Origin of the sequence: Vibrio sp. 10N.261.52.C11, assembly GCF_041471405.1 — a bacterium.
Taxonomy (GTDB): domain Bacteria; phylum Pseudomonadota; class Gammaproteobacteria; order Enterobacterales; family Vibrionaceae; genus Vibrio; species Vibrio crassostreae_C.
This window is the reverse complement of the sequence record NZ_JBFROI010000079.1, coordinates 1-57671: the sequence shown is the minus strand read 5'-3', so window position 1 is coordinate 57671 and position 57671 is coordinate 1. Positions and strand designations below refer to the sequence as shown.

General features: G+C 45.3%; 52 protein-coding genes, 6 tRNA genes and 1 other RNA gene (1 of these 59 running past the window's edge). 47 read left to right on the top strand and 12 right to left on the bottom strand.

What is annotated here, in order from left to right; genetic code table 11:
• The 5 genes from tkt to mscS all read left to right on the top strand — a co-directional run.
• Positions 1 to 900 carry part of the coding region annotated (gene tkt, locus AB4323_RS22630) for a transketolase (RefSeq protein WP_372153406.1) on the top strand (this coding region is incomplete at its 5' end). Its footprint begins 629 nt before the window's first position, so 900 of the 1529 annotated nt are shown.
• A gap of 213 nt (positions 901 to 1113) precedes the next feature.
• The gene (gene epd / locus AB4323_RS22625; protein ID WP_017066020.1) at positions 1114 to 2163 is read left to right on the top strand and encodes an erythrose-4-phosphate dehydrogenase; all 1050 of its coding nucleotides are present in this window, start codon (positions 1114 to 1116) and stop codon (positions 2161 to 2163) included.
• A gap of 166 nt (positions 2164 to 2329) precedes the next feature.
• Positions 2330 to 3493, top strand: coding sequence for a phosphoglycerate kinase (locus AB4323_RS22620; protein WP_017059064.1), 1164 nt, complete (start codon positions 2330 to 2332; stop codon positions 3491 to 3493).
• 155 nt (positions 3494 to 3648) lie between these two features.
• Entirely contained in the window at positions 3649 to 4725 is a 1077-nt protein-coding gene (fbaA, locus tag AB4323_RS22615; RefSeq protein WP_010435694.1) for a class II fructose-bisphosphate aldolase, read from the top strand.
• 377 nt (positions 4726 to 5102) lie between these two features.
• A complete protein-coding gene (mscS, locus tag AB4323_RS22610) occupies positions 5103 to 5969 on the top strand; it encodes a small-conductance mechanosensitive channel MscS (RefSeq protein WP_017059062.1) in 867 nt (288 codons plus the stop codon).
• Positions 5970 to 6065: 96 nt separating this feature from the next.
• Here mscS and AB4323_RS22605 read toward each other — a convergent pair whose 3' ends face one another.
• On the bottom strand, positions 6066 to 6695 hold the full coding sequence (locus AB4323_RS22605; RefSeq protein WP_017059061.1) for a LysE/ArgO family amino acid transporter: 630 nt from the start codon (positions 6693 to 6695) through the stop codon (positions 6066 to 6068).
• Between the two features lie 142 nt (positions 6696 to 6837).
• Here AB4323_RS22605 and AB4323_RS22600 point away from each other — a divergent pair, with 142 nt between their 5' ends.
• Both AB4323_RS22600 and AB4323_RS22595 read left to right on the top strand, forming a co-directional pair.
• On the top strand, positions 6838 to 7734 hold the full coding sequence (locus AB4323_RS22600; protein ID WP_171732415.1) for a LysR family transcriptional regulator ArgP: 897 nt from the start codon (positions 6838 to 6840) through the stop codon (positions 7732 to 7734).
• 111 nt (positions 7735 to 7845) lie between these two features.
• Positions 7846 to 8559, top strand: coding sequence for an oxidative stress defense protein (locus AB4323_RS22595; RefSeq protein WP_017059059.1), 714 nt, complete (start codon positions 7846 to 7848; stop codon positions 8557 to 8559).
• A gap of 112 nt (positions 8560 to 8671) precedes the next feature.
• On the opposite strand, the gene serA is transcribed toward AB4323_RS22595, so the two are convergent.
• From serA to zapA, 5 genes are all read right to left on the bottom strand, one after another.
• A complete protein-coding gene (serA, locus tag AB4323_RS22590) occupies positions 8672 to 9901 on the bottom strand; it encodes a phosphoglycerate dehydrogenase (RefSeq protein WP_017059058.1) in 1230 nt (409 codons plus the stop codon).
• Positions 9902 to 10162: 261 nt separating this feature from the next.
• Positions 10163 to 10819 (bottom strand): ribose-5-phosphate isomerase RpiA, encoded by a 657-nt coding sequence (gene rpiA / locus AB4323_RS22585; protein WP_048605825.1) that lies wholly within the window; start codon positions 10817 to 10819, stop codon positions 10163 to 10165.
• 124 nt (positions 10820 to 10943) lie between these two features.
• Positions 10944 to 11543 carry a 5-formyltetrahydrofolate cyclo-ligase gene (locus AB4323_RS22580; protein WP_065584112.1) on the bottom strand — a complete coding sequence of 200 codons (600 nt, stop codon included), beginning with the start codon at positions 11541 to 11543 and terminating at the stop codon, positions 10944 to 10946.
• 6 nt (positions 11544 to 11549) lie between these two features.
• Positions 11550 to 11733: non-coding RNA, 6S RNA (gene ssrS / locus AB4323_RS22575), on the bottom strand.
• Positions 11734 to 11744: 11 nt separating this feature from the next.
• Positions 11745 to 12053, bottom strand: coding sequence for a cell division protein ZapA (zapA, locus tag AB4323_RS22570; RefSeq protein ID WP_004735366.1), 309 nt, complete (start codon positions 12051 to 12053; stop codon positions 11745 to 11747).
• Positions 12054 to 12361: 308 nt separating this feature from the next.
• On the opposite strand from zapA, the gene AB4323_RS22565 reads away from it, so the two are divergent.
• The 3 genes from AB4323_RS22565 to AB4323_RS22555 are packed head-to-tail and all read left to right on the top strand — an operon-like array spanning position 12362 to position 15375.
• Complete coding sequence (locus AB4323_RS22565; RefSeq protein ID WP_017059055.1) at positions 12362 to 12937, top strand: YecA family protein; 576 nt, start codon at positions 12362 to 12364, stop codon at positions 12935 to 12937.
• A 24-nt stretch (positions 12938 to 12961) separates the two neighbouring features.
• A complete protein-coding gene (gene ubiH, locus AB4323_RS22560; protein ID WP_372153408.1) occupies positions 12962 to 14140 on the top strand; it encodes a 2-octaprenyl-6-methoxyphenyl hydroxylase in 1179 nt (392 codons plus the stop codon).
• 11 nt (positions 14141 to 14151) lie between these two features.
• Positions 14152 to 15375 (top strand): FAD-dependent 2-octaprenylphenol hydroxylase, encoded by a 1224-nt coding sequence (locus AB4323_RS22555; protein WP_017063203.1) that lies wholly within the window; start codon positions 14152 to 14154, stop codon positions 15373 to 15375.
• Between the two features lie 111 nt (positions 15376 to 15486).
• Here the strand turns inward: AB4323_RS22555 and AB4323_RS22550 are convergent, their stop codons facing one another.
• The 3 genes from AB4323_RS22550 to ygfZ all read right to left on the bottom strand — a co-directional run bounded on the left by AB4323_RS22550 (position 15487) and on the right by ygfZ (position 17688).
• Complete coding sequence (locus AB4323_RS22550; RefSeq protein ID WP_009847660.1) at positions 15487 to 15693, bottom strand: DUF1107 domain-containing protein; 207 nt, start codon at positions 15691 to 15693, stop codon at positions 15487 to 15489.
• Positions 15694 to 16250: 557 nt separating this feature from the next.
• Positions 16251 to 16712 carry an aminoacyl-tRNA deacylase gene (locus AB4323_RS22545; protein ID WP_029235114.1) on the bottom strand — a complete coding sequence of 154 codons (462 nt, stop codon included), beginning with the start codon at positions 16710 to 16712 and terminating at the stop codon, positions 16251 to 16253.
• Between the two features lie 4 nt (positions 16713 to 16716).
• Entirely contained in the window at positions 16717 to 17688 is a 972-nt protein-coding gene (gene ygfZ, locus AB4323_RS22540) for a tRNA-modifying protein YgfZ (protein WP_102398276.1), read from the bottom strand.
• Between the two features lie 167 nt (positions 17689 to 17855).
• Between ygfZ and AB4323_RS22535 the strand changes: the two genes are divergently transcribed.
• Positions 17856 to 18116, top strand: a complete 261-nt coding sequence (locus AB4323_RS22535) for a succinate dehydrogenase assembly factor 2 (protein WP_004735374.1) — start codon at positions 17856 to 17858, stop codon at positions 18114 to 18116.
• Entirely contained in the window at positions 18064 to 18483 is a 420-nt protein-coding gene (locus tag AB4323_RS22530; RefSeq protein ID WP_324295273.1) for a protein YgfX, read from the top strand. The genes AB4323_RS22535 and AB4323_RS22530 overlap by 53 nt, the downstream gene beginning before the upstream one ends.
• A 135-nt stretch (positions 18484 to 18618) precedes the next feature.
• On the opposite strand, the gene nadB is transcribed toward AB4323_RS22530, so the two are convergent.
• A complete protein-coding gene (gene nadB / locus AB4323_RS22525; protein ID WP_017059049.1) occupies positions 18619 to 20235 on the bottom strand; it encodes an L-aspartate oxidase in 1617 nt (538 codons plus the stop codon).
• Between the two features lie 389 nt (positions 20236 to 20624).
• Here nadB and rpoE point away from each other — a divergent pair, with 389 nt between their 5' ends.
• From rpoE to acpS, 11 genes are all read left to right on the top strand, one after another.
• Complete coding sequence (gene rpoE, locus AB4323_RS22520; protein WP_008223963.1) at positions 20625 to 21203, top strand: RNA polymerase sigma factor RpoE; 579 nt, start codon at positions 20625 to 20627, stop codon at positions 21201 to 21203.
• A gap of 26 nt (positions 21204 to 21229) precedes the next feature.
• The gene (locus AB4323_RS22515) at positions 21230 to 21853 is read left to right on the top strand and encodes a sigma-E factor negative regulatory protein (protein WP_017059048.1); all 624 of its coding nucleotides are present in this window, start codon (positions 21230 to 21232) and stop codon (positions 21851 to 21853) included.
• Positions 21850 to 22812 (top strand): sigma-E factor regulatory protein RseB, encoded by a 963-nt coding sequence (gene rseB, locus AB4323_RS22510; protein WP_017059047.1) that lies wholly within the window; start codon positions 21850 to 21852, stop codon positions 22810 to 22812. Before AB4323_RS22515 ends, rseB begins: the two co-directional genes overlap by 4 nt.
• Positions 22809 to 23279, top strand: coding sequence for a SoxR reducing system RseC family protein (locus AB4323_RS22505; protein ID WP_017059046.1), 471 nt, complete (start codon positions 22809 to 22811; stop codon positions 23277 to 23279). The genes rseB and AB4323_RS22505 overlap by 4 nt, the downstream gene beginning before the upstream one ends.
• A 137-nt stretch (positions 23280 to 23416) precedes the next feature.
• Positions 23417 to 25210 (top strand): translation elongation factor 4, encoded by a 1794-nt coding sequence (gene lepA / locus AB4323_RS22500; RefSeq protein ID WP_017059045.1) that lies wholly within the window; start codon positions 23417 to 23419, stop codon positions 25208 to 25210.
• A 97-nt stretch (positions 25211 to 25307) separates the two neighbouring features.
• Positions 25308 to 26204 carry a signal peptidase I gene (gene lepB, locus AB4323_RS22495; RefSeq protein ID WP_017068697.1) on the top strand — a complete coding sequence of 299 codons (897 nt, stop codon included), beginning with the start codon at positions 25308 to 25310 and terminating at the stop codon, positions 26202 to 26204.
• A gap of 26 nt (positions 26205 to 26230) precedes the next feature.
• A complete protein-coding gene (gene rnc / locus AB4323_RS22490) occupies positions 26231 to 26908 on the top strand; it encodes a ribonuclease III (protein ID WP_017059043.1) in 678 nt (225 codons plus the stop codon).
• Entirely contained in the window at positions 26901 to 27872 is a 972-nt protein-coding gene (era, locus tag AB4323_RS22485; RefSeq protein ID WP_017059042.1) for a GTPase Era, read from the top strand. Before rnc ends, era begins: the two co-directional genes overlap by 8 nt.
• 102 nt (positions 27873 to 27974) lie before the next feature.
• On the top strand, positions 27975 to 28703 hold the full coding sequence (gene recO, locus AB4323_RS22480; protein ID WP_019826299.1) for a DNA repair protein RecO: 729 nt from the start codon (positions 27975 to 27977) through the stop codon (positions 28701 to 28703).
• Entirely contained in the window at positions 28700 to 29437 is a 738-nt protein-coding gene (pdxJ, locus tag AB4323_RS22475) for a pyridoxine 5'-phosphate synthase (RefSeq protein ID WP_017059040.1), read from the top strand. The genes recO and pdxJ overlap by 4 nt, the downstream gene beginning before the upstream one ends.
• A gap of 69 nt (positions 29438 to 29506) precedes the next feature.
• The gene (gene acpS, locus AB4323_RS22470; protein ID WP_017059039.1) at positions 29507 to 29887 is read left to right on the top strand and encodes a holo-ACP synthase; all 381 of its coding nucleotides are present in this window, start codon (positions 29507 to 29509) and stop codon (positions 29885 to 29887) included.
• Between the two features lie 125 nt (positions 29888 to 30012).
• Here acpS and barA read toward each other — a convergent pair whose 3' ends face one another.
• Positions 30013 to 32826: a two-component sensor histidine kinase BarA gene (gene barA / locus AB4323_RS22465; RefSeq protein WP_372116635.1), complete on the bottom strand. Its 2814-nt coding sequence runs from the start codon at positions 32824 to 32826 to the stop codon at positions 30013 to 30015.
• A 165-nt stretch (positions 32827 to 32991) separates the two neighbouring features.
• Here barA and rlmD point away from each other — a divergent pair, with 165 nt between their 5' ends.
• From rlmD to rpoS, 13 genes are all read left to right on the top strand, one after another.
• Positions 32992 to 34311, top strand: a complete 1320-nt coding sequence (gene rlmD, locus AB4323_RS22460) for a 23S rRNA (uracil(1939)-C(5))-methyltransferase RlmD (protein WP_102333133.1) — start codon at positions 32992 to 32994, stop codon at positions 34309 to 34311.
• A 134-nt stretch (positions 34312 to 34445) separates the two neighbouring features.
• Complete coding sequence (gene relA / locus AB4323_RS22455) at positions 34446 to 36668, top strand: GTP diphosphokinase (protein ID WP_017059036.1); 2223 nt, start codon at positions 34446 to 34448, stop codon at positions 36666 to 36668.
• 208 nt (positions 36669 to 36876) lie between these two features.
• Complete coding sequence (mazG, locus tag AB4323_RS22450) at positions 36877 to 37674, top strand: nucleoside triphosphate pyrophosphohydrolase (protein ID WP_102333132.1); 798 nt, start codon at positions 36877 to 36879, stop codon at positions 37672 to 37674.
• A 150-nt stretch (positions 37675 to 37824) separates the two neighbouring features.
• A complete protein-coding gene (locus AB4323_RS22445; protein WP_017063214.1) occupies positions 37825 to 39465 on the top strand; it encodes a CTP synthase in 1641 nt (546 codons plus the stop codon).
• Positions 39466 to 39546: 81 nt separating this feature from the next.
• Positions 39547 to 40845, top strand: a complete 1299-nt coding sequence (gene eno, locus AB4323_RS22440) for a phosphopyruvate hydratase (protein WP_017063215.1) — start codon at positions 39547 to 39549, stop codon at positions 40843 to 40845.
• Positions 40846 to 41245: 400 nt separating this feature from the next.
• A complete protein-coding gene (gene ftsB / locus AB4323_RS22435) occupies positions 41246 to 41527 on the top strand; it encodes a cell division protein FtsB (RefSeq protein ID WP_010435786.1) in 282 nt (93 codons plus the stop codon).
• The gene (ispD, locus tag AB4323_RS22430; RefSeq protein ID WP_372153402.1) at positions 41527 to 42228 is read left to right on the top strand and encodes a 2-C-methyl-D-erythritol 4-phosphate cytidylyltransferase; all 702 of its coding nucleotides are present in this window, start codon (positions 41527 to 41529) and stop codon (positions 42226 to 42228) included. The genes ftsB and ispD overlap by 1 nt, the downstream gene beginning before the upstream one ends.
• 2 nt (positions 42229 to 42230) lie before the next feature.
• Positions 42231 to 42710 carry a 2-C-methyl-D-erythritol 2,4-cyclodiphosphate synthase gene (gene ispF, locus AB4323_RS22425; protein ID WP_017067356.1) on the top strand — a complete coding sequence of 160 codons (480 nt, stop codon included), beginning with the start codon at positions 42231 to 42233 and terminating at the stop codon, positions 42708 to 42710.
• A 22-nt stretch (positions 42711 to 42732) separates the two neighbouring features.
• The gene (gene truD / locus AB4323_RS22420) at positions 42733 to 43779 is read left to right on the top strand and encodes a tRNA pseudouridine(13) synthase TruD (protein ID WP_372153401.1); all 1047 of its coding nucleotides are present in this window, start codon (positions 42733 to 42735) and stop codon (positions 43777 to 43779) included.
• Between the two features lie 81 nt (positions 43780 to 43860).
• Positions 43861 to 44604 (top strand): 5'/3'-nucleotidase SurE, encoded by a 744-nt coding sequence (gene surE, locus AB4323_RS22415; protein WP_372098715.1) that lies wholly within the window; start codon positions 43861 to 43863, stop codon positions 44602 to 44604.
• A complete protein-coding gene (locus AB4323_RS22410) occupies positions 44605 to 45231 on the top strand; it encodes a protein-L-isoaspartate(D-aspartate) O-methyltransferase (RefSeq protein ID WP_017633213.1) in 627 nt (208 codons plus the stop codon).
• A gap of 34 nt (positions 45232 to 45265) precedes the next feature.
• Positions 45266 to 46180 (top strand): murein hydrolase activator NlpD, encoded by a 915-nt coding sequence (gene nlpD / locus AB4323_RS22405; RefSeq protein ID WP_017059028.1) that lies wholly within the window; start codon positions 45266 to 45268, stop codon positions 46178 to 46180.
• A 98-nt stretch (positions 46181 to 46278) separates the two neighbouring features.
• A complete protein-coding gene (rpoS, locus tag AB4323_RS22400; protein ID WP_017059027.1) occupies positions 46279 to 47259 on the top strand; it encodes an RNA polymerase sigma factor RpoS in 981 nt (326 codons plus the stop codon).
• A 139-nt stretch (positions 47260 to 47398) separates the two neighbouring features.
• Here the strand turns inward: rpoS and mutS are convergent, their stop codons facing one another.
• On the bottom strand, positions 47399 to 49960 hold the full coding sequence (gene mutS / locus AB4323_RS22395) for a DNA mismatch repair protein MutS (protein WP_017059026.1): 2562 nt from the start codon (positions 49958 to 49960) through the stop codon (positions 47399 to 47401).
• Positions 49961 to 50084: 124 nt separating this feature from the next.
• On the opposite strand from mutS, the gene pncC reads away from it, so the two are divergent.
• The 11 genes from pncC (at position 50085) to AB4323_RS22340 (ending at position 57658) form a co-directional block, all read left to right on the top strand.
• A complete protein-coding gene (pncC, locus tag AB4323_RS22390) occupies positions 50085 to 50579 on the top strand; it encodes a nicotinamide-nucleotide amidase (RefSeq protein WP_029235458.1) in 495 nt (164 codons plus the stop codon).
• A gap of 139 nt (positions 50580 to 50718) precedes the next feature.
• Positions 50719 to 51759, top strand: coding sequence for a recombinase RecA (recA, locus tag AB4323_RS22385; RefSeq protein ID WP_017056586.1), 1041 nt, complete (start codon positions 50719 to 50721; stop codon positions 51757 to 51759).
• A gap of 332 nt (positions 51760 to 52091) precedes the next feature.
• Positions 52092 to 54674, top strand: coding sequence for an alanine--tRNA ligase (gene alaS / locus AB4323_RS22380; protein WP_017059024.1), 2583 nt, complete (start codon positions 52092 to 52094; stop codon positions 54672 to 54674).
• A gap of 220 nt (positions 54675 to 54894) precedes the next feature.
• Positions 54895 to 56076 carry an aspartate kinase gene (locus tag AB4323_RS22375; RefSeq protein ID WP_017063224.1) on the top strand — a complete coding sequence of 394 codons (1182 nt, stop codon included), beginning with the start codon at positions 54895 to 54897 and terminating at the stop codon, positions 56074 to 56076.
• Between the two features lie 92 nt (positions 56077 to 56168).
• Entirely contained in the window at positions 56169 to 56366 is a 198-nt protein-coding gene (gene csrA, locus AB4323_RS22370; RefSeq protein WP_004415691.1) for a carbon storage regulator CsrA, read from the top strand.
• Positions 56367 to 56840: 474 nt separating this feature from the next.
• Positions 56841 to 56933: transfer RNA gene (locus tag AB4323_RS22365), tRNA-Ser, on the top strand.
• A gap of 43 nt (positions 56934 to 56976) precedes the next feature.
• A tRNA-Arg gene (locus AB4323_RS22360) sits at positions 56977 to 57053 on the top strand.
• Between the two features lie 45 nt (positions 57054 to 57098).
• Positions 57099 to 57191: transfer RNA gene (locus AB4323_RS22355), tRNA-Ser, on the top strand.
• 89 nt (positions 57192 to 57280) lie between these two features.
• Positions 57281 to 57357: transfer RNA gene (locus tag AB4323_RS22350), tRNA-Arg, on the top strand.
• 67 nt (positions 57358 to 57424) lie between these two features.
• Positions 57425 to 57501: transfer RNA gene (locus AB4323_RS22345), tRNA-Arg, on the top strand.
• Positions 57502 to 57581: 80 nt separating this feature from the next.
• Positions 57582 to 57658, top strand: a tRNA-Arg gene (locus AB4323_RS22340).
• The last annotated feature ends 13 nt before the right edge of the window (positions 57659 to 57671 follow it).

Below are 57671 nucleotides of genomic sequence, written 5' to 3'. Positions count from 1 at the left end.
GCGTTTGGTCAAATGCTTCCAGAATTCATGGGCGGCTCTGCTGACCTTGCGCCTTCTAACCTGACTATGTGGTCTGGTTCTAAGTCTCTTGAAGCAACTGACTTTTCTGGTAACTACATCCATTACGGTGTACGTGAATTCGGTATGACGGCTATCATGAACGGTATCGCTCTGCACGGTGGTTTCGTGCCATACGGCGCAACGTTCCTAATGTTCATGGAATACGCGCGTAACGCAATGCGTATGGCTGCTCTGATGAAAGTTCAGAACATCCAAGTTTACACGCACGATTCTATCGGCTTAGGCGAAGATGGTCCTACTCACCAACCGGTTGAGCAGATCGCTTCTCTACGTCTGACTCCAAACATGAGCACATGGCGTCCATGTGACCAAGTTGAATCTGCAGTGGCTTGGAAACTGGCTATTGAGCGTAAAGATGGTCCTTCATCTCTAATCTTCTCTCGTCAAAACCTTGCACAACAAGATCGTAATGCTGAGCAAGTTGCTAACATCGCTAAGGGTGGTTACATCCTGAAAGATTGTGAAGGCAAGCCTGAGCTAATCATCATTGCAACAGGTTCTGAAGTTGAGCTTGCTGTTGAAGCTGCTGCACAGTTAACCGCTGAAGGTAAAGCAGTACGCGTAGTATCTATGCCTGCAACTGACGCGTTCGACAAGCAAGATGCTGAATACCGTGAGTCTGTACTTCCATCTGACGTTACTGCTCGTATCGCAGTAGAAGCTGGCATCGCTGACTTCTGGTACAAGTACGTTGGTTTCGGTGGCAAGATCATCGGTATGACAACGTTCGGCGAATCTGCACCAGCAGGCGAGCTATTCAAGATGTTCGGTTTCACTACTGAAAACGTAGTAAACACCGCGAAAGAGCTTCTTGCTTAATCATTGATTGCTAGCTTAGTGCTAACAATGAAATGAATAAAAAAACCGAGCGCTGAGCTCGGTTTTTTGTATCTGGGATTTGTTTCTTCTAGGCTTATCTCTACAAGCAACAGATTAACCTGTCCTAACTAAACGGGGTTATTCAAGTAATGCCTTTTGGGTAGGATTCAGTTATCATCTGTTGCACGAAATTTTGGTTAGATGTACGGAAATATGCTAAAAGTCGCGATAAACGGATTTGGAAGAATAGGGCGTAATGTATTACGCGCTGTCTATGAAAGTGGCAAAAGCCAACAAATCAAAGTAGTAGCTGTTAATGAGCTTGCTCAGCCTGACGCTATGGCTCATCTATTGCAGTACGACACTAGTCACGGCCGCTTCGGCAAGAAAATCTCCAACGATCAAGAGCACATCTATGTCCATCACGGCATTGGTGCGGAAGATAAAGGTGAGTTCGATACCATTCGTATCTTACATCTTGCTGATATTGAGCTGTTGCCTTGGCGTGACCTAGAAGTGGATATTGTTCTCGACTGTACCGGTGTTTATGGTTGCCGAGATGACGGCCTAGCGCACATTGCTGCTGGGGCAAAAAAGGTACTGTTTTCTCACCCTGGTGCCAATGACCTCGATAACACCATTATCTATGGTGTGAATCACGATACCATTGAAGCGGGCCACCGAATCGTTTCCAATGGTTCATGCACCACCAACTGTATTGTTCCTATCATTAAGGTTCTTGATGACGCCTTTGGCATTGAGTCCGGTACTATTACAACTATTCACTCTTCAATGAATGATCAACAAGTTATCGATGCGTACCACAGCGATTTGCGTCGTACTCGAGCGGCAAGCCAATCGATCATTCCTGTCGATACCAAGTTGCATAAAGGTATTGAAAGAATCTTCCCGAAATTTTCCAACAAATTTGAAGCTATATCTGTGCGTGTGCCGACGGTAAACGTAACAGCGATGGATTTAAGTGTCACAATTAATGCAAATGTGAAAGTTAATGACGTAAATCAAACCATTGTTAATGCATCCCAGTGTACATTACACAATATAGTTGACTATACTGAAGCGCCGCTCGTTTCCATCGACTTTAATCACGATCCCCATAGCGCAATCGTTGATGGTTCACAAACTCGAGTGAGCAACGGCCACTTAGTTAAAATGCTAGTGTGGTGTGACAATGAATGGGGCTTTGCGAACCGAATGCTGGATACGGTTCTTGCAATGCAAGCTTCTGAAGGCAAGAAGTAAGACCTAGAAGCAAATGTGCGGATTATTTATTTTTTAGCTTGAAATAAATACTAAGAGTCCACATATTATTAGTAGTGAAAGAATTACCAGTTGAATAATTTATAGGCTTAGCAGGGTTGCTGAGTTTCCAAAACTTTATATTTATTTAAATTTGAGAGGACAAATCATGTCTGTGATCAAGATGACTGACCTGGAACTTGCAGGTAAACGCGTATTTATCCGTGCTGACCTAAACGTACCAGTAAAAGACGGTAAAGTAACTTCAGATGCACGTATCCTTGCATCTCTACCAACTATCAAACTTTGCCTAGAAGCTGGCGCAAAGGTAATGGTTACTTCTCACCTTGGTCGTCCTACTGAAGGCGAATACAACGAAGAGTTCTCTCTAGCTCCTGTAGTTAACTACCTAAACGACGCACTAGACTGCGAAGTTAAACTAGCTAAAGATTACGTAAACGGCCTAGAGCTAAACGCTGGTGAACTTGTTGTTCTTGAAAACGTTCGTTTCAACAAAGGCGAGAAGAAGAACGAAGAAGCACTTTCTAAGCAATACGCTGCACTATGTGACATCTTTGTAATGGATGCATTCGGTACAGCTCACCGTGCTCAAGCTTCTACACACGGCGTTGGTACTTACGCTCCTGTAGCATGTGCTGGCCCTCTTCTAGCTGCTGAGCTTGAAGCGCTTGGTAAAGCAATGGACAACCCAGCTCGCCCACTAGTGGCTATCGTTGGTGGTTCTAAAGTTTCTACTAAACTAACCGTTCTAGAATCTCTTTCTAAAATTGCTGACCAGCTTGTTGTTGGTGGTGGTATCGCGAACACATTCATCGCTGCTGAAGGCCACAACGTAGGTAAGTCTCTATACGAAGCTGACCTAGTTGAAACGGCTCAAAAGCTAATGAAAGAGTGTGCTATCCCAGTAGCAACTGACGTTGCATGTGCTAAAGCATTCGACGAAAACGCAGAAGCTGAAATCAAGCACGTTTCTGAAGTTCAAGACGACGACATGATCTTCGACCTTGGTCCAGATTCAACTGCGGCACTAGCTGAAATCATCGGCAACGCGAAAACAATCCTTTGGAACGGCCCTGTAGGCGTATTCGAATTCAAGAACTTCGAAGCGGGTACAGCTGGTATCTCTAAAGCAATCGCTGAGTCTGCAGGTTTCTCTGTAGCAGGTGGTGGTGACACGCTAGCAGCTATCGATAAGTTCGGTATCAAAGCTGACGTTTCTTACATCTCTACTGGCGGTGGCGCTTTCCTTGAATTCGTTGAAGGTAAAGTACTTCCTGCAGTAGCAATGCTTGAAGAGCGTGCTAAAGCATAATTGATTTAGAAAGGCGAGATGTGAATCTCGCCTTTTAACGTTTGCTGCATATCACACTTTTTTGCTAGAATGGCATAAGTTGTGAGCAAACGATTGCAAGTTTTTAAACTTAAGTTTTTTAATCTTAAAACGATAGAATAAATAGGACTATTTCCATGTCTAAGATCTTCGATTTTGTAAAACCTGGTGTGATTTCTGGCGATGACGTACAGAAAGTATTTGAAGTAGCAAAAGAAAACAAATTTGCTCTTCCTGCTGTAAACGTTGTTGGTACTGACTCTGTAAACGCAGTACTAGAAGCAGCTGCTAAAGTTAAAGCTCCAGTAGTTGTTCAGTTCTCTAACGGCGGCGCTGCATTCTTCGCAGGTAAAGGCGTTAAACTTGAAGGTCAAGGCGCACAAGTTCTTGGCGCTGTAGCTGGTGCAAAATACGTACACGCTGTAGCTGAAGCTTACGGTGTTCCAGTTATCCTGCACACTGACCACGCTGCTAAGAAACTTCTTCCATGGATCGACGGTCTACTAGACGCTGGTGAAGAGTTCTTCGCACAAACTGGTAAGCCTCTATTCTCTTCTCACATGCTAGACCTTTCTGAAGAGTCTCTAGAAGAGAACATCGAAACATGTGCTAAGTACCTAGAGCGCATGGCTAAAATGAACATGACAATCGAGATCGAACTTGGTTGTACTGGTGGTGAAGAAGACGGCGTTGATAACTCTGATATGGACGCATCTGAGCTTTACACTTCTCCAGAAGACGTAGCATACGCTTACGAGAAACTAATGGCTGTTAGCCCACGTTTCACTATCGCTGCATCTTTCGGTAACGTACACGGTGTTTACCAAGCTGGTAACGTTGTACTTACTCCAACTATCCTACGTGACTCTCAAGCATACTGTGCAGAGAAGTTCGGTATCGCACCTAACGCTCTAAACTTCGTATTCCACGGTGGTTCTGGTTCTTCTGAAGCAGAAATCCAAGAGTCTATCGGCTACGGTGTTATCAAAATGAACATCGATACTGATACACAGTGGGCAACTTGGGACGGTATCCGTCAGTACTCTGCTGACAACTTCGATTTCCTACAAGGTCAAATCGGCAACCCAACTGGCGAAGCTGCTCCAAACAAGAAGTACTACGATCCACGCGTATGGCTACGTGCTGGTCAAGCTTCAATGGTTGCTCGTCTAGAGAAAGCATTTGCTGACCTTAACGCTGTAGACGTACTATAATTCTTTGAATTAAGTACTCTTTAAGTTTTAAAAACCCGCTCATTGAGCGGGTTTTTTTATATCTGATAAAAACTTGTACTAAATATGTGAAAAACCTAGCGTGCGGTGAATAAATTTCGTAGTCTTTTAGTTATCGGTATTTGTGTTTATCGGTAAGTTTTAATAATTCAAAAGCTTACATAAATATGACTTTGCAATCTGTCAAAGATAGGATATCGTGCCGAAAAACTGAACTTGGTTCAGTTTATAAAAAGGACTTGGCTTTAATTTACTTTTAACACAATGACTTAACGGTAATTACACTGTTTATTATATTGCAGAGTAAATGAGGCTTAAGGCAGTTTAGCCCAAAGTATATTATATAGAGGATGCACATTATGGCTGATAGTTCGACAGCGATTGAGACTCCACTTGTGGATGGTTTGTCTCAAGCAGAGCAGTGGTTAACAAATAATTCAGATTTATTTATCCAATATGGCGTAAATATCATTTCAGCACTGATAATTCTATTTATTGGTAACCTTATTGTTAAAGCAGTAGCGAATAGCGTGTCTAAGGTTCTTCAGAAGAAGAAAATGGACCGAGCAGTTGTGGAGTTCGTCCATGGTTTAGTTCGTTACTTGTTGTTTGTGATTGTTTTAATTGCTGCACTTGGTCGTTTAGGTGTTCAAACGGCATCTGTAGTTGCTGTTATTGGTGCGGCTGGTTTAGCCGTTGGTCTTGCACTACAAGGCTCACTATCTAACTTTGCTGCTGGTGTACTTATCGTTGCATTCCGTCCATTTAAGTCTGGTGACTATGTGGAAATTGGTGGTGTGGCAGGTTCAGTTGATTCTATTCAAATCTTCCAAACGGTTCTAACAACGCCAGACAACAAAATGGTTGTAGTACCTAACGGTAGCGTTATCGGCAGCCCAATCACAAACTATTCTCGTCATGCGACGCGCCGTATTGATCTAATGATTGGTGTTTCTTACAACGCTGATCTTCAGAAGGCAAAAGCGCTACTGACTAAGATCTGTGAATCTGATGAGCGTGTACTGAAAGAGCCTGGTGTTCAAGTTGGTGTTCACACACTAGCGGACTCTTCAGTAAACTTTGTGGTTCGCCCATGGGTTAGCACTGCTGACTACTGGAATGTTTATTTCGACCTGATGCAAGCAATCAAAGAAGGCTTGGATAACGAGGGTATCGAAATTCCATTCCCGCAAATGGATGTACACATGAATAAAGTAGAAGCTTAATTCCTAGTTAGTTTTTATAACTATAAGCTTTTATAAGGAAAGGCGGATAACTTAGGTTATCCGCCTTTTTTGTTGGTTTCATGAAGCTAAATAGATTTACCAGTATTGCTCAATAAGTCCATCGGTAAGCACCGTTGCTATGGCGAACATCATGGTTGCGACTGCGATATCAATGCCTTTCTTAACCTTAGGTTTAGATAGCGTCGGGCCTAGTTTTGCAGCGCCTAATGACAAAGAATAGAACCAGACGAACGAAGCCAATATAGTCCCCATAGCAAATGCAATTCTGTCGTTGCCTTCAAATTGCCCACCAATGGATCCAAGAATTACCACGGTATCCAAATAGAGATGTGGGTTTAATACTGTTACTGCCAATGCCCCTAAAATAACGGTGCGCTTGCCACGCGCTAATATCTCACCTTTCGACTCATCACTGGTGCGCACTTTGAATGCACTGCGTAGTGAGAGCAAACCATACACAGTCAGAAAAGCGATGCCGCCTAACGTCACTGAGGTGAGTAGCAATTCATTTTGCGACAGAATCGCACCGCCACCAAAGATACCCAATGAGATAAACAGAGTATCGAGCAGGCTACAGATTGTCGCGGTGGTTAAATGGTGGTTGCGCTTTATCCCTTGATTTAGGACGTACGCATTCTGAGCGCCAATAGGGATAATCATGCTTGCCCCTAGACCAAAACCTTGTAATAAAACCCAAAAACTCATTTTAACCTCCACTTATTTAACGATATTTACGTGCTATATGGCGAAGATACTCCGCCCCTTTAAATAAGTATAATTAATGATTTTAATCTATTATTAGAGTTGCTAATGTGGTGGTGAGATAGCTTAAAAAGGAAGCAAATTGATGCGCGGATTGGATTATAAATGGATAGAAGCACTGGATGCCGTAGTAAAACAACGTGGCTTCGAAAGGGCTGCTGAGCAGTTATATATATCCCAGTCGGCGATATCTCAGCGCATCAAACAGCTGGAAAAGTGGTTGGCTCAGCCTGCCTTAGTGAGAGAAAGCCCGCCTAGGCCAACGCCTGCGGGTAAAAAATTACTGGGCTTATATCGTCGTGTTCGGTTGTTAGAGCACGAACTTGTGCCTGAGTTGATGAATGAAGAGGGAACTCAGCCACTATCGATATCCATAGCCACCAACGCTGATAGTTTGGCGACATGGCTGCTACCGGCTTTGTCGGATGTGATGAAATCTCGCCAAGTCGAGTTGAACCTCGCGATTCATGGTGAGTCGAGAACCATTGAAAAGATAAAAAGTGGCGAGGTGGCAGGTGCAATCAGTTTGGAGTCTCAAGCGATTCCAGGCTGCAGTGCCGACTATCTTGGTAGGATGGATTATGTGTGTGTGGCTAGCCCTGATTTTCATCAGCGTTACTTTGCAGAGGGCGTAAACTACGCCACTTTAAGCAAAGCGCCTGCGGTTTCCTATGATCAATACGATGATCTGCATAAGAAGTTTCTGCATGATCATTTTAACGTCCCGAGAGACAGTGTGATCAATCATACAGTCGGCAGTTCAGAAGCATTTGTGCGCTTGGCATTATCGGGTGTAGCCTATTGCTTGATCCCCCGATTACAGATTATCGATGAGCTCGAGTCTGGTGCTCTGATTGATATTACCCCTGGCTTTCTGCTCTCTTATCGCATCTATTGGCACCATTGGCAGCTTGAGAGCGGAGTATTAAAAGAGGTATCCCAAGCAATATTGAGTTTTGCTCACAATCACTTACCTCAGTAAACTGTTGGTTTTTTCAGCGTCAAAGTTCTGTTAGAAGTGTGTGCTCTGGATTGGCTAAATGATAAATTGCTCTATGATGAAAGGACATTTGTTTAGCATAGGTCATACCTAATGAAGCTTGTACCAAAGATGTTAGCAACGTCTCTTACTCTTACTGCGGCGTTGAGTGCTGTGAGTTTTCCATCATTGGCTGACTCTCCATCCTTTCCTCATATTTCAACGACAGGCTATGGTGAAGTGATCGCTACACCTGATATGGCGACATTCTCTGTGAGAGTCGTGGAATCGACGATGACTGCTGAACAGGCTAAAAATACCGTTGATAAAGTCGTGACAGGCTTTCTAAACAAGCTACATCAAGCTGGTGTTGATGAGGCGAGTGTACACAGCTCTAACCTGTATTTATCTCCTCAATATCATTACCCGAAAGATGGCAAACCGGAACTGGTTGGCTACCGCGCCTCACGTAATGTGACCGTTCAAGTGACTGAGCTAGCTAATCTTAATGAGTACATGGATATTGCGATTGGAGAAGGCATTAATCAGATCGACAACATCCAACTGCAAGTTCGCGACCAAGCTAAGTATCAAGAGCAAGCGCGCTTAGAAGCCATTAAAGATGCGACATCAAAAGCTAAATCATTGGCGAGTGGTTTTGAGCGCGAGTTAGGTGATGTATGGCGCGTGGATTACAACGCCCAATCTTCTCAGCCAGTACTCATGCGTTCAATGGCGATGGATGCAAGAACAGAATCGAACTCTTATGAAGACTCAACGATCACCATTCGTGATCGCGTGAATGTGATCTACCAGATCGAAGAGTAATGACAGTGCTATAGAAGGTTTTGGATCATGACGACCTAATTACCTACGATAGGCCAAATGCTAAAAAGGCTCTCATGATGAGAGCCTTTTTTATGCATTTTGAGTGTGATGATTAGTGAAGAAGACGAGCACGGATTGTGCCTTCGATCTCTTTCAGTTTAAGCAGTGCTTCTTCAGAGCGATCGGCTTCTACATCGATAACGACATAACCCATATCAGCCGCAGTCTGTAGGTATTGACCCGCGATGTTGATCCCTTCCTCAGCGAAGATGGTGTTGATCTGAGTTAGGATGCCTGGGCGGTTTTCGTGAATGTGTAATAAACGAGACGTTCCAGTATGCAGTGGTAGTGATACCTCAGGGAAGTTAACACTTGATAGCGTAGAGCCGTTATCAGAGTATTTCGCTAGCTTACCAGCAACTTCAACACCAATGTTCTCTTGTGCTTCTTGAGTTGAACCACCCACGTGAGGCGTTAGGATCACGTTATCGAACTGCATTAATGGAGACTCAAACGGGTCTGCATTGGTTTTTGGTTCTGTTGGGAAAACATCAATAGCCGCACCTGCAAGGTGTCCAGACTCCAGAGCGCCACACAGAGCAGGAATATCGACTACCGTGCCACGAGCTGCGTTGATAAAGATAGAACCAGGCTTCATGCGCTCGAACTCTTCTTTACCCATCATGTCTTTTGTTTCGTTGGTTTCAGGTACATGCAAAGAGATTACGTCACACTTGTTCAGTAATTCCGTCATGGTATGAACTTGCGTTGCGTTACCCAGAGACAGTTTGTTTTCAATGTCGTAGAAGTAAACACGCATGCCAAGGTTTTCAGCAATAATACCCAGTTGAGTACCGATGTGACCGTAGCCAATAATACCTAAACGCTTACCACGGGCTTCGTAAGAGTTGTCGGCACTCTTTTTCCAGATGCCACGGTGTGCAAGCGCGTTCTTTTCTGGAATGCCACGTAGTAGCAATAGAACCTGACCAAGAACGAGCTCAGCAACGCTTCGAGTGTTTGAGAACGGTGCGTTGAACACAGGGATACCGCGTTTTGCTGCTGCTTGAAGGTTGACTTGGTTAGTACCAATACAGAAACAACCGACGGCAACCAGCTTTTCAGCTGCATCAATAACTTCTTGGGAGATATTAGTGCGAGAACGAATACCAATGAAATGAGCATCTTTTACTGCTTCAAGAAGTTCATCTTCCGGTAGCGAGCCTTTGTGGTACTCAATGTTTGTGTAACCAGCGGCTTGCAGTACTTCTACAGAAGAAGGGTGAAGACCTTCTAGAAGTAGAATTTTAATTTTTTCTTTTTCCAGTGAAACTTTGGCCATTGTTCTCGTCCTTAAAATGGAAAGGTTGGGCAAATGCGGCGCACGTGCTACAAAATGGCTGAAAGGGGAACAAATTCACCACTTTGTTAGGAGACAAACGTTTTCTCTGTGCGTCTTCTGAACAATAAAGTAACAAAAAAAAAATGTTTTGGGTAAGAAAATTACGGAATAAGACATAATTTTACAGCAATAAAGCAAAAAAAACGGCGCCCTAGGGCACCGTATGTAATGAAGTAACAGAAAAACTCAATCTTCTATTATTTATTCTTCGATTTTTGCACCTTCAGGCGTGCCGGTGATAACCACATCAGCACCACGGTGAGCGAACAGACCAACCGTCACCACACCAGCTATACCATTGATGATATCTTCTAGTTGTTTCGGGTTTTCGATCGCCATGCCGTACACATCTAGGATCACGTTGCCGTTATCGGTTGTGCAGCCTTCGCGGTAAACTGGGTCACCACCAAGCTTAACCAACTCACGTGCCACGTATGAACGTGCCATTGGGATTACTTCAACAGGCAGTGGGAATTTACCCAACACATCAACTGCTTTAGTACCGTCAACAATACACACAAACTTATCAGAGATAGCCGCTACGATTTTTTCACGAGTCAAAGCAGCGCCGCCGCCTTTGATCATATCGCGTGAAGCGTTAATCTCGTCTGCGCCATCAACATAGATGTCTAGTTTGAATACGTCGTTGCACTCAAATACTTTGATTTCTAGTGCTTCTAGTTTTTCAGTAGAGGCTACAGAGCTTGAAACCGCACCTTTGATTTTGTCTTTCATTGTGCCTAGTGCGTCGATGAAGTGATTTACTGTAGAGCCAGTACCTACACCTACAATGCTGCCTTCTTCAACATATTGAAGTGCTGCCCAGCCAGCTGCTTTTTTCATTTCATCTTGAGTCATGCCATTCTCCTGAATAAGGTCTTGCGCTTTGAATTGATCGTTTGCGTAATGATGAAGTTAACGTTTAGATATTGAGTTAACGTTTCTATATCGAGGTTAACGTTTGCGGCGCGATTATAGCGCTTTAATGGTTGCTTTCCCATTGCCAAGTTTTACTCGGAGTCACGATTTTAGGTAACGGAATGTCCCATTCTTCAATCGGTAGCGTATCAACATGTTGGCAATCATGAGCCAAACCAATAGGAGCTGCACCTTCGCCCGTCTCGAACCACTTTGCCAAGGTGCGATCGTAATATCCGCCGCCCATACCTAAACGATGGCCATGGGAGTCAAAGCCGACAAGGGGCGTAAGAATAAGGTCGAGTTGCTGACAAGGTTTAACCAGCATTTGATTGAGCTGAGGTTCGACAATACCGTACTTATTCAAGACCGTCGGTGTGGTTGGCGAGTAGTGTAAAAACAGCAGGTGCCCGGCAGAGAAGGGGTGCAATACTGGTAAATAAGTTTGCTTACCTTGCGCCCATAACCATTCGATTAAAGGCTGAGTATCGAGTTCGCCATCGATAGAGATATAGAGGGCAATATGCTGAGCAGACTGAATTTCATCAAGCTGCATGCACTGCTTAACTAAGTCGATACCGGATTGAGTTTGTTGGTCGCCAGATAAGGCATTGCGTTTGATACGGATCTGTTTGCGAAATTCGCTGCGTGTGAGCGTCTTCATAAGAAGGGATACCCCAAAGTGCCGTTGAGAATAGATGGCCCTTGAACCAGCGAGTTCAAGGCGGATCAGCAATGATTACCGTAGGCTTCTCGGTCGGGCCGAGCATGCTCAATAGCACTCAAGTACTAACCCTTAGGGATTGCTTATCGGCTCGGGGACGTGAATCCTCTGACAAACACTCCAGGGTAAATTTTGTGTACGCTATTGCTGTCCGTGCTTAACTTTACTGAGGACATCTGAAAGTGATGTCGTGAGCTGTTCCATTCGCTCGGTCAGTGCGTTTTGTTCATCATTTGCTTCAAACTTCTTGGTTTGTAATTCGTAGCAAATATTCAGAGCTGCGATAGTCAGCAGCTTCACTTCATTGGTTACCTTAGTACGTTCAGCCATCTCTTTCAATCGATTATCAAGATCGGCCGCCGCTGCAATCAATGACTCTTCTTGCCCTGGTGGACAATTCACTCGAGTCAGTTTTCCTAATATTTCAACGTCTACCGCTTGATTACTCATGATGGATGAACTCTTTAACGCGCTATTTTAAGGCTGTTGCCCTTCGCCATTTTTTGAGAAAGAAAAAGTGCAAGTACCGATGAGGAAGCAATCTCCTCTGAGGGAGAAACTATAGGTAAACCGCTATTAAGATTCAAGCTTTTCAGAGTGACTGTTTGTAAATGAGAGCTTGAGCACACAGTAATTCAGCAAATTGAACAATTGGTAGTCAGTCATCCTTCAATTGCTGGGGATCGATGCTTACCAGAATTGGGGTGAAGTGGTACGATTATACTATCGATATAAAGAATAACTGAGCGAGCTATCTGATGAGCGAAACTACTTTACCTGACTACCTAACGGTTGCGACTGAACTTCAATCGGCAAGTCTAGCCGTAACCCCTGCTGAGATGCACGGTTTATTAACGGGTATGTTAAGCGGAGGCTTAAGCCTTGCAGATAAAAGCTGGCAACCACTGATCTTCGATTACACCAATGAAGGCATGGGTTGGCCAGATCGCGCATTAACGCTAGCGGAAGCGACACTGAAAGTAACGACCAGTGAAATCACAGGTTCGGGTATGGAATTGTCTATGTTGCTGCCTGACGAAGACGCAAGCGCAAGCCTATTTGACTTGGCTGATGGTGTGTCTGATTGGATTAACCATTTCATTACTGGTCTAGGCTTGGTTGGCGCTCAATTGAACAAAGCGTCTGACAGTACAAAAGAAGCATTAGCTGATCTAGAAGAGATGGCTAAGCTAGGCATTGACGAAGAAGATGATCTGGAAGAGCAAGCGCAGCTTCTAGAGCACGTTATTGAGCACGTAAAAGCGTGTGCACTAACGATTCATGCTGAATTTGGTGCTCGCCCATCTGAAGATGCGGCGCCTACCATTCATTAATTCGTTGGCTGGTTTGAGGTTATGATGGCTCAGTATGATGTTGTAATTGCTGGTGGCGCAATGGCAGGGGCAACCTTAGCCCTTGCTTTGAATCACCTAAGCCAAGGTTCACTGTCGATTGCGGTAGTGGAGCCTTATCAGGTTGATCATCAAGCTCACCCTGGGTTTGATTCTCGTTCGATTGCTTTGTCCTATGGCACGGTGCAGATCCTGGATTCTTTGCGCTTATGGCAATCTATCGCTCCGGTCGCGACCCCGATTAAAGATATCCATGTTTCGGATCGCGGGCATGCCGGAATGACAGACATCTACAGTGAAGAGCTTGCTGTAGATGCGCTTGGCTACGTGGTCGAGTTAGCAGATGTGGGTCGAATCTATCAGCAGAAACTTGAATCAGAAGCGGCAATTACCATGCTTTGTCCTGAGTCTGTTAGTAAAGTTGAACGTGAAGAAGCGTTGACGACGATTGAACTGACAAGTGGGCAAACAGTAACCACTAAGTTACTGGTTGCTGCTGACGGTGCAATCTCAACCTGTTGCCAACAGCTCAATATCTCATTGAGTGAGCATGACTTTGAGCAAGTCGCTGTGATTGCCAATATTGTGGCGAGTGAACCTCACCAAGGTCGCGCATTTGAGCGTTTTACCCATCATGGGCCAGTTGCTCTATTACCGATGAGTGACAACCGTTTATCGCTGGTTTGGTGTTTAACACCAGAGCAAGCACAAAAAGTGATGACGCTAAACGACAATGAATTTCTTGAGCAATTGCAGAATGACTTTGGCTGGCGACTTGGCCGATTAGAGAAGGTCGGCAAGCGCGCGAGTTACCCTCTGATTCTTCGTCACCGACAGCAAAATATCTCTCATCGATTTGCCATTGTTGGTAATGCTGCTCAAACGCTTCACCCAATTGCGGGGCAAGGCTTTAACCTAGGCATCCGAGATGTGGCTTCCTTGGCAGAAGAGTTGCGTACCCAGTTAGATGATGTAGGTCGTTACCGTGGTCTTGTTAACTTTAGAAAGCGTAGAGAACAAGACCGAGACGCAACGATCACGTTGACTTCAAGCCTAGTTCACCTGTTCTCAAACGATTATATGACCGCTCGCATTGGGCGTAATCTTGGGTTAGCCGTAATAGATAACCTTCCACCACTTAAAGGTCCACTTTTGCGTCATACGCTTGGCCTAATAGAAAGATAAGGTAATAAATAATGATGCAAAGTGTTGATATCGCGATTGTTGGTGGTGGCATGGTTGGCCTAGCGCTTGCTGCTGCCCTAAAAGACAGTGACCTAAGAATCGCTGTCATTGAAGGCAGAGCGCCTAGTGAAGGGCTGAGTGAGCTGCCTGATGTGCGTGTATCCGCGTTGAGTCGTTCTAGTGAAGTGATTCTTCGTAATCTAGGTGCATGGCAAGGTATCGAACAAAGACGCGCTGCACCGTATCAAGCGATGGAAGTGTGGGAACAAGACAGTTTCGCTCGTATTGAGTTTGACTCGACACGCTTGGCTCAGCCTAATCTTGGTCATATAGTTGAAAACCGTGTGATTCAATTAGCGCTGCTTGATCAGGTTAAGAAACAAGACAACGTCAGCCTGTATATGCCCGCAACGTGTAAAACGATGGCGATTGGTGAAAGTGAAGCTTGGTTAACATTGGACAATGGTCAAGCACTGACAGCTAAGTTAGTTGTTGGAGCAGACGGCGCAAACTCTTGGGTTCGTAAGCAGCAAGATATCCCATTAACACATTGGGATTACGGACACAGTGCGATTGTCGCGAACATCAAAACCACAGAGCCGCACCACAGCGTTGCTCGTCAAATCTTCACGCCTCAAGGCCCATTGGCATTCCTACCAATGCAACCAAGCAACATGAGCTCGATTGTTTGGTCTACGGAACCAAATCGTGCCGAGAACCTCGTATCAATGTCGGATGCTGAATTCAACAAGCAGTTAACAGCTGAGTTCGATGCAAAGCTGGGCTTATGTGAAGTGGTTGGTGACCGTTTTGCCTTCCCACTGCGCATGCGTTATGCGCGTGACTTTGCGGTAGAGCGTGTGGCTTTGGTTGGTGATGCTGCTCATACCATTCACCCATTAGCAGGGCAGGGCGTGAACCTTGGCCTATTAGACGCAGCAAGCCTAGCGCAAGAGCTGTTAAAGCTATGGTCTGCGGGTGAAGACATTGGCACCAAGCGTAATCTTCGCGGCTACGAGCGCTGGAGAAAAGCAGAGGCGGCGAAAATGATTGCTTCAATGCAGGGCTTTAAAGATCTGTTTGAAGGCGATAACCCAGCTAAGAAGCTGATTCGTGGCATTGGTATGAAGCTTGCGGGCCAATTACCGGGTGCGAAAGATGAGATCATGAAGCGCGCACTGGGTTTGTCTGGCAATCTTCCTGACTTAGCTAAGCGTCCAGTGACTCATCGATAATGACATAGTGTTCTGGTGGTATATCGAATCATCATTGATACGAAAATTGGTACGAAAAAAGGGTTGGCATAATGCCAACCCTTTTTGTTTTTAATTCTGTAGATAATCAGGTCATGCGTACGCGCAGCGCAGTTTCATGATTTCACTATTTATTTCTTTCACTGTTTGAAAGTGACGTTTTTCTGCTCGGTCTGGTAGCACTAGCTTACCGTTATCAAACTCAAATTTTCCTACGCCGTAAATGTAGATTCGTCCTTTGAAAAGTCGACTTACATGTTTAGCAATCATACTCGGTGTATAGCGCTTAAACAGTCTCATTCTTAATTATCCTTATATTTACCTAGCCTGCATATTATAGAAAAACTCCGAGATAATAATTGTGATAAGCATGGAGTTATATGCAGTAGCGTTGACGTTAATTAGATATTTGTGCTGTTCTAAGCACTTTCTTCAGTAAATATCTATTTTTACGTGAGCTCCTCCCCAAAATAATACTGAGTAGTGAACTGCCGTGAACTTTTCTGTTCAGTATTAAGCAGTGATAATGTTACAAGTATAAGAATAGGCGGGATTTTTTTGTTTGTGTAATCAAATTGTAAATTTCGGACAAAAAAAAGCCCGTCTAAAACGGGCGAATAGTCACAGATGCATTACACAAAAGTGGATACTGATGTTACTCAGTGGATTCACTTGCACTGATTTGCTTAATAGCTAGTCAGTAAATTTACAATAACGCAAATTTAACTTTGTGACTACTTATGCTTTTATTTTGAGTAACTATTTATTGATGGTGTGTTCTTCTTATGACGAGGTTCACACTAAAAATGTACTCAATGAAATATTAAAATGAAGTTTGCGAAGCATGATCTAAACGATCATCGACTGATGTCCGCGACGGTCGGTGCACATAGCGCCATAAGATCATTGAGATCCAGCGCAACGCCAGCCATTCGGTCGCCGGAGCTAATGGTTACGGTCGAGTTGTTTTGAATGGAAGGATCAAAAATGATCGGCATGTGTCTCTTGAGAGCGAGCGGACCAACACAACCCACTTTAAAACCGGTGATCGCTTCAACATCAGCGAGCGACACGCAGGTCATTCGACGGCAATTCAGTACCGAGCGTACTTTCTTGGGGTCGACAGAGCGATCGCCAGCAGTACAGGCTAACGCATACTGGTTGCCCATATCCTTGAGCAGGATGCACTTCACCATTTGAGAGGCGTCGATGCCTCGCTCTTGTGCAGTTTCTTCAATGCTGGTGGTTGGCTTGCTTTGCATCAGCAGGCGATAATTCACCTGCTGTTGATCCAGCCATTGTGTAATCTGCGTTTCCACGTGGTTACTCGTCGTCAAGGCTGTACGGCAGTGGCAGGATATTCCATGTTTGATCAGGCTGCGCGGTCAGTCGCAGCTGAACATCGTCATCAAGGTTGTTTGGCAGTACCATCAAACCAATCGCTCGGTTATCAGCAAATTGATAGACGTTTAATAGTCGGCCTGCGCCACGCCAGTTCTCACCCACACTACGTTCCAGTTCAATAGGGTTTTCTAACGACAGCACGTCCGCAGTTGTGCCCGACACAATGCGCATCTCACGCTTGTTCATGCCACGGTACTTAGCACGAGCAACCGTTTCTTGACCTGTGTAACAGCCTTTTGAAAAGCTGATACCGCCAATCGCTTGCAGGTTAAGCGCTTGAGGGATGTGCTCGTTTTGCTCTGCTTTCGATAGGTTAGGCTGAGCATCAAGAATTTCATGATATTGCCAAAGTGTTTCTGATACTTTCTCCGCAGCGCTGTTTGATACCAAGGCTTCAGCGGCTTCTTCTGTCACAAGTAGAGCCCAGCGGTTATCTGCAACTTGAACCGCTGTACCACCAGAGATAGCACGCACATTACCTTGGCTTTCTGAAATAGAATCAATGTATTGATTAGCTGACGAACCCATCACACCGATAACAACGTCAGACGTTTGCTCGATATCGACCTTAGAGAACACCGCGTACTTCTTGATTTCAACGAGCTCGACTTCAATCGCTGATTTAGGTTGCATGAGTGCGTAGCCACCGTTGTGGTGGAACAAACGAAAGATACTCCATACCTTTCCTTTTGCATCACAGTGCGCGCCTAATGTGGATTCATCATTAGGAAGAGTGACGACATCGCACGTTACTTGACCCTGTAGGTACGACTTTTTGTCATCGCCTATCATGGTAATTGCACTCCAGTCTGATACGTGTGTCATCATCAGTTCTGGAAGCGATTCATTTTGCGTATGAGCGAGTGGCTGAAATATGTTTTTCCAATCCATTTTATCTTTCCTAAGAATTTTATTTGGCTCTATGTTAATCCGGTTCTGTTTCTTTGTCAGCCTAGGTTTTTTTGTGAGCTTAGATAGGGACTGTGACTCACATAGTAGTTGCAGGGCGTATGACTTGTTACACTCCGAGAAAGAAAAATTATAGGTGAGGATAGCCAATGTACACTGCAGAGCAGAAAGCACGAATTAAATGGGGTTGCCGTCGCGGCATGTTAGAACTTGATGTAGTCATCATGCCATTTTTCGAAGAGTGTTTTGATTCATTGCAAGAGCAGGAACAGCGCGAGTTTGTTTCTCTATTAGAGTGTGATGATCCAGATTTGTTTACTTGGGTAATGGGCCACGGACGCAGTGAAAACCTAGGCCATGCATCAATGGTTGATAAAATTGTCGCACACAACCTCAGCAAGGTTCGTTAAGCTTCAGCTTAACCCTTCGTATTCCGCATTATTTGCAAAAGGCACTATTTTTGGGTGCCTTTTGTTTTTCATCGTCCTGTCTTCTATTCCACTTGCCGCCAGCCTTTATTGCTTAGCTTTAATGATCCGCTTGTTCAGAAACAATCATGTGATTCTAAATAGTGTCTATGGGCGTTTTGATTACAGAGAGGATGGTGATATTCGACTCAATGACCGAACTTACCGACTCAAGTCCGTTGATAAGATCTGGGCGCAGTTCTTCGTTAAATTGCAGTTTGAATGTGGGCACTCGGTACTGCTTTGGCGGGACAGCTGTTGCGAGCGAGAATATCGCCATTTTCTGGCGAACTTACAACGAGCGCGCTAGAGAAGCCAAACTATTCGATGAAAGAAAGTATTAGATAAAAGAAAGCGTTAGACAAAAGAAAAGGGAGCACTCGGCTCCCTTTCGTTTAATCATTTTCCGCTGACGGCTAATTCGCTAAGCACGTTTAACCAATTATTATGATTGGCGTTTCTCTGGCGTCAGAATCGTTGGGCCACTGTCTTCTGCAAGTTCAGGGTAATCCAACGTGTAGTGGAGGCCGCGGCTCTCTTTACGTTGCATTGCACAACGAACCATTAGCTCTGCCACTTGTAGCAAGTTACGCAGTTCTAATAGGTTATTCGAAACCTTGAAGTAGCTGTAGTACTCATGAGTTTCTTGTTGCAGCATCTGAATGCGACGCAATGCTCGCTCTAGTCGTTTATCCGTTCGAACAATGCCCATGTAATCCCACATGAATAGGCGCAGTTCGTGCCAGTTGTGTTGAATGATAACTTCTTCATCACTGTTGGTGACCTGGCTTTCATCCCATGCTGGCAGTTCAGCGCACAGTTGAGATTGGTCGATGTTCTCAACGATATCTTTTGCTGCTGCCCATGCGTAAACCACACACTCAAGCAGTGAGTTAGAAGCCATTCGGTTTGCACCGTGTAAGCCGGTGTAGCTCACTTCGCCAATCGCATACAAGTTCGTTAGGTCGGTTTGACCCTGCTTATTCACCATGACACCACCACACGTGTAGTGAGCGGCTGGTACGATAGGGATCGGCTCTTTGGTCATATCGATGCCCAAGTCCATCAAGCGAGTATGGATCATCGGGAAGTGCGCTGTGATGAATTCTTCAGGCTTGTGGCTGATATCAACATACATACAGTCGGCACCCAAGCGCTTCATTTCGAAGTCAATTGCACGAGCAACCACATCACGTGGCGCCAGTTCACCGCGCTCATCGAAGTCCTTCATAAAGCGAGAACCATCTGGACGACGCAAGTAAGCACCTTCACCACGCAGTGCTTCCGTTAGTAGGAAGTTACGCGCTTCTGGGTGGAATAAACAAGTTGGGTGGAACTGGTTGAACTCAAGGTTTGCCACACGACAACCCGCACGCCAAGCGATAGCAATACCATCACCTGAAGAAACATCTGGGTTAGAGGTGTATTGGTAAACCTTTGAAGCGCCGCCTGTTGCTAATACAACAAACTTAGCGCGCACGGTTTCAACATGTTCTTGGTTACGGTTCCAAATGTAGGCACCGATCACCTTGTCTTTTGAACCACCAATCTTATCTTCCGTGATCAAATCCAGCGCATTGTGGCGCTCGAAGATCTCGATATTTGGGTGGTTGTTGACGTTATCTTGTAGTGAGGTTTGCATCGCCATGCCAGTTGCATCGGCAGCGTGCAGAATTCTGCGGTGACTGTGGCCACCCTCACGAGTGAGGTGATATTTTGGTTGGCCTTCTGTGCTGTTCTCATCTTTATCAAATGGAACACCACCATCAATCAGCCATTGCACACACTCTTTCGCATTTTCAGCAATGAATTGAACTGTATCTTCTTCGCATAACCCAGCCCCAGCGATTTGAGTATCCTCTACATGAGACTCAATACTGTCCGACTCATCGAACACCGCGGCGATACCACCTTGTGCGTAATACGTCGATCCTTCGCTGCGTGGTCCTTTGCTTAATACAATTACTTTTGCATGTTCTGCTACGCGTAAGGCTAATGACAAGCCTGCCGCACCACTTCCTACCACTAATACATCACACTGATGTTCACGGTTTGCGTTCATAAAACTTATTAAATCCCGGGCTATAGTCGAGTTGTCCACTCTCAATTGACTTTGTCTTGTTTTAGGAGTTTGGCTAAGACTGTTATAATCTCTCCAGAGTCATCCTTAAACGCTATGCAAAATCAATATATAGACAGCTATCTAGAAATATTTAATTGCTCAATACCATTGCTTTTGCTCAAGTTTCCCCAAATTGATAGGGATAGCTATTTTTATTACATCACATTGTGAAACAATAATGGCAAATAATTTTAAGAAAGTTGGAACTTTCGGTATTTGGCTTAGTCACAATAGTGCTCTTGTAGACGGTGGTGTCAATACTACATTTCGCATAATTAGTACCCATATCTGTGAAGGTGAGGGTTATAACAATAGGAGTACCCGCTCGAATGAACGAGCAGCTAACCGATCAAGTGTTGATTGAGCGAGTTCAGAGTGGAGATAAGCAGGCATTTAACTTACTAGTGGTTAAGTATCAAAACAAAGTTTGTAATCTTATCTCTCGATACGTGAATAATTCCGGTGATGTACCTGATGTAGCACAAGAAGCTTTTATTAAAGCTTACCGCGCGATACCTAACTTTCGTGGCGAGAGTGCCTTCTATACATGGTTATACCGAATTGCCGTGAACACCGCTAAAAATCATATCGTTGCCCAAAGCCGTAGGCCGCCAGCAACCGATGTAGATGCAGAAGATGCAGAATATTACGAAACAGGCAGCGCGTTAAAAGAAATATCGAACCCTGAGAACTTAACGCTGTCTAAAGAATTGAAACAAGTTGTTTTTGGAGCGATTGAAGCGCTACCAGAAGACTTAAAAACTGCAATGACGTTGCGAGAGCTCGAAGGTTTGAGCTACGAAGAGATTGCAGAAGTAATGGATTGCCCTGTAGGAACCGTACGTTCGCGTATTTTCCGAGCTCGTGAAGCGGTGGAAAAGAAAATCAAACCTCTTTTGCAACGCTAGAACTTGTAATAATTATGGTGAAAATAATGGCTGATAAAGAAAAGCTTTCGGCACTCATGGATGGTGAAACGATCGATAAAGCTCTCATTGTAGATCTAGAATCTGATCAAGAAAGCATGGATACTTGGCAGAGTTACCATTTAATTGGTGATGTTATGCGTGGGGATTCGCCAGAAACTCCAGAGTGGAACATTGCTAATAGTGTAGCGGCAGCGCTTGAGAACGAGCCTGCACATGGTTCAATGTCGAACCTGCACCAAGTGAATGTTGAACCTACTGTTGCTCCAATTGAAGAGCAACCTAAACCTCAGCAAGCGAAGCGTCAGCTTCCGGCGTGGTTACAACAGTTTGGACAAGTTGCCGTGGCAGCGTGTGTTTCATTAGCCGTTGTAATAGGTGTTCAACAATATGGTGGTAGCGACCCTGCAGCACCAGAGCAGTTGCCTGTACTCCAGACGATTCCATTTGCCGGTTCTGCGGAACCAGTAAGTTTAACGCGTGACTCTGTTGAGAAACCAGCATCTGAAGCTAACTTGCAAGAGCAGCGCAAACGCGTTCATGCATTGTTAGAAGATTATGAGCTGCAGCTAAGATTAAACAGTGATGCATCGCCAATGCAAGATGCACATCTAGAATCGGACATTGAATGAAGAAAATCCTGGTCAGTGCACTGACACTGTTCAGCTTGATGTCTCCAACAGCCTTTGCAGAGGAAACCACTGCAAAGGCCTTGTTGCATCAAATGAACGAGGCCAGTCAGCATCTAAATTACGAACTCTCCTACATTTTGATAAAGAAGAGCAGTATTGAGCCTCTTGTTTATCGCCATGCGGTTAACGACGACCAACAACTTGCACACCTTGTTTATCTAAGCGGCCCTGTTCGTGAAGTCATTCGACGTGGCAACGAAGTTAGCTACATCGAGCCGGGTACAGAGCCATTTACGATTCAGTCAGGCAGCATGGTTGCGCCTGTTATTCCGATGATTAATCGAGATATCGAATCTCTGAATCAGTACTACGACTTTGTGAAAGTTGGTCGCTCTCGTGAAGCAGGTAGCACCACTCAAGTGCTGCGTGTCGTGCCGAAAGATGGCCTTCGCTACTCTTACGTGGTTTGGGTAGACGAAAAAACGAATCTTCCTTTGCGTGCCGACCTTTTGGATCGTGATGGCGAAGTGCTTGAACAGTACCGCACTATCTCTTACGTGGTGAACGATAAGATTGCTGAGGCTATGGGTGGCTTGAGCCAAGCTCAATTGCCGAAAGTTTTATCATTACCGGAAGGCTTAGTGAGTGAAACTAACTGGCAAGCGTCGTGGATTCCTGAAGGGTTTAAATCAAAAGAGCTTAGCCGCTATCAAATGGCTGCGACCGATAAAATGGTTGAAAGTCAGCTTTTCAGTGATGGACTGTTTAACTTTTCGGTTTATATCGCGGAAAAAGATGAGCATTCATTGAAAGGGCAGCTGGTGCGTCAAGGGCGTAGAACCTTGCACAGCTTAGTGATTGGCGATAAAGAGATCTCTGTGGTTGGTGACATTCCGCCGGCAACTGCAAAACGTATTGCTCAGTCAGTTACATTTAATAAATCGGTACAAGCGCAATGATGACCGCGCTGGCGACCGTTAGCTCGGTTGAACAAAAAGGTAAGCAATACTTTGTTCAATTGAGCTGCGAACAACAAACCAGTTGTAGCAGCTGTTCTTCTCAAAAAAACTGCGGTACGGGTATTGTGACCAAGGCTGTTGGCAATAAATCTTTGTTTTGGCAGCTTAAAACCAAAAGCTTAGTCAAAGCTGGACAAATCGTAGAAATTGGCTTTCCAGAAAAAAGCCTACTTCAGTCGGCGGCGATTGTTTATCTCATCCCACTTTTCATGTTGATGATTGGTGCTGGTTTTGGGCAACTCTTGTTACAACCCTTACTCCAGGGGGGCGAGGGCATTGTTATCTTAAGTGCAGCACTGTTTACTGCTGGTGGGATTGCCTTAGCGAAGCGGTTAGCCAAACCCATGGAAGACAAATCCAAGCAAGAAGTCGTCTTGATTCGAATCCTAGGTGAGTCTCTCGTCTAATTTATGATGCTTCTTGCCCTTAAATTGGGTAGAATCTGCCAACTTGATTGAAATGCCGCCACCAATGCTGACTGTAGATTGGACGCGTCGCGGCTTTCTTATTATCCCTATTCAAAGAGTTTAGTCACACCAAGCCTATGAAGCACATTCGTAATTTTTCGATTATCGCCCACATCGACCACGGTAAGTCGACCCTTTCTGACCGCTTAATCCAAGTTTGTGGAGGATTAAGTGAACGTGAGATGGCAGCTCAAGTCCTCGATTCTATGGATATAGAACGCGAGCGTGGTATTACAATTAAAGCGCAGAGTGTGACTTTAGATTACAAAGCTAAAGATGGTGAAACTTACCAACTTAACTTTATCGACACTCCTGGACACGTAGACTTCTCTTACGAAGTATCTCGTTCTCTAGCGGCTTGTGAAGGCGCACTACTTGTAGTGGATGCTGGCCAAGGTGTTGAAGCACAAACTCTAGCAAACTGTTACACAGCAATCGAAATGGAACTGGAAGTAGTGCCAATCTTGAACAAGATTGACCTACCAGCTGCTGAACCAGAACGTGTTGCTGAAGAAATCGAAGAGATCGTTGGCATCGATGCGATGGAAGCGACTCGCTGTTCTGCGAAAACAGGTTTGGGTGTTGATGATGTTCTAGAAAACATCGTGACGGCAATCCCGCCACCGGAAGGTGATCCTGAAGCGCCTCTACAAGCGTTGATCATTGACTCTTGGTTCGATAACTACCTTGGCGTAGTTTCTTTGGTTCGTATCAAAAACGGTAAGCTGAAGAAGAACGATAAGATCAAAGTAATGTCGACAGACCAAGTATGGGGTGTTGACCGTCTAGGTATCTTCACGCCTAAGCAAATCGATACTACAGAGCTAAATACTGGCGAAGTAGGTTGGGTCGTTTGTGGTATTAAAGACATCCTAGGTGCACCAGTTGGTGATACGTTGACGCTTGCAAAAGGCGGCAGCACTGAACGTCTACCTGGTTTCCAAAAAGTGAAGCCTCAGGTATACGCTGGTCTATTCCCTGTATCATCTGATGACTACGAAAACTTCCGTGACGCGTTAGGCAAATTAAGCCTGAACGATGCATCACTGTTCTTTGAACCAGAAAGTTCAGCAGCACTTGGTTTTGGTTTCCGTTGTGGCTTCTTAGGAATGCTTCACATGGAGATCATCCAAGAGCGTCTAGAGCGTGAATACGACCTAGACCTAATCACAACTGCTCCAACAGTAGTGTATGAAGTTGTAAAAACAGATAAAACGGTTCTTTACGTTGATAGCCCGGCTAAACTGCCAGCGGTTAATGACCTAGAAGAAATTCGTGAGCCAATTGCACGCTGTAATATTCTGGTACCTTCGGATTACCTAGGTAACGTAATCACACTGTGTGTTGAGAAGCGTGGCGTACAAGTAGACATGGTCTACCACGGTAACCAAGTTGCTGTGACGTACGATCTTCCTATGGCAGAAGTAGTTCTAGACTTCTTCGACCGTCTGAAGTCAACGTCTCGCGGCTATGCATCATTGGATTACAACTTCCAACGTTACGAGCCATCAAACATGGTACGTGTAGACGTACTGCTGAATGGCGAAACAGTTGATGCACTAGCTATCATTACGCACAAAGATATTGCTCAGTCTCGTGGTCGTCTACTGGTAGAGAAGATGAAAGAATTCATCCCTCGTCAGATGTTCGATATCGCGATTCAAGCAGCGATTGGTAACCACATCATTGCTCGTTCTACAGTGAAACAACTGCGTAAGAACGTAATCGCAAAATGTTACGGTGGTGATATCAGTCGTAAGAAGAAACTTCTTAAGAAACAAAAAGAAGGTAAGAAGCGTATGAAGCAGATCGGTAACGTTGAACTGCCTCAAGAAGCTTTCCTTGCAATCCTTCATGTTGGCAAAGATTAACTTTATCCAGCATTAAACGAATAATTGAAAGTGAAAGAGTAGCTCGCTACTCTTTCACTTTCGTTATTTTTAAAGAAATGAAATTTAAGGGATATCAATGGCTAATACATTTTCGCTTATCTTAGTGATCGTAACTCTAGTGACCGGCATTGTATGGGCGTTGGAAAAGTTTGTGTGGGCGAAGAAGCGCCAGCAAAAGCTTGCTGACGTTGAAGCACAATCGAATGGCCTAGACGCTGAAACTAGCGCAAAAGTTACGGCTCAACCTTGGTGGGTTGAGAACAGTGTGTCCATTTTCCCGGTAATTGCATTTGTTTTGGTTCTGCGTTCATTTATTTATGAACCGTTTCAAATCCCTTCTGGCTCGATGATGCCAACGCTTTTGGTTGGTGACTTCATCTTGGTAGAGAAGTACGCGTACGGTCTAAAAGACCCAGTATGGCGCACTCAACTGGTAGAAACGGGCAAGCCAGAGCGTGGTGATTCAATCGTATTTAAGTACCCACCTCAGCCTAACATCGACTACATCAAGCGTGTTGTTGGTATGCCAGGTGACACCATTCGCTACAGCAGTCGTAAAGAGATCTGCATTCAGGCGAAGGGTACAAGTAGCTGTGAACCAGTGAAACTAAGTAATGTTGAAGAGAGCCAATTTATTCAAGATGGTGTGCCTCTGATTCAGCTGAACGAACAGCTTGGAGACGTAGAACACCAGATTTTAGTTAACCCATTGCGCCGCGATCGTGTGCAAGCATATCAGCCTCGCAATGGTGTTAACGAATGGGTCGTTCCAGAAGGCCAGTACTTTGTGATGGGTGATAACCGTGACAACAGTGCCGATAGCCGTTACTGGGGCTTTGTCCCTGAAGCAAACCTTGTTGGTAAGGCCGTTGCTATTTGGATCAGCTTCGAATTCGAACGCGGTTCAGACAGTGTACTTCCAACATGGATTCCTACTGGTGTGCGTTTTAATCGCATCGGTGGGATTCATTAATCGATCACATAACACATCGAGAGAGCATGAATTCTCCAATTGATAAACTAGAGAGAAAGATTGGCTATCAGTTTAATGATGCCGATCTTATCCACTTGGCGCTGACTCACCGCAGCGCCGCAGGTAAACATAACGAACGTCTTGAGTTTCTGGGCGATTCAATTTTAAGTTTTGTTATCGCTGATGATCTTTACCACCGTTTTCCTAAGGTAAACGAAGGTGATATGAGCCGCATGCGCGCAACATTAGTACGTGGTCATACATTGGCAGAACTAGGTCGTGAATTCGAACTAGGAGATTACTTAAAATTAGGTCCAGGTGAGTTGAAGAGTGGCGGTTTCCGTCGTGATTCTATTCTAGCGGATGCGGTTGAAGCGATCATCGGCGCTGTCTATTTAGATAGTGATACCGAGACGGTTCGCGGCATTATTTTAAGCTGGTACCAATCTCGCCTAGATGCTATTCAGCCTGGAGTATCTCAAAAAGATCCGAAAACTCGCCTACAAGAGTTTTTGCAAGGTCGAAGAAATCCTCTACCTGTCTACACAGTGACTAATATTAAAGGTGAAGCACACAACCAAGAGTTTACGGTTGAGTGTGAAGTGGCAGGTGTGGATAAACCTGTTATCGGTAAAGGCACTAGCCGCCGCAAGGCAGAACAAGCGGCTGCTGAAACAGCATTAGAGCAACTAAGCAATGTCTGATAACAACCAAGATTTCGATATCGATGCATTCTTTTCATCTGATAGCAAAAAAACAGGCCTACCGGAAAACCAACACTGTGGCTTCATCGCTATTGTCGGTCGCCCAAATGTAGGTAAGTCGACGCTTCTGAACCATATTCTGGGTCAGAAGATTTCTATTACATCACGTAAACCACAGACGACACGTCACCGTATTATGGGCGTTGAAACTGAGGGTGATTACCAAGCGATCTTTGTTGATACTCCTGGACTTCATATTGAAGAAAAGCGTGCCATCAACCGCTTGATGAACCGTGCGGCGAACAGCTCATTGAGTGATGTAAACCTAGTATTCTTCCTTGTCGATGGTACTCACTGGACTGACGACGATGAGATGGTTCTGAACAAACTGAAGAAGACTGACTTCCCAGTTGTACTTTGCATCAACAAAGTAGATAACGTTCAAGACCGTACTAACGTGATGCAGCACATGATGGAAGTCTCTAAGAAGATGGACTTCATTGATGTAGTGCCAATCTCAGCGAAGCAAGGTAAAAATATTGATGTACTGCGTAAGCACGTACGTGAACATTTACCTAAAGCGACACACCACTTCCCTGAAGAATACGTGACTGATCGCTCGCAACGTTTTATGGCCTCTGAAATTATCCGTGAAAAGCTGATGCGCTTTACGGGTGACGAGCTACCTTACTCGGTAACGGTTGAAATCGAACGTTTCGATTACAACCCAGATAACGATGGCTTCCACATCAATGCACTGATTCTTGTTGAGCGTACAGGCCAGAAGAAAATGGTGATTGGTAAAGCGGGCGAGAAGATCAAAACGATTGGTCGTGAAGCGCGTATCGATATGGAAGAGCTATTCGGCCGTAAGGTTTACCTAGAGACTTGGGTCAAGGTTAAATCTGGCTGGGCTGATGATGAGCGTGCACTTCGCTCGTTAGGCTACATCGACGATCTATAATATATTGAACGTCACTTTCTGAGATTAAGAAAGTTGAACTGAAGATAAATCCAAGAGAGAGTGCGAACTCTCTCTTTTTGTATCTGTAATAAGGGTAAGTGATTGAGCGAAGGGTTACAGCGATGCTTTGTGTTGCACCGTCGACCATACAGTGAGTCGAGCCTGATCTTGGACGTCTTCAGCGAAGAGTTCGGTCGGGTGACGTTGATGTCTAAAGGCGCTCGCAGCAAGCGTTCCAATTTGAAAGGTGCATTACAACCTTTTACGCCGCTATTGCTTAAGTGGTCTGGTAATGGTTCGATGAAAACCTTACGCCAAGCTGAACCCATCAGCTTGGGGCTCCCTCTCGCCGGTATTAATCTGTATTCAGGCATGTACGTGAACGAGCTTATCGGTCGGGTATTGATGGCGGAAGTACCGATGCCTGCACTTTTTCACGACTATCTTCATGCTTTAACAGAGCTGGCGCATAATGATAATCCTGAGCCAGCACTGCGTCGCTTTGAGCTGGCTCTATTATCTGCTATGGGTTACGGCGTCGACTTTTTACACTGCGCGGGCACTGGCGAAGCGATTGATCCGAGCATGACTTATCGCTATCGAGAGCAGAAAGGTTTCATCGCTTCAGTACGTCGAGATAACCTGACTTTTATGGGCGATGAACTTATTGCAATCAGCGAACGTAGGTTTATCACTAAAGAGCAGTTAAAAGCGGCAAAACGCTTTACACGCATAGCCTTAAAGCCGTATCTTGGCGGCAAACCATTAAAAAGTAGAGAGCTATTTATGCCAACAATAGCCCTCTCCAGAGCACGGAGTATTGGAAAATGAGCTCAATCCTTTTAGGCGTTAATATCGACCATATTGCAACACTACGTAATGCACGTGGTACTAAATACCCAGATCCAGTACACGCAGCTGAAATCGCTGAACGTGCTGGTGCAGATGGCATTACTATTCACCTGCGTGAAGACCGTCGTCACATCGTTGATCGCGATGTGCGTATTCTGGCTGAAACACTTCAAACTCGCATGAACTTGGAGATGGCCGTAACGGACGAGATGGTTCAAATTGCACTCGATACTAATCCTGAGTTTGTTTGTCTGGTTCCTGAAAAACGTGAAGAGCTAACCACTGAAGGTGGCTTGGACGTAGTTGGTCAACTAGAGAAGATCAAAGCGGCGACACAAAAACTGTCTGCAGCAGGTATCAAGGTATCTCTGTTTATCGATGCTGACCGTGAGCAAATCGATGCTGCAAAAGCGTGTGGCGCACCGTTCATTGAACTGCACACGGGTCACTATGCTGATGCTAAGACAGAAGAAGATCAACAAGACGAGCTTAAGAAGATCGCAGCAGGCGCAAGCTATGCAGATGACTTAGGTATCACAGTCAATGCGGGTCATGGTCTGACTTACCACAACGTAGCACCGATTGCGGCACTTCCAGAGATCTACGAGCTGAACATCGGTCACTCGATCATGGGACGTGCAGTGTTTGATGGCTTAAACAAAGCCGTTGCAGACATGAAAGCAATCATGGAAACAGCACGTAACAACGCTTAGTTCGGCAAGTCGTCGGCACTAAGCGATGTACAGTTAATCATTAGACAGAAGTTAAGTAGTAGAGGAAACATGGCAGTTGTTGGATTAGGTACAGATATCGCAGAAATCGAACGTGTCGAGAAGGCGCTGTCGCGAAGTGGCGACGCTTTTGCTCAGCGTATTTTGACGGATTCTGAGTTTGAAGTATTCCAACAGTTGAAGCAAAAAGGCCGTTACCTTGCAAAACGTTTTGCTGCTAAAGAAGCTGCATCTAAGGCGTTAGGTACGGGGATTGCGCTGGGTGTTACCTTCCACGACTTTGAGATTTCAAACGATGAGCATGGTAAGCCAGTATTGAGCTTACACAAGAAAGCGCGTGAAATCGCAGAGGCGAATGGCACAACATCGATTCATCTGACTATCTCGGATGAGCGTCACTACGCTGTGGCAACGGTGTTACTCGAATCGTAAACAGATTATCGCGACTTTATATCTAGTGCTCTTGGCTCTAGACAGAAAAAAGCAGAGCTCATGAGCTCTGCTTTTTTATTGGCGGGTAAACCCTCTAAAGAATACTAGTGAGTAACAAGTACCCGCTAGGCCTTCGCCTGTTTCAAGTAGTGAATCGCGGTTGCTTGAACCTTATCTAATTCATCCTGAAGCTCGAAAAGCTCAGGTTCAATGTCTTCAACAGAAGTACCTGAACGCAGCTCTTTCTCTATTGTCGCACATACCGATTTTAGCCTTGGTACGCCGCTGTACGAGCTGCTGCCATGCATCTTGTGAATGATGTGTATCAGCTCTTCAACTGGATAGTCACTGTCTTCTATCGCTTTGTCTGCTGCCTCATACACCTCTGGAATAAAGTCGACGAGCATTTGCAGCATATCGCGTGCGAGGTCTTCTTTATTGGCGGCTTGTTTCATCGCAGCTTGCCAATCAATGATGATGTTTGTGTGCACGCTGGCTTCAGTTTCTGACACCGGACCGTTGTCGACTTCAGCAGAGACCGCTGGGTGGTCTGGATCTATTTTTTCGATGTGCTCAACCTCAGAGGTCGAGCTCCAATGAATCAAAACCTGCTGTAAAACATGCTCTTCAATAGGTTTGGTTAGGTAGTCATCCATGCCCGCTTCAAGCAGTCGATCTCGTTCGCCAATCATTGCATGTGCGGTCACGGCAATTACAGGTGTATTCGCATTGTTCGCCAGTTTTTTGATGTTCTGACAAGCGGTTACACCGTCCATCTGTGGCATTTGAATATCCATGAAGATGATATCAAATGGCGTCTCTGTCGCTTTGTCTATCGCCTGCTGACCACTGGTACAACTGATGACGGTTTCTACACGCTCTTTAAGCAGCGCGGTAATCAACTTAAGGTTGGCTGGGTTGTCGTCTACTGCCATCACAGTAAGCGGTAACTTCTCTTCAGAATGCGTTTCAATCGCTGGTGCAATCAAGGTAGGTGCCTGATTCGATACCAGAGTTTGCAGCAACTTCTTACGAGAAAGAGGCTTGGTGATGCACTGAACATCGACCTCTTTCATTAGTTGCTCACCCAACGCTAGCTCGGTACTTGGTGTACCAATAATCACGTTTTGAGCAATCTTCTTCGCACCGATCGCCCAACCACTCACAGTATCAAATTGATACTCTTGGTTGGCGGCTAGGTTAAGCAGAACGTAGTCATACGAGGTCGTCTCATCTGGCATCACCGAACGATACGTTACCACTAAGCCTTCTTGGGTTAGGATTTGCTGAGTAATCGATGCCGCTTGCATGTTTGGCTCGATAAGCAGCAGTTGTTTGTCTTGCAGACACTGCGTCTCAATCAGCTCTGTCATCGGCATATCAGTCGTTGATAGTCTCAAGGTGAACCAGAAGGTAGAGCCTTGGTGAAGACGACTGGTTAGGCTGATCTCTCCGCCCATTTGGCTGACCAGTTTTTGGGTGATAACCAGACCTAAGCCTGTACCGCCGTAACGACGAGAGATACTTGCATCGGCTTGGCTGAAAGCTTGGAAAAGCTGAGCTTGTTGACGCTCAGAAATACCAATACCCGTATCGCGAACCATGAATTGCAGCTCGATGTTGTCTTCACTTTGTGAGCGAAGCTCAACGCTGATATCAATGTTGCCGCGTTCGGTAAACTTGATTGAGTTACCAACAAGGTTGGTTAGGATCTGCTGAATACGCAGTGGATCGCCCACCACACCTGGCGGTACTTTAGGGTCGATCTTCAGTGTCAGTTCTAGGCCTTTCTCATGAGCGTTGGTTGCTTGAAGGTTTACTACCTCTTCAAGGCTGGCTTGGAATTCAAATGGGATGTTCTCTAGGGCTAATTTACCGGCTTCAAGTTTCGAGAAGTCCAAGATATCGTTGATGATGCTAAGCAGGTTGTTTGCCGAGCGTTCAATGGTTTGTAGGTAATCGGTTTGACTGTTCGATAGGTGAGTCTTGAGCATTTGACGAGTAAAGCCAATCACACCGTTCAGCGGCGTTCTCAATTCGTGAGACATATTCGCTAAGAACTCAGACTTAACACGAGCCGCTTCTTGAGCGCGTTTCTTCGCGATGTCTAACTCAACGTTTTGAATCTCTAGCTGTTCAAGAGTTTCACGCAAATCTGATGTGGCCTGGTCGATACTGTGCTGCATCTCGACGTGATACTCTGATAGCGATACCGCCATCGCATTGATACCGTTTTTCAGCGAGTCTAGCTCACCATGCATCTTACCTTCGATACGCACATCTAGGTGACCTCGACGAATTCGGTCGACCATGTTTTTCATGTGTGTGATCGGTTGAGTGACATCGTGCATTAAGCGGAACGCAAACACACCCGATAAACCAAGCCCGAGAATCAACACTAAGAATGCAGAGAACACTTCTTGATATTGCTGCAATCGAAGTGATGAAAGATCTAATTCAATCGCAATGTAGCCGATCGCTTGATTAGCTTGAGACTGACCGTTGGTTGAATTGATGTACTGGCCTTCGGCGATGATAGGTGTCCGCAGGATCAGCGTATTATCGAGAAGGTTCGATGAGCTTAAATGCGGGATCGGTTTATCTTTGGGGTAGGTCAGGCTTTCAAAATCGGGGTGGAAGTTTGAGGTTACAAACAACTCATGACGCTCATCAAACACCGCGATACTGCGCACTAGCTTAGAATTCTTTCGATGCGCATAGCTAATAAGCTGACGAACAGACTCTCGACTTTCGAGCTTCATGCCTGATTCACTCGCAATCGCAAGTGGCTCAATGATGCTAGTACCAGTGTTAACCACTTGACCTTCAAGGTCTTGATAGCGGTTAAATGAAAAAAATGCACTCAATAGCAACCCAATAATCAGGGTTGGAGCTAGAGTTAAGGTAATTACACGGGCTCTTAAGCCATATCTGGTCATGTTCTTTAATTACATCGAGGTCTGGATATGGGAAAATAACGCACACAATGGCGGTTAAGTGAACGGTAAGCTTAATCAAAGCCGTGACGTTCGACAATGATTCCAAGACATAATAGTGAGTCCTGGATACCAATTACTTATTAAAAGATACATTAGGCACAAGCAATGGCACGTTTTTTCCAACCAAAAAAGAAAACTCAACTCGAGACCAAGCATCAATCGGTTTTGGTTGAACGAATGGATCACAATGGCGCTGGCATCGCTTATCAAAAGAATAAACCGGTTTTCATTGATGGCGCATTGCCCGGTGAGCAGGTGGTTATTCAACTTACTGAGAGCAAAAGTAAGTTTTCGCGAGCTAAACTCATCAAGTTATTGAAGCCGAGCGAGCAGCGTTTAAAGCCGTTTTGTAAGCACTTTAATCAGTGTGGTGGCTGTCACCTTCAACACCTAGGTTACTCTTCTCAGGTTGAGCATAAATCGCAATCTCTGACGCACCTGATGAGCCAATACCAAACGGCGAACACTGAAGTTGCACAACCTATTGTCGGTGATGAAACCGGTTATCGACGTCGCGCACGTATCAGCCTATTTGTTGATAAGAAGACGCAACAGCTTCAATTCGGTTTCCGTAAGAAGCAGAGTAAGCAGATTGAAAACATCACCGACTGTGCCGTGCTTGATCCTCGCCTTAATGTGTTGCTGCCAAAACTGAAAAATTTACTGAACACTTTCAACAGCCTTACGTCTTTAGGACACGTTGAATTGGTGTTGGGCGATACTGGCCCTGTTATGGTGCTACGTCACCTTAAGCCTCTGGTTGAAAAAGATGAGCAAGCGCTGATTGCGTTAGCAAAAGAAGAAGGCGCTACGCTGTATTCGATGCCTGAAACCGATAAGTTGGTTCGCTTAGTCGGCGATACACCTTCTTACAGCGAAACTGGCGTGACGTTACCGTTTGAGCCAAACCACTTTATCCAAGTAAACCAGAAAGTGAATCGGCAGATGGTGGCTCAAGCGATTGAGTGGCTAGAGCCTCAAGCGGATGAGCGAGTGCTAGACCTGTTTTGTGGTCTCGGTAACTTTAGTCTGCCTATCGCGCAACAATCGGCGTTTGTGGTTGGTGTAGAAGGCGTTGATGAAATGGTTCAGCAAGCCGCATCTAATGCAGCGTTAAACCAGTTAAGCAATACAGAATTTTACCAAGCTAACCTTGAAGAAGACTTATCTTCACAGCCTTGGGCAAAAGAGAAATTCGATAAAGTATTGCTTGACCCGGCACGTGCGGGAGCGAGTGGGATCGTTGATCAAATTTCAGCGTTAGGAGCGAAGCGTGTGGTTTATGTTTCGTGTAATCCTGCTACTCTAGCTAGAGATTCTGAGAGCTTAGAAAAACAAGGCTATCAATTAGCCAAACTGGGTATGTTGGACATGTTCCCACACACCAGTCATCTAGAATCTATGGCTCTCTTTATCAAGGCTTAGAGGCCCTTAAACAAGGCTTCAAATGAATCACAAAGGCGCAGGGAAGCCTGCGCTGATATCAATATGGTCGAACTAACTTGGAACCAGTTAGTCATATTGAATTGGGTATAAAACATAATAACTAGGAAGGCATGATGGTTGCGGTACGAAGCGCACATTTAAACCCAAGCGAACAGTTTGAGCTAGAAAGTTGGATTGCGTCATTGAATCAAGACGCAAAAACCTCGAATAAACTGATTAAAGTTTATCGTCACTGTGAAGAACTTTTAAAAGATCACGAGCAAGCATCGCTCTTGCTTTGGCGTGGCCGTGAGATGATCGAAATCTTGGTCACCTTGTCCATGGACCGTGCCACTTTAATTGCTGCACAACTTTTCCCCGTCGTCTCAAGCGGCGTTTTTGAGCGCGAAGCGTTTGAAGAAAGCTACGGTAAAGAAACCGTAAAGTTGATCGATGGCGTTGAAGAAATGGCGGCCTTAGGCCAGTTAAACGTGACCCTTGAAGGCAGTGCTGCCTCGGGTCAAGTTGATAACGTTCGACGCATGCTACTGGCTATGGTCGATGATTTCCGCTGCGTAGTCATCAAACTCGCTGAACGAATCTGTAACCTTATCGAGGTAAAAAAAGCGCCTGATGCTGTGCGTCGCGCGGCCGCAAAAGAGTGTTCTAACATCTATGCCCCACTGGCAAACCGTTTAGGTATCGGCCAACTTAAGTGGGAAATCGAAGATTACGCATTCCGCTACCAACAACCAGATACCTACAAGCAGATTGCAAAACAGCTGTCTGAGCGTCGTATCGTTCGTGAACAATACATCACAGATTTCGTTGATGATTTAACCGCAGAAATGCAGCGTTCAAACATCAATGCTGAAGTGAGTGGCCGACCAAAACACATCTACAGTATCTGGCGCAAAATGCAGAAGAAAGGCTTAGCCTTCGATGAGCTTTTTGACGTACGAGCAGTACGTATTATCGCTGACCAGCTGCAAGACTGTTACGCCGGCCTTGGGGTGGTACACACTAAATACAAGCACCTCCCGAGCGAATTTGATGACTATGTGGCGAACCCTAAGCCAAATGGTTACCAGTCGATTCATACCGTAGTACTTGGCCCTGAAGGCAAGACCATTGAGATTCAGATCCGTACTAAGCAAATGCACGAAGACTCTGAGCTTGGTGTGGCGGCGCACTGGAAGTACAAAGAAGGAGCTTCAAGCGGCCGTAGTGGCTACGATGAGAAAATCACTTGGTTGCGTAAACTTATCGACTGGCAAGAAGAGATGTCGGACTCTGGCGAGATGCTGGATGAGGTACGCAGCCAAGTCTTCGATGACCGTGTATACGCATTTACTCCACGTGGTGACGTGGTCGACTTACCAATGGGCGCAACCCCGTTGGATTTCGCCTACCACATCCACTCGATGGTCGGACACCGCTGTATCGGTGCCAAAGTAGCGGGGCGTATCGTACCGTTCACTCATAAACTATCGATGGGCGATCAAGTTGAGATCATCACGCAGAAAGAGCCGAACCCATCTCGTGACTGGTTAAATCCAACCACAGGTTTTGTTCATTCTGGTCGAGCTCGAGCGAAAATCAACGCTTGGTTCCGCGCACAAAGCCGTGAGAAAAACCTAGAAGCGGGTCGTGATATCCTGGAAGTTGAGCTAGCGAAAGTAGGCGCAACCCTAAAAGATGCTGATCAATACGCACTAAAACGCTTTAACGTGAATACGCCAGACGAACTCTATGCAGGTATTGGTAGTGGCGACTTGCGTATTAACCAAGTGGTTAATCACATCAATGCGCTAGTGAATAAGCCAACGGCGGAAGAAGAAGACAAGAAAGCGCTAGAGAAACTGCTTGAGTCGGAAAACAAGCCGGCACAACAGAGTCGTCCGAAGAAAGATGCGGTAGTGGTTGAGGGCGTTGATAACCTAATGACGCACCTAGCGCGTTGCTGTCAGCCAATCCCAGGTGATGTGATTAAAGGTTACATCACTCAAGGTCGTGGTATCTCAGTGCACCGCGCTGACTGTGAACAGCTAGGCGAGCTAAGCGTGCATGCGCCAGAACGTATCATTGATACCGTTTGGGGTAATGGCTTTGTCGGTTCATACATCCTAACGCTGCGTGTTGAAGCGCTAGAACGTAATGGCTTGTTGAAAGACATCACCTCACTGTTCTCGAATGAAAAGATCAGCGTGACCACAATGAAGAGCCGCATCGACTACAAGCGTCAGCTATCGGTAATGGATTTCGATTTGGAAGTGACCAATATTGAGATTCTGAGCCGAGTGACAAGTCGAGTCGAGCAGATCAAAGATGTAATGAGCGTTAAGAGACTTGGATGATCCTTTTGTGTCATTTATGTCATTCCCTACAGTGAGGGACGAACGTGATAGGGAATCTCGCCAAGCGGTTTGAGATCCCCAACTCGCTCATACTTCACTCTTGGAGATGACGAAAAATAGAAAGGTGAGTGGTTTTGGCTGCTCACCTTTTTTAGTTTTAAGAAAAGAATTAGATTAAAACAATCAAACAGAATAATAGGAAAGCACCATGAGCCACCCGATTGAACAACTAGAACAAATTATGACTAAGCTGCGCGATCCAGAAGGTGGCTGTCCTTGGGATTTAAAACAAAATTTTGAAACAATTGTCCCGCATACTATCGAAGAGACGTACGAAGTGGTGGATGCGATTCACAACAAAGATTGGCCGAACCTACAAGAAGAGTTGGGTGACTTGTTGTTTCAGGTGATCTTCTATAGCCAGTTAGCGAAAGAACAGGGGGTGTTTGAGTTCTCTGATGTGGTTGATGGCATTAACGAAAAGCTAACACGCCGCCATCCGCATGTGTTTTCTGATACCGAGTTTGCGAGCGATGAAGAAATTAATGCCAACTGGGAAGCTGAAAAAGCCAAAGAAAAAGCTCAGGCAGGCAAAACTCAAGAAAGTATTCTAGACTCAATACCAAACTCTCTACCTGCGCTTTCACGTGCTACAAAGATTCAAAAACAGGTAGCGAAATATGGCTTTGATTGGGACTCTATTGGCCCAGTGGCTAATAAGGTTTTAGAGGAAGTCGATGAGGTGCTGGAAGAGGCACTTCAAGTGACGCCAAATGAAGAATTGGTTGAAGAAGAGCTGGGGGATTTACTGTTCGCGACCGTTAACTTGGTACGACATTTAGGTAAAAACCCAGAATCGGCACTCAATAAAGCCAATCTCAAGTTTTCGCGTCGCTTTAAAGGGGTGGAACAAAAAGTTCGTCAGCAAGGTAAAAATTTGACCGATTTTTCACTACAACAGCTTGATTCCATGTGGGGTGAAGTCAAAGTGGCGGAGAAAAGATAACCAAAGCTTTTATCATGAATTGATTTGAAGCAAAAAATAAAAAATAGCAGTGTGATAGATTTCACGTTGTGGCGATAAGGGGCTTCTGGTATATTTTCATCCCGTCCAGAAGTAGTCCATTTCCCTCATTCAACCAATTTCAGGTTAAACATGACGACAAATTACATTTTTGTTACTGGCGGGGTTGTATCCTCTCTAGGTAAAGGTATTGCTGCAGCATCTCTTGCGGCTATTTTAGAAGCTCGTGGTCTTAAAGTGACTATGATGAAGCTTGACCCTTACATCAACGTTGATCCAGGCACTATGAGCCCGACTCAGCACGGTGAAGTGTTCGTTACGGAAGATGGCGCTGAAACAGACCTTGACCTTGGTCACTATGAGCGATTCATTCGCACCAAGATGACTAAGCGTAACAACTTCACTGCAGGTCGTGTTTACTCAGACGTACTAGCAAAAGAGCGTCGCGGTGATTACCTAGGTGCAACAATTCAGGTTATCCCACACATCACTAACTCTATCAAAGAGCGTGTTATTTCTGGCGCAGCTGGCCACGATATCGCGATCGTTGAAGTTGGTGGTACGGTTGGTGATATCGAATCTCTACCATTCATGGAAGCGATTCGTCAGCTAGCAGTAGAACTAGGCCGTGAACGCGCAATGTTCATGCACCTTACTCTAGTGCCATACCTAGCAGCTGCGGGCGAAGTGAAAACTAAGCCAACGCAACACTCTGTAAAAGAGCTACTGTCTATTGGTATTCAGCCAGACATCCTAGTTTGTCGTTCAGACCGCAACATTCCTTCGAACGAGCGTAAGAAAATTGCTCTGTTCTGTAATGTGCAAGAAAATGCAGTTATTTCTATGCGCGATGTTGACTCTATCTACAAGATCCCTCAGCTTATTAAAGCTCAAGGTACTGATGAACTTGTATGTAAGCGTTTCGGCATCACAGCTCCAGAAGCAGACCTGTCTGAATGGGAACAAGTAATTTACGAAGAAGCTAACCCAACGGGTGAAGTGACGATTGGTATGGTTGGTAAGTACATTGAACTACCAGACGCATACAAATCAGTAAATGAAGCGCTAAAACACGCGGGCTTGAAAAATCGCCTAAGCGTTAATATTAAATACGTAGATTCACAAGACGTTGAGTCTCGTGGCGTAGAAGTTTTAGAAGGCCTAGATGCAATCCTAGTTCCTGGTGGCTTTGGTGACCGTGGTGTTGAAGGTAAGATTCTTGCTGCTCAATACGCTCGTGAAAACAAAGTACCGTACTTAGGTATCTGTCTAGGTATGCAAGTAGCACTTATCGAGTACGCTCGTAACGTTGCGAAAATGGAAGGGGCACACTCTTCTGAATTCTGTACTGAAACTAAGTACCCAGTTGTTGGTCTTATCACTGAGTGGACTGATGGCGAAGGTAAAGTTGAAGAGCGTACAGAAACATCTGACCTTGGCGGCACAATGCGTCTTGGTTCACAGCTTTGTCACCTAGCGAAAGGGACGAAAGCTTACGAATTATACGGTAGCGCGACGATCCATGAACGTCACCGTCACCGTTACGAAGTGAACAACAATCTTCGTCCACAAATCGAAAAAGCGGGCCTAAAAGTATCGGGTCTATCTGCGGACAAGAAACTGGTTGAAGTTATTGAGAACCCGAACCACCCATGGTTCGTTGCTGCTCAATTCCACCCAGAGTTCACTTCAACACCTCGCGATGGTCACCCATTGTTTGCAGGTTTCGTTAAAGCGGCTGGTGAGTTCCAGCGCGGCGAGTTAGAGAAGTAAAAAGGAATACAGGTAGCTGCGTAAGTTGTGCTGCTACCTTTAAATTTGACATTTATATATTCAACGAGAAGGAAACATTCAATGTCTAAGATCGTTAAAGTTCTAGGTCGTGAAATCATCGATTCACGTGGTAACCCAACTGTAGAAGCTGAAGTACACCTAGAAGGCGGTTTCGTAGGTATGGCTGCTGCTCCATCTGGCGCATCTACTGGTTCTCGCGAAGCTCTTGAGCTACGTGACGGCGACAAATCACGTTTCCTAGGTAAAGGTGTTCTTAAAGCTATTGAAGCTGTAAACGGCCCAATCGCTGAAGCTCTAGTTGGTACTGACGCTAAAGCACAAGCTGACGTTGACCAAATCATGCTTGACCTAGACGGTACTGATAACAAGTCTAAGTTCGGCGCGAACGCTATCCTAGCTGTATCTCTAGCTAACGCAAAAGCTGCTGCTGCTGCGAAAGGCATGCCTCTATACGAGCACATCGCTGAGCTAAACGGTACTGCTGGTCAGTTCTCTATGCCTCTACCAATGATGAACATCATCAACGGTGGTGAGCACGCAGATAACAACGTTGACATCCAAGAGTTCATGATCCAACCAGTTGGCGCTAAAACTCTTAAAGAAGGTCTACGTATCGGCGCTGAAGTATTCCACAACCTAGCTAAAGTTCTTAAGTCTAAAGGCTACAGCACTGCAGTTGGTGATGAAGGTGGTTTCGCTCCTAACCTTAAGTCTAACGCTGAAGCTCTAGAAGTTATCGCAGAAGCTGTTGCAGCTGCTGGTTACGAACTAGGTAAAGACGTTACTCTTGCTATGGACTGTGCAGCATCTGAGTTCTTCGACAAAGAAGCTGGTATCTACAACATGAAGGGCGAAGGTAAAACTTTCACTTCTGAAGAGTTCAACCACTACCTAGCTGAGCTAGCGAACAACTTCCCAATCGTTTCTATTGAAGACGGTCTTGACGAGTCAGATTGGGATGGCTTCAAGCACCAAACTGAACTTCTAGGCAACAAACTTCAAATCGTTGGTGACGATCTGTTCGTTACAAACACTAAGATTCTTGCTGAAGGTATCGAGAAAGGCGTAGCTAACTCTATCCTTATCAAGTTCAACCAAATCGGTTCTCTAACAGAGACTCTAGCTGCTATCAAGATGGCTAAAGACGCTGGCTACACTGCAGTAATCTCTCACCGTTCTGGCGAAACTGAAGATGCAACTATCGCTGATCTAGCGGTAGGTACAGCTGCAGGTCAAATCAAAACTGGTTCTATGAGCCGTTCTGACCGTGTTGCTAAGTACAACCAACTTATCCGTATCGAAGAAGCTCTAGGTTCTAAAGCTCCTTACAACGGTCTTAAAGAAGTTAAAGGTCAATAATTCGTCCTATTTGGCACTGTAGCTGCGTTAACTGCAGAAGATTCACTAAGTCACATAGGAAACTATGCTCCATAGCTGAATCTTCTTTGTTGCCTTGCTACAGCACCAACTAGTTAGAATTATGCACTAATACTTTTGAATGCCTCGCTTATGCGGGGCATTTTTTGTCTGTAGAAAACTGAATGAAAGAAGCTCTAGGCTCTAAAGCTCCTCCTTGTCACATATAAAGTTCGTCATTCCCTAGACTGACGAAGGAAGGAGTAGGGAATCTCATTGTTTTCCTGACAATGACTCCCCGACTTATTGATTCCCTGACACCACATATCTCGCACCAATAAGCTCATTATGGTATATATGTGCCTTATTCTAGTTCCTTCTTTTTCAACCGGCGAAAGGTGTTATGCGAATTTTTGCTTTAGTACTGCTCATAGTGTTTGGCTGGCTACAACACACACTGTGGCTCGGTAAAAATGGTATCTCTGATTACTACGGTGTGAACAACGAAATCCAAGTTCAACAGCAAGTAAATGAAAAGCTGCATATTCGAAATGCAGAAATGTTTGCTGAAATTGACGATCTACGCCAAGGCTTAGACGCGATAGAAGAACGCGCACGTCATGAACTTGGAATGGTCAAAGAAGGTGAAACGTTTTATCGCATCATTGGTGAGGAATCCCATTAATGTCGACTCAACTTCAAAGCGTGATTGCCGTTGTACCTGCGGCGGGCGTCGGTAGCCGAATGAAGGCAGACCGCCCTAAGCAATATCTCAAGATTCACGGCAAAACAATTTTAGAGCACACCATTGAGAAATTACTGTCTCACCCACAAGTCGCTCAAATTGTCGTTGCGATCAGCGATGATGACCCATACTACCCAGATCTAGCACTCAACCTGAACCCGCAAGTGATCAGAGTGTCAGGCGGAAGCGAGCGAGCGGACTCTGTACTCTCTGCGCTAAACTATATCGCTGAGCAGCAGCTTAGTGATTGGGTAATGGTTCACGATGCGGCAAGGCCGTGTGTTCAGCTAAGTGATATCGACAAGCTAATTTCCGGCGCGATGAGCCATGATGTGGGCGCTATTTTAGCGGCTCCAGTTCGTGACACGATGAAGCGCGGTGCCCAAGGGCAGATCGAGCATACCGTTGAGCGTGCCGATTTATGGCATGCACTTACGCCGCAAATGTTCAGAGCAAAGCCTCTGTGGAAGGCATTAAGTGAGGCGTTGCAACAAGGCGCTTCAATTACTGATGAAGCCTCAGCCTTTGAATGGAAAGGTTTATCGCCCGCTTTAGTGGCGGGGCGTTCAGATAATTTTAAGATTACTCAGCCTGAAGATTTAGCGCTTGCTGGGTTCTATTTAAGTCAGAATAAGGAATAATGATGATTCGTATTGGCCATGGCTTTGATGTACATAAGTTTGGTGGTGAAGGCCCGGTAATTATTGGTGGCGTGAGCGTCCCTTATGAACAAGGTCTTATTGCACACTCAGACGGTGATGTTGCCCTACATGCGTTATGTGACGCTCTATTGGGTGCGATTGCTGCGGGTGATATTGGTCGTCATTTCCCTGATACCGATGACGAATGGAAAGGTGCGGATAGCCGTGAGCTACTGAAAGATGTTTATCGTCGAGTAAAAGAGCAAGGCTACGTGATTGGTAATGCCGATATTACTATCATGGCGCAAGCACCAAAAATGGCGCCTCATATAGACTCTATGTGCCAAGCTATTGCACAAGACTTAGAAACCAGCATCAGTAATGTGAATGTAAAAGCGACGACCACAGAGCGTTTAGGTTTTACAGGTCGCAAAGAGGGCATCGCATGTGAAGCGGTGGTCCTAATTACCAAAAGTGCGTAAGCACCAACACGAAAAGAACAGCATGTCAGATATTTTATCTTCATTGGCTTATCTAAACGGTAAACCAACTGCGAAAGCAAAACTAAAAGCAAAAGCCGAACACTTTGTCGTTAATGAAGACTTGGGTTTTGAATTTACCGGCGAAGGCGAGCATCTCATGGTTCGCATCCGTAAAACGGGTGAGAACACGAGCTTCGTGGCCAATGAGCTGGCTAAAGCTTGCGGTGTTAAGTCGAAAGACGTGAGCTGGGCGGGTTTGAAAGACCGCCACGCTGTGACAGAGCAGTGGTTGAGTGTACACCTACCAAAAGGTGAGCCTGACTTTTCAGGGTTCTTAGCACAGTACCCAAGCATTGAGATCTTGGCGACAGCAAGACACAACAAAAAGTTACGTCCGGGTGATTTAGTTGGCAACCAATTCGAGCTGACTTTGTCTGAAGTAACAGACTGTGATGATGTCGTAAAACGTTTGGAAAAAGTCGCTCAAGTCGGTGTGCCAAATTACTTCGGTGCTCAGCGTTTTGGTAATGAAGGTAACAACTTATCTGAAGCTCGTCGTTGGGGCCGTGATAACGTTCGTACTCGTAACCAGAATAAGCGCAGCTTGTACCTTTCTGCGGCTCGCTCGTGGATTTACAACCTGATCCTGTCGGACCGTATTGAGCAAGATGCGTTTGCATCGGCATTGGTTGGCGATATTGTCATGAAAGACGGCGCTCAACTAGCGGTAACTGCGGACAATATCGAAGCAGTAAACCAAGACATCGCGAATGGCGCTGCATGGGTTACTGTTGCTTTGGCTGGCGATAATACTTTGCCAACGACTGATGAGTCTCAAGCGTTAGAGCAAAAACATCTTGATTCTGAACCTGACCTAATGGCGCTGATTCGCGGTAACCGCATGCGCCATGACCGTCGTGAAGCATCGTTAAAACCAACCGATTTAACTTGGGAAGTGAACAAAGATAATGTCACGCTTAAGTTCTCTCTAGACGCAGGTTGTTTCGCAACCGCTATCGTTCGAGAGTTGGTTGAAGAAGTACACGTAGAGAGAACCTACGAGCAATAACGATTCTGCTTGGAGCTGAGTCACTTGATATTGGAATTTAAGTGACTTGGCTTAGCATGGGAACAAAAGAAAGGATACAAGATGAAGATTTTACTCAGCAATGATGATGGTGTGCACGCTCAAGGTATTCATGAGCTGGCAAATGAGCTACGTGATCTTGCTGACGTTATCATTGTTGCCCCTGACCGTAATCGCTCGGGTGCGTCAAATTCATTAACTTTAGAACAGCCTCTGCGTGTTCAAGAGATTACTGAAAATACCTATTCGGTACAAGGAACACCGACCGACTGTGTGCATTTTGCGTTAAACGAACTGCTAAAGAATGACATGCCTGATCTGGTATTAACGGGCATTAATCACGGTGCTAACCTGGGTGATGACGTGCTTTATTCCGGCACGGTGGCTGCAGCAATGGAAGGGCATTTTCTAGGCGTTCAATCGGTAGCGTTTTCTCTGGTGGGAAAAAAACATTTTAAGACAGCGGCAGCGATTGCTCGTCGTATTGTCGAACAACATTTAGCAAACCCAATCCCGACCAACCGCTTGTTGAACGTAAACGTTCCTGATTTAGCCTTAGAACAATTGTCTGGTACTCAGGTTACGCGCCTCGGTGCTCGTCACCATGCCGAAGATATGATTAAGCAAAAAGACCCTCGTGGTCATGATATCTATTGGCTTGGTCCTCCGGGTAAAGAGCAAGATGCTGGCGAAGGTACCGATTTTTACGCAATCGAACATGGCTTTGTATCGGTAACACCGTTACAAGTTGATCTGACGGCGCACGAGTCGTTAGGTGCGATGACAACATGGTTAGGGGAGAAGTAAGTGAGCAATCCACAAGCCGAGCGCTTAGTTACTTTTCTGATTGAAAATGGTATCCGAGACCAAAAGGTTCTTGATGCGATTTACCAACTGCCGAGAGAGAGCTTTTTATCACAGGCGATGTACCATCAAGCTTATGATAATAATGCGCTGCCGATCGGACAGGGGCAAACCATCTCGCAACCATATATTGTTGCTAAAATGACAGAGTTACTTGAGTTACAACAAGATAGCCGCGTTTTGGAGATTGGAACGGGTTCTGGTTACCAAACCGCAGTATTGGCTCAGCTTGTTGATCATGTCTATTCGGTTGAAAGAATAAAGTCGCTACAATGGGATGCTAAGCGTAGGTTGAAGCAACTCGATTTCTACAATATTTCAACTAAGCATGGTGATGGTTGGCAAGGGTGGTCTTCAAAGGCGCCTTTTGATGCGATTATTGTTACCGCTGCTGCAGAGTCGATTCCTCAAGCGCTTCTGCAACAGCTGAAAGATGGCGGTCGTTTACTGATTCCAGTCGGTGATGACGAACAGCAACTATTGAAGATCGTTCGACACGGCGATGAGTTTTTATCGAGTGTTATCGAGATGGTGAGATTTGTACCTCTTGTTCCTGGTGAGCTAGCTTAATAAAAGACTAATGGTGTAGGTGGATAGAGAGTCGATGCGTTCGAAGTTGTTAAAAGGAAGTACTTTACTGCTTAGCTGTGCCCTTGTTGGGTGTGCAGCGAATTCGCCTGCGCCCGTTTCAAACCTAAACAAGAATTACTCATCGATTGATCGTGGTAGTTATCGTGGCAGTTACTATGAAGTTAAAAAAGGCGACACCCTTTACTTCATTGCTTATGTCACCAATAAAGACGTTAAAGACCTCATCGGTTATAACAAGTTGTCTGCTCCTTACACTATCCACCCAGGGCAGAAGCTTAAGTTATGGCGTCCTAGCTACAACGCGCCAGCGTATGGTAAGTCAACGGTAGCGGCAGCAGCAGTTGCTGCGCCTGTCGCCGCATCCACAACGTCATCTGCGGCAAGTAAACCGAAAACCACACCACAAAAGAGCAAAAACTCTAAACCGGCTCCAGCTCAAACTACCACCAAAGTGGTGAAAAAAGATCCACCAAAGAAGGTTGAACAATCCAAATCAAAGGAGTATGTTGGTTCTAAAGGTAAACAGAATGTTACACCGCCCACCAAACCAACAAGTGATAAAGTATCCAAATGGTTATGGCCAACTAAAGGGAGAGTAATCAAGAGTTTCTCTGTAGGCGAACAAGGAAATAAAGGCATAGACATAGCAGGACAGCGAGGTCAGCCAATAGTATCTACTGCAGGGGGAACGGTTGTTTATTCGGGTAATGCACTACGAGGCTACGGCAATCTAGTGATTGTGAAGCACAATGATAATTACTTAAGTGCATACGCGCACAACGACCGACTATTAGTATCTGAAGGGCAAAGTGTGAAACCAGGGCAGAAGATTGCAACAATGGGAAGCTCTGGAGCCAGCAGTGTTAGGCTGCACTTTGAGATTCGTTACCAAGGTAAGTCCGTTAATCCAAAACGATATTTACCTTAAATACAATATGCAAAAATTACGTATTGTATGGAGTGACATAGTCATTTAGCGACATATGAAGTTGTAATGTCATGCTAATTTCGCCAGGGGGAGGCGTTATGAGTATAAGCAATGCAGTAACCAAAGAAGAGTTCGATCTTGACCAAGCAACCACGGAACCGGAAGCTCTTGGAAAAGCAAAACGAACAGTCACTAAGAAAACCGAAGCGAAAGAAGAAGTTGAAGTTACGTCTAAAAGTTTAGATGCCACTCAACTCTACTTAGGCGAAATTGGTTTCTCACCACTACTAACCGCTGAAGAAGAAGTGCTATATGCACGTCGAGCTCTACGCGGTGATGAAGCAGCACGTAAACGCATGATCGAAAGTAACCTGCGTTTAGTGGTAAAAATTTCACGTCGTTATAGCAACCGCGGCCTTGCACTTCTCGATCTAATCGAAGAAGGCAACCTAGGTTTGATTCGCGCCGTAGAGAAGTTTGATCCAGAGCGTGGCTTCCGCTTCTCAACTTACGCGACATGGTGGATTCGTCAAACCATTGAACGTGCGTTAATGAATCAGACTCGCACTATCCGTTTGCCAATCCATGTTGTGAAAGAGCTGAACATCTACCTACGTACTGCAAGAGAGCTATCACAAAAGCTTGACCATGAACCAACGGCAGAAGAAATTGCTTCTAAGCTAGATAAGCCGGTTGGTGATGTGAGCAAGATGCTTCGTCTAAACGAAAGAGTGAGCTCTGTTGATACGCCAATTGGTGGTGACGGTGAGAAAGCGCTGTTGGATATTATTCCAGACATCAATAATTCAGATCCTGAGGTTTCAACTCAAGATAGCGATATCAAGAACTCGTTGATTTTCTGGCTTGATGAGCTGAATCCTAAGCAGAAAGAGGTGCTTGCGCGTCGCTTTGGACTACTGGGTTATGAACCGTCAACATTAGAAGAAGTGGGCCGCGAAATCAGCCTGACTCGTGAACGTGTTCGTCAAATCCAAGTTGAAGGTCTTCGCCGTCTACGTGAGATTCTTATCAAGCAAGGTCTGAATATGGAAAACCTGTTCAACGTAGAAAACGACTAATTGAACGGATGATGCTTCTCTAAATAGAAGACAAATAAAAACGCTGACTTTAAGTCAGCGTTTTTTGTTTGTGGCTTTGGTATTTCATGCCGTCTAATCAAAATAGCAGTACGGCCACAACAAGCTACTTGGTAAGAAACTAAAGCAGCTTCTTCAAGCGGTAAAGTTCTTCTAATGCTTGGCGAGGAGTTAGATCATCAGGATCAACATTCGCTAGCGCTTGCTCTACTTCACTCGGTTCTGGGATCAGGCTCAGTTGGTTTGCGATATCGACACCGCTTGGCTTCGATGTTGGCGACTCCATACTTAACGCTTCTAACTGAGTCAGCTTCGCACGAGCATTCTTGATCACTGCTTTCGGTACGCCAGCTAAACCTGCAACCGCTAGACCATAAGATTTACTTGCAGCACCTTCTTGAACTGCGTGCATAAAGGCAATGCTATCACCATGCTCAACCGCATCTAAGTGTACGTTTGCTAAAGTTGGAAGTTGGTTAGGTAGTTCAGTTAGCTCAAAGTAGTGCGTTGCAAACAGTGTCATCGCATTGATTTGATTGGCTAGCCACTCTGCACTTGCCCAAGCCAGAGACAGGCCATCGTAAGTACTGGTACCACGACCGATTTCATCCATTAGCACAAGGCTGTTTGGTGTTGCATTGTGCAGGATATTTGCGGTTTCTGTCATCTCAACCATGAAGGTTGAACGGCCAGAAGCCAAATCATCGGATGCGCCAATACGCGTAAAGATACGGTCGATAGAGCCGATGGTTGCGCTTTCTGCAGGAACATAACAACCGATATGAGCCATCAATGCGATGAGTGCCGTTTGGCGCATGTAGGTCGATTTACCACCCATGTTGGGACCCGTGATGATCAGCATCTTACGTTGATCATTCAGGTCGATAGGGTTAGCAATGAAAGGTTCGTCCATCACTTGTTCAACAACAGGGTGACGACCGGCCTGAATTTGTACGCCAGCAGACTCTGTCATGGTTGGACGACAGTAATCAAGGGTATCTGCACGCTCAGCCAAGTTCTGTAGAACATCAAGCTGAGATACTGAAGAGGCGATATTTTGTAGGCGCTCTAGATACGGCAGTAGTAAGTCAAACAACTCTTCCCACAGCTGTTTCTCGATAGCGAGTGCTTTCGACTTAGAGTTAAGTACTTTGTCTTCGTGCTCTTTCAGCTCAGGAATGATGTAACGCTCAGCATTTTTCAGCGTTTGACGACGAACATAGTGTGGCGGCACAAGATGGCTTTGCCCACGGCTTACTTGAATGAAGAAACCATGTACGTTGTTGTAGCCAACTTTTAGCGTGTCGATGCCATGACGTTCACGCTCTTCTTGCTCAAGCTTATCAAGAAATTCAGTTGCGCCTGCTGCAAGGTCGCGCCATTCGTCTAACTCGGCATTGTAGCCTTCTGCAATCACACCACCGTCACGGATAACCACCGGTGGGTTCTCTTTGATTGCACGTTCAAGCAGCTCAGAAACCTCATCCACAGGAGAAGCATATTGAGCAAGTTGAGTTAGGTATGGGTGCTTCAGTTGCGTCAGTGTTTCAGCAAGCTCTGGCAAATATTCCATTGCTTGGCGAAGACGCGCCATATCGCGAGGGCGAGCAGAGCGAAGTGCTAATCGAGCGAGAATACGTTCGATATCACCAATCTGTTTTAAGGTTGGCTGTAGTTCTGTGAATAGAGCCAAATCTTTCATTTCACCAATTGCATCTAAGCGCTGATCGAGTGCAGATATATTGCGCATTGGTTGATGTAACCAACGCTTAAGCATACGGCTACCCATTGCTGTCGCAGTGTGATCAAGTACTTCGGCAAGGGTGTTATCAGTACCACCCCCAAGATTTTGCGTGATCTCCAAATTACGACGAGTTGCAGCATCAAGGATCACCGAGTGATCTTGTTTATCCATCGTGAGTGAACGGATATGAGGGAGGGCAGTACGTTGGGTATCTTTCACGTATTGGATCAAACAACCAGCCGCACATAGACCCAGTTTCGCGCTTTCTACGCCAAAGCCAACCAGATCGCGAGTACCAAACTGCTTATTCAATTGCTGCTTAGCGGTGTCTAATTCAAATTCCCATACAGGGCGGCGGCGGTTGCCATTACGGCTTGCCATTAAATCGACGGGTTCGAAATCTTCAGGGAACAGCAGCTCACGCGGAGAGGTTCTTTGTAGCTCAGCGGCCATCGCTTCTTCTGTTTCTGGCTCGCAAAGTTGGAATCGGCCAGAGGTAATATCAAGTGTCGCATAACCGAATTTACCGTTGTGGTGATAAATGGCTGCAATTAGGTTATCAACGCGTTCAGAAAGCAAGGCTTCGTCGGTTACGGTACCCGGTGTCACGATACGCACTACTGCGCGCTCAACAGGGCCTTTTGAAAGTGCTGGATTACCAATCTGTTCACAAATTGCTACGGACTCACCAAGTTGCACTAACTTTGCAAGGTATCCTTCAACCGCATGGTATGGAACACCTGCCATCGGAATCGGTTCACCATTTGATGAGCCACGCTTAGTCAGTGAAATATCGAGGAGTTGAGAGGCTTTTTTAGCGTCATCGTAGAAAAGCTCGTAGAAATCGCCCATGCGGTAGAACAGCAGAATTTCTGGGTTTTCTGCTTTCAGTTTTAGATACTGCTGCATCATGGGAGTATGTTTTTGATCGGCTTTCACAGTTAACTTCTTTCGTTTATTTCTATTGCGGCTTAGGATACGTGAAAGCGTTTCGTGCGAAAAGCGGCTGATGCGAAAAGATGCGAATCCAAATGATATGACAGTAAATAAAGGGAAGCAGATGATGCAGATGACTCAAGACCTTAGTGAGCAGCTTGGACATTTACTCGCTAAACACAAACACGTGTTAGTGACGGCTGAATCTTGCACTGGCGGAGGTGTCGCGAGTGCAGTCACCGATATTGCGGGCAGCTCTGGATGGTTTGATCGCGCTTTTGTTACGTACAGCAATGAAGCCAAACAAGAGATGATCGGTGTACAGCTTAAAACCTTAATGGAGTTCGGCGCCGTGAGTGAGCCTGTCGTAATAGAAATGGCGAGCGGGGCATTGCAACATTCAAACGGGACGATCTCTGTATCAATCAGTGGCATCGCTGGCCCAGGTGGCGCGACCGAAGATAAGCCTGTTGGTACAGTATGCTTCGCGTGGAAAGCGCTAAATGGCTGGGATAAAGTAGAAACGCATGTATTTACAGGCGACAGATCACAAGTACGCCAACAAGCCACGCACCATGCCCTGCAAGTTATTTATGATTACCTATCAATGGAAGGTAAGTAACATTTGTACAAATTATTTTCATACAGGTATAGACACTGTATGAATCAACAGTATAATAAAAGCCAATTAGTCACCCCTATGTGGGTTAGAAATAGATTCTAGATCGCTTGTTGAGACAACCGATTATGTGGAGATAGAAATGGACGAGAATAAACAAAAAGCGTTAGCCGCAGCCCTTGGTCAGATTGAAAAGCAATTTGGTAAAGGTTCTATCATGCGTCTTGGTGATAACCGCACAATGGACGTAGAAACTATTTCTACAGGTTCTCTATCTCTAGATATCGCACTAGGTGCTGGTGGCCTACCGATGGGACGTATCGTAGAAGTTTACGGTCCAGAATCATCAGGTAAAACAACGCTAACGCTTGAGCTTATTGCTGCAGCACAGAAAGTGGGAAAGACGTGTGCATTCGTTGATGCGGAGCACGCACTTGACCCTATCTACGCTCAAAAGCTTGGTGTTGATATCGATGCACTTCTTGTTTCTCAACCAGATACTGGTGAGCAAGCGCTGGAAATCTGTGATGCACTGGCTCGTTCAGGTGCAATCGACGTTCTTGTTATTGACTCAGTAGCAGCCCTAACACCAAAAGCAGAAATCGAAGGCGAAATGGGCGACAGCCACATGGGTCTTCAGGCTCGTATGCTTTCTCAAGCAATGCGTAAGCTGACGGGTAACCTTAAGCAGTCTAACTGTATGGCTATCTTCATTAACCAAATTCGTATGAAAATTGGTGTGATGTTCGGTAACCCAGAAACAACAACAGGTGGTAACGCACTTAAGTTCTACGCATCTGTTCGTCTTGATATTCGCCGTACTGGTGCGATTAAAGATGGTGATGAAGTTGTTGGTAACGAAACTCGTATCAAGGTCGTTAAGAACAAGATTGCTGCACCATTCAAACAAGCTGAGACTCAAATCCTTTACGGTAAAGGCTTCAACCGCGAAGGTGAGCTTATCGACTTAGGTGTTAAGAATAAGCTAGTAGAAAAAGCAGGCGCTTGGTACAGCTACAAAGGCGATAAGATCGGCCAAGGTAAAGCTAACGCTGGTAAATACCTGCGTGAAAACCCAGAAGTTGCTCTAGAGATCGATACTAAACTTCGTGAGTTACTACTGACTCCTGCTGTTCTTGAAGAGAAAGACGTAGAGAAAGAAGAAGAAAACGAAGAGCTATAAGCTCACGTTTTATAGAGTGGATGTTTGAAAGAAGCATCCGCTTTGAAAGAATTTAAAGCCTCGCATATTTTATGCGGGGCTTTTTTATTGGATCTGCTCCGTCGAGCATGTCTTTGGTCAAATCTCTCTCGTTGACTGAGTTTCTTCGGTACTAGGTCGTCAATTTAGTTCTGCTTTTCCACGGCAAGATATAGTGGAATATTCTTCATTTTATCGAATTCCCACTAAAATCCTGCCCAAGGGTGTCTTTTCTACAAGAAAACTAGTCGAAGCCTTAACCATGATCTACAATACGGCAAAATTCTAACTCGACTATTTTCAGGAAGAGCTGCATGTACATGAGCACTGATGAGGTTCGCAACGCGTTCCTTAAGTTCTTTGAGAGCAAAGAACACCAAATCGTAGACAGTTCATCGTTAGTTCCACATAACGATCCAACCCTGCTATTCACTAACGCAGGTATGAACCAATTCAAAGATTGCTTCTTAGGCGCCGAAAAGCGTGCCTACACTCGAGCAACTACGGCTCAGCGTTGTGTACGTGCGGGTGGTAAACACAATGACCTTGAAAACGTAGGTTTCACGGCTCGTCACCACACGTTCTTCGAAATGCTAGGTAACTTCAGCTTTGGCGACTACTTCAAAGAAGAAGCGATTGGATTTGCTTGGGAATTCCTGACTGAAACTCTTCAACTGCCAAAAGATCGTCTACTGGTAACGGTATACGAGACAGATGATGAAGCATTCGATATCTGGAACAAGAAAGTAGGTGTTCCTGCTGACCGTATCGTTCGCATTGGCGACAAAGAAGGCGGTAAACAGTTCGAGTCTGATAACTTCTGGACGATGGGTGACACAGGTCCTTGTGGTCCATGTACTGAAATCTTCTACGATCACGGTGAGCACATCTGGGGCGGCCGTCCTGGTACACCTGAAGAAGATGGTGACCGTTTCATCGAGATCTGGAACAACGTATTCATGCAGTTCAACCGTCACGCTGACGGCACAATGGAACCGCTACCTAAGCCTGCTGTAGATACAGGTATGGGTATTGAGCGTATTTCTGCAATCATGCAGGGCGTTCACTCTAACTACGAAATTGATGTATTCCAAAAGCTAATCAAAGCGACTGCGGAAGTTGTTGGTCATGACGATCTATCTAACCAATCGCTACGCGTTATTGCTGACCACATCCGTTCTTGTTCATTCCTAATTGCTGACGGTGTTATGCCTTCAAACGAAGGTCGTGGCTACGTTCTACGTCGTATCATCCGTCGTGCAGTTCGTCACGGTAACAAGCTTGGCGCACAAGGCGTGTTCTTCCACAAACTTGTGGGCGTACTGGCTGAAGTGATGGGCTCTGCGGCAGATGAACTTAAGAAACAGCAAGAGCTGGTTGAAAAAGTACTTCGCATTGAGGAAGAGAACTTTGGTCGTACGCTAGAGCGCGGCATGGTTATTCTTAATGACGCACTAGATGCACTTGAAGGCAAAGAGCTTGACGGCGAAACAGTTTTCAAACTTTACGATACATACGGCTTCCCAGCTGACCTTACTAACGATGTAGCTCGCGAACGCGATTTTACTATCGATGAAGAAGGCTTTGAGAAGGCGATGGAAGCACAGCGTAAGCGTGCACGTGAAGCTGGCCAATTCGGCACGGATTACAACGCGACAATCAAAGTAGACACCAATACTGAGTTCTGTGGTTACACAGCAACTGAAGGTGCTGGTGAAATCTCTGCGCTATTCGTTGACGGCGAAGAAGTATCTTCACTATCGGCTGGCGACAAAGCAATCATCATCCTTGAAGAGACACCATTCTACGCTGAGTCAGGCGGTCAATGTGGTGATGCTGGTACACTAAAAACAGCGTCGGGTCTTTTCAAAGTACAAGACACTCAGAAGCTAGGTAACGCATTTGCGCACCACGGTGAGCTAGTTGAAGGTGTATTTGCTAAGGGCGATAAAGTAGAAGCAACGGTTGACGCTGAGCGTCGAGCTGCTATCTCACTAAACCACTCTGCCACTCACTTACTTCACTCTGCATTGCGCGAAGTGCTAGGTGAGCACGTTGCTCAGAAAGGTTCTTTAGTTAAGCCAGATAACCTACGTTTTGACTTCTCTAACCTTGAAGCGGTAACACCAGCACAGATTAAAGAAGTAGAGCGTCTAGTTAACGCACAAGTTCGTAAGAACCATGTGATTGAAACGAACATCATGGACATCGAGTCAGCGAAAGAAAAAGGTGCAATGGCACTGTTTGGCGAGAAGTACGATGATGAAGTTCGCGTTCTATCTATGGGCGATTTCTCTACTGAACTTTGTGGTGGTATCCACGCAAGCAACACGGGTGATATCGGTCTATTCAAGATCACTTCTGAAGGTGGTATTGCTGCGGGTATTCGTCGTATTGAAGCGGTAACAGGTGAAGCTGCTCTAGATGCTGTAGAAGCTCAGGCTAACGCTTACGAAGAGAAACTTGCTGAATCAGCTAAGAAAGCGAAATCGCTAGAGAAAGAAATCCAACTGCTTAAAGAAAAGATGGCTGCTGCAGAAAGCGCAAACATCATGGGCAAAGTAGAAGACATCTCTGGTACTAAAGTTTTGGTTGCTGCAATTGAAGGCGCAGACAACAAGAACCTACGTACTATGGTTGATAACGCTAAAAACCAAGTAGGTAGCGGCATCATCCTGATCGCGAACGTAGCAGACGGTAAAGTTGGCTTGATTGCTGGTGTAACCAAAGACCTAATCGGCAAAGTAAAAGCGGGTGATCTCGTCAAGATGGTTGCTGAGCAAGTTGGCGGTAAAGGCGGCGGTCGTCCAGATATGGCTCAAGCGGGCGGTACAGACGTTGCAGCACTGCCAGAAGCGCTTAAATCTGTGCGTACTTGGCTAGAAGAGCGTCTTTAAGCTTAAGTAATTGATACAAAGATGCCCAATCAGTTGATTGGGCATCTTTTATTTTGCCTATTGGAAGTGTGTTTAAACAAGGTTTGATTGAGATTAACCAAGAAGTCTAATGGTGGCGTTAGACTCCTTGGTTAATTTTTTATTGCTTCGCCCTGACGCGGAGTATGTGTTTTTTTGTCATATATAGACATTGGTCTTGGGAAGGTGAGGACGGGTGAAAATGCCTCTTATCGTGCAGAAATTTGGTGGAACGTCGGTGGGTTCAATTGAACGAATCCATCATGTAGCAGAAAAAATCATTGAAGCGAAAAATGAAGGGAACCAGATCGTGGTTGTCGTTTCTGCTATGTCTGGTGAAACAAATCGGTTAGTTAATTTAGCCACGCAAGTTGATAGCGTACCAAACGCTAGAGAACTGGATGTGTTGTTAACGGCTGGCGAGCAAGTTTCCATGGCCTTGTTAGCAATGACGTTACACAAGTTAGGTTATGAAGCGACATCGATGACTGGCTATCAAGCCAAGATACACACGGATTCTAATCATAATAATGCAGCGATTGAGCGTATTGATACTGCTCCGATTCAAGCTCTGCTAGATGACAACCAGATTGTTATTGTTGCAGGCTTTCAAGGATTCAATGCGAAAGGTGATATCACGACATTAGGCCGCGGTGGTTCAGATACTACAGCGGTCGCGCTTGCAGGTGCCTTGCAGGCGAAAGAATGCCAGATCTATACTGATGTAGATGGTGTTTACTCTTGTGACCCTAGAGTCGTAAAACAATCTCAGAAATTAGATACTTTAGACTTTCCTTCTATGGAAGAGATGGCTCGCCGAGGCGCTAAGGTATTGCACCTTCCTTGTGTTCAGTATGCATGGCAGCACAACGTGTCATTGCGAGTGCTTTCAAGCTTTGAACAAGGCGAGGGCACATTGATCGCGGGTAATCAGTGTTTGAATGATATTGCTGGCATCGCCATCCAAAGAGATATGGTGCGTATCGAGTGTTTGAATGAAGATTTACCGTCTTTCATTTCACATTGCCAACTGTTGGGGATCGAAGTCTGTAGTGTGATCGAGGAAACAGAACGGGCAGCACTCATTATTAAACAAGACATAAGTGCCAAATTAAAACTAGTTTTTGCTGAGAAAATCCGTAATAGTGAACAGGTTAGTTTGTTAACTGTGGTAGGAAGCCGAACACAAGAAATTGTGGTCAGTTCACATGGATTGTTGTCTGAAGGCGAAATTGATGTACAGCATCACTTATTGCAGCAGCAGTCTTTAACTTTGGTGATATCACCAACGCAAGTCGATATGGCTGCTAACATATTACACAATGCATACATCGTAGCGCGTGAAACACAGGGTTATCCTAAAAAAGAAGTGCATTTTGGTTAAATAAACTCAATCGATAGTTTACGAAAATATAACTTTTGTTGGATAATGCTCTCGTAGCTAGATAAATTTAGAGATTACTCAAGGAGCAAAGAATGCTAATTTTGACTCGCCGCGTTGGCGAAACACTGATGATTGGTGATGAAGTAACAGTTACTGTACTAGGCGTTAAAGGTAACCAAGTACGTATCGGTGTTAACGCACCTAAAGAAGTATCTGTTCACCGTGAAGAGATCTACATGCGCATTCAAGCTGAAAAAGGTAATGGTAACGTTGCATCTGGCAACTACTAATACTTTTGCGTAGAGAAGAGGCTAGCATTGTTGCTAGCCTTTTTTGATCTTGGGGAACCGAAACACTGATTGGGACATAGATGGGTTGGATAACGGATCGGTCTCAAAGTGGTGAAGTGAATGCTTTGTGATGCTGCGAGATACAGACAAGGTTGAACAGAACTGTTGCTCTGTATTTTGTTTGGCAAAACTCAAGATTTATTCGCTTCCCCTATGGCGAAAATACGCATCCCGTAGTATTGTGCCATCAGCGGTAGCACTTGCTGCTGGAGAAATTAGATAATTGTTTTCGGCTGTTTATTATTGCCAATCTTTCACCTTAATTTTTAAGGGAAAAAGCGCGATTTGAATCTTATAAGTTCAATTTGCAAGCGCTTTGATTAAATAGCAAACGGTTGAGTGTTTTTGTCCAATTTTTTTCAATAAAGTGTTTGACATATTTTCGGTAAAACGTAATATGTGCCTCCGCAAGACGGTGAGGTGGCCGAGAGGCCGAAGGCGCTCCCCTGCTAAGGGAGTATGTGGTTTGTAGCTGCATCGAGGGTTCGAATCCCTCCCTCACCGCCATTTCTTGCGAGTCTAAAATTAGCAATTTAGACAATGTAAATGTGCGTCCTTAGCTCAGCTGGATAGAGTACCTGGCTACGAACCAGGCGGTCGGAGGTTCGAATCCTCCAGGACGCGCCATTCTCTCTTCTCTTACTTGTAAGTGATATTGAGAATAATGAATTAGGTGAGGTGGCCGAGTGGCCGAAGGCGCTCCCCTGCTAAGGGAGTATGTGGTTTGTAGCTGCATCGAGGGTTCGAATCCCTCCCTCACCGCCATTCATTACAGGCCGATGGCCTTTTTTTTTCTTCGTAGCAAGAAGAATGTGATATATTTCACAACTTCATTCTTAATGAATGAACACCGTGCGTCCTTAGCTCAGCTGGATAGAGTACCTGGCTACGAACCAGGCGGTCGGAGGTTCGAATCCTCCAGGACGCGCCACTATTTAAGGGTTTATTTCTTTTAAGAATGAAAGTCCTTGTATTGACTAAGTTGATACTAAAACCGTGCGCTCTTAGCTCAGCTGGATAGAGTACCTGGCTACGAACCAGGCGGTCGGAGGTTCGAATCCTCCAGAGCGCGCCACTATTTAGGGTTTAGTTCTTATAAGAATGTGAATCCTGATATTGATAAATCGTTCGTCGAGAATTAATATCAAAAACCGTGCGTCCTTAGCTCAGCTGGATAGAGTACCTGGCTACGAACCAGGCGGTCGGAGGTTCGAATCCTCCAGGACGCGCCACTATTTAGGGCTT

What these genes read in the sequence shown, in the direction of transcription:
- epd (WP_017066020.1), top strand. Translation starts at nt 1,114, where the DNA reads ATGCTAAAAGTCGCGATAAACGGATTTGGAAGAATAGGGCGTAATGTA.
- AB4323_RS22620 (WP_017059064.1), top strand. Translation starts at nt 2,330, where the DNA reads ATGTCTGTGATCAAGATGACTGACCTGGAACTTGCAGGTAAACGCGTA.
- fbaA (WP_010435694.1), top strand. Translation starts at nt 3,649, where the DNA reads ATGTCTAAGATCTTCGATTTTGTAAAACCTGGTGTGATTTCTGGCGAT.
- mscS (WP_017059062.1), top strand. Translation starts at nt 5,103, where the DNA reads ATGGCTGATAGTTCGACAGCGATTGAGACTCCACTTGTGGATGGTTTG.
- AB4323_RS22605 (WP_017059061.1), bottom strand. Translation starts at nt 6,695, where the DNA reads ATGAGTTTTTGGGTTTTATTACAAGGTTTTGGTCTAGGGGCAAGCATG.
- AB4323_RS22600 (WP_171732415.1), top strand. Translation starts at nt 6,838, where the DNA reads ATGCGCGGATTGGATTATAAATGGATAGAAGCACTGGATGCCGTAGTA.
- AB4323_RS22595 (WP_017059059.1), top strand. Translation starts at nt 7,846, where the DNA reads ATGAAGCTTGTACCAAAGATGTTAGCAACGTCTCTTACTCTTACTGCG.
- serA (WP_017059058.1), bottom strand. Translation starts at nt 9,901, where the DNA reads ATGGCCAAAGTTTCACTGGAAAAAGAAAAAATTAAAATTCTACTTCTA.
- rpiA (WP_048605825.1), bottom strand. Translation starts at nt 10,819, where the DNA reads ATGACTCAAGATGAAATGAAAAAAGCAGCTGGCTGGGCAGCACTTCAA.
- AB4323_RS22580 (WP_065584112.1), bottom strand. Translation starts at nt 11,543, where the DNA reads ATGAAGACGCTCACACGCAGCGAATTTCGCAAACAGATCCGTATCAAA.
- zapA (WP_004735366.1), bottom strand. Translation starts at nt 12,053, where the DNA reads ATGAGTAATCAAGCGGTAGACGTTGAAATATTAGGAAAACTGACTCGA.
- AB4323_RS22565 (WP_017059055.1), top strand. Translation starts at nt 12,362, where the DNA reads ATGAGCGAAACTACTTTACCTGACTACCTAACGGTTGCGACTGAACTT.
- ubiH (WP_372153408.1), top strand. Translation starts at nt 12,962, where the DNA reads ATGGCTCAGTATGATGTTGTAATTGCTGGTGGCGCAATGGCAGGGGCA.
- AB4323_RS22555 (WP_017063203.1), top strand. Translation starts at nt 14,152, where the DNA reads ATGATGCAAAGTGTTGATATCGCGATTGTTGGTGGTGGCATGGTTGGC.
- AB4323_RS22550 (WP_009847660.1), bottom strand. Translation starts at nt 15,693, where the DNA reads ATGAGACTGTTTAAGCGCTATACACCGAGTATGATTGCTAAACATGTA.
- ygfZ (WP_102398276.1), bottom strand. Translation starts at nt 17,688, where the DNA reads ATGGATTGGAAAAACATATTTCAGCCACTCGCTCATACGCAAAATGAA.
- AB4323_RS22535 (WP_004735374.1), top strand. Translation starts at nt 17,856, where the DNA reads ATGTACACTGCAGAGCAGAAAGCACGAATTAAATGGGGTTGCCGTCGC.
- AB4323_RS22530 (WP_324295273.1), top strand. Translation starts at nt 18,064, where the DNA reads ATGCATCAATGGTTGATAAAATTGTCGCACACAACCTCAGCAAGGTTC.
- nadB (WP_017059049.1), bottom strand. Translation starts at nt 20,235, where the DNA reads ATGAACGCAAACCGTGAACATCAGTGTGATGTATTAGTGGTAGGAAGT.
- rpoE (WP_008223963.1), top strand. Translation starts at nt 20,625, where the DNA reads ATGAACGAGCAGCTAACCGATCAAGTGTTGATTGAGCGAGTTCAGAGT.
- AB4323_RS22515 (WP_017059048.1), top strand. Translation starts at nt 21,230, where the DNA reads ATGGCTGATAAAGAAAAGCTTTCGGCACTCATGGATGGTGAAACGATC.
- rseB (WP_017059047.1), top strand. Translation starts at nt 21,850, where the DNA reads ATGAAGAAAATCCTGGTCAGTGCACTGACACTGTTCAGCTTGATGTCT.
- AB4323_RS22505 (WP_017059046.1), top strand. Translation starts at nt 22,809, where the DNA reads ATGATGACCGCGCTGGCGACCGTTAGCTCGGTTGAACAAAAAGGTAAG.
- lepA (WP_017059045.1), top strand. Translation starts at nt 23,417, where the DNA reads ATGAAGCACATTCGTAATTTTTCGATTATCGCCCACATCGACCACGGT.
- lepB (WP_017068697.1), top strand. Translation starts at nt 25,308, where the DNA reads ATGGCTAATACATTTTCGCTTATCTTAGTGATCGTAACTCTAGTGACC.
- rnc (WP_017059043.1), top strand. Translation starts at nt 26,231, where the DNA reads ATGAATTCTCCAATTGATAAACTAGAGAGAAAGATTGGCTATCAGTTT.
- era (WP_017059042.1), top strand. Translation starts at nt 26,901, where the DNA reads ATGTCTGATAACAACCAAGATTTCGATATCGATGCATTCTTTTCATCT.
- pdxJ (WP_017059040.1), top strand. Translation starts at nt 28,700, where the DNA reads ATGAGCTCAATCCTTTTAGGCGTTAATATCGACCATATTGCAACACTA.
- acpS (WP_017059039.1), top strand. Translation starts at nt 29,507, where the DNA reads ATGGCAGTTGTTGGATTAGGTACAGATATCGCAGAAATCGAACGTGTC.
- barA (WP_372116635.1), bottom strand. Translation starts at nt 32,826, where the DNA reads ATGACCAGATATGGCTTAAGAGCCCGTGTAATTACCTTAACTCTAGCT.
- rlmD (WP_102333133.1), top strand. Translation starts at nt 32,992, where the DNA reads ATGGCACGTTTTTTCCAACCAAAAAAGAAAACTCAACTCGAGACCAAG.
- relA (WP_017059036.1), top strand. Translation starts at nt 34,446, where the DNA reads ATGGTTGCGGTACGAAGCGCACATTTAAACCCAAGCGAACAGTTTGAG.
- mazG (WP_102333132.1), top strand. Translation starts at nt 36,877, where the DNA reads ATGAGCCACCCGATTGAACAACTAGAACAAATTATGACTAAGCTGCGC.
- AB4323_RS22445 (WP_017063214.1), top strand. Translation starts at nt 37,825, where the DNA reads ATGACGACAAATTACATTTTTGTTACTGGCGGGGTTGTATCCTCTCTA.
- eno (WP_017063215.1), top strand. Translation starts at nt 39,547, where the DNA reads ATGTCTAAGATCGTTAAAGTTCTAGGTCGTGAAATCATCGATTCACGT.
- ftsB (WP_010435786.1), top strand. Translation starts at nt 41,246, where the DNA reads ATGCGAATTTTTGCTTTAGTACTGCTCATAGTGTTTGGCTGGCTACAA.
- ispD (WP_372153402.1), top strand. Translation starts at nt 41,527, where the DNA reads ATGTCGACTCAACTTCAAAGCGTGATTGCCGTTGTACCTGCGGCGGGC.
- ispF (WP_017067356.1), top strand. Translation starts at nt 42,231, where the DNA reads ATGATTCGTATTGGCCATGGCTTTGATGTACATAAGTTTGGTGGTGAA.
- truD (WP_372153401.1), top strand. Translation starts at nt 42,733, where the DNA reads ATGTCAGATATTTTATCTTCATTGGCTTATCTAAACGGTAAACCAACT.
- surE (WP_372098715.1), top strand. Translation starts at nt 43,861, where the DNA reads ATGAAGATTTTACTCAGCAATGATGATGGTGTGCACGCTCAAGGTATT.
- nlpD (WP_017059028.1), top strand. Translation starts at nt 45,266, where the DNA reads ATGCGTTCGAAGTTGTTAAAAGGAAGTACTTTACTGCTTAGCTGTGCC.
- rpoS (WP_017059027.1), top strand. Translation starts at nt 46,279, where the DNA reads ATGAGTATAAGCAATGCAGTAACCAAAGAAGAGTTCGATCTTGACCAA.
- pncC (WP_029235458.1), top strand. Translation starts at nt 50,085, where the DNA reads ATGCAGATGACTCAAGACCTTAGTGAGCAGCTTGGACATTTACTCGCT.
- recA (WP_017056586.1), top strand. Translation starts at nt 50,719, where the DNA reads ATGGACGAGAATAAACAAAAAGCGTTAGCCGCAGCCCTTGGTCAGATT.
- alaS (WP_017059024.1), top strand. Translation starts at nt 52,092, where the DNA reads ATGTACATGAGCACTGATGAGGTTCGCAACGCGTTCCTTAAGTTCTTT.
- AB4323_RS22375 (WP_017063224.1), top strand. Translation starts at nt 54,895, where the DNA reads ATGCCTCTTATCGTGCAGAAATTTGGTGGAACGTCGGTGGGTTCAATT.
- csrA (WP_004415691.1), top strand. Translation starts at nt 56,169, where the DNA reads ATGCTAATTTTGACTCGCCGCGTTGGCGAAACACTGATGATTGGTGAT.